The organism is Kitasatospora purpeofusca (genome assembly GCF_000718025.1).
Lineage (GTDB): Bacteria > Actinomycetota > Actinomycetes > Streptomycetales > Streptomycetaceae > Kitasatospora > Kitasatospora purpeofusca.
The window spans coordinates 1-57671 of sequence record NZ_JODS01000044.1 but is presented as its reverse complement, the minus strand read 5'-3'; the positions used below and the strand labels follow the sequence as shown (position 1 = coordinate 57671).

The following is a 57671-nucleotide window of genomic DNA, read 5'->3' as shown; positions in this document are numbered from 1 at the left end:
TCGTGATCCGCCGGCCCGGACGCCACCGCACCCCGCTGCGCCCGTCGCTGCGTACCGCGGACCTCCGACTCGGGGAGCGCCTTCTCGCCGGCGTCGTCGCGTTCGGCGTCGCGGCGGTGCCGGTCGCGCTGCTGCTCGTGCTGATCGAGGCGAACTGGCCACCGCTGCAATGGCTCGACGCCGGAACCGCCGGGCACCTGCACGCGTCGGTCCGCGACCGCCCCGGTGTGCTCGCCGTGCTGCGCGTCCTCAGCGACGGCGTGTGGGACCCGCTGACGATGCGGTTGCTGATCGCGGCGACCGTCGGCTGGCTGCTGTGGCGCAGGGCCTGGCGGCTCGCGGTGTGGGCGGCTGCCACCGTCACCGCGTCCGGGCTCACGGGCCTGGCGGTGAAGGTCACCGTTGCCCGGGCCCGCCCCGCTCTGCCCGATCCCGTGGCGCACGCCCCCGGCTTCTCCTTCCCGTCCGGGCACGCGATGACGGCCGCCACCTGCTGGGCGGTCCTGCTGCTGGTGTTCGCCCCGGTGCTGGGCCGCCGGTGGCTGCCGGCGGCGCGGACGGCGGCGGTGATCAGCGTCCTCGGGGTCGGGTGCACTCGGATCGCGCTCGGCGTGCACTGGGTCAGCGACGTCCTCGCCGGGTGGCTGCTCGGGCTGGCACTGGTCGCGGCGACGGCGTGGGCGTTCGAGGGGTGGCGCCGCGACACCGGCCGGTCCGTGCCACCACCGCTCACAGAGGGACTGGAACCCGAACTCGCCCGGCACGGGCCGGCGGAACCCGAGGCGACCGGCGGCCGGTGAGGCCTGCGGCCGACCCCGGCCGGGCCGGCCGCCGAGCGCGATGTCCTCGGCGTCCTTCTTCGCGTACGTAGTGACAGAGCCGGCTGGTAGTGCTTTGTCGGGAGGCTTGTCGCATCGTGCGGTTGGTAGGTCTCCGGTCGTACGAGGGCTGGGGAGCTTGCGTTGTGGCGGGGTCGGTTGTCCGTCGTCGTCCTCGGTGGCAGAAGGCCTGGTCCCAGAACGGTGGTTCTTCCGACCGTTCGACGGGCCGGCCCGGGCGGGGTGCACGGCGGGGGAGGTCCGGGTCGATGAATGCCGACGGGTCCCGGCCGACGAGGCCTGTGGTGTCCTCGCCCGATTCCTCCGAGGCGTCGATCGCGCGTTCCCGGTAGGGCCGTTGGGTGCTGGCCGCGAGAACCTGACGGGCCGAGGGGATCAGCGCGGTGCGATGGTGCCGCAGCCGGGCGTCGTCGATCAGGGGGATGCAGGCGGCGACGGCGGCCTCCCGGACCGACCGGTCGGAGTCCCGGGTGTGCGCTGCAATCGGGCCGGGGAGCAGCGGAAGCAGCCGGTTCATCTGTACGAAGGGGAGGTGGTCCTCGGCTCTGAAGCCATGTTGCCGGAAGGCATCCGCTGCCGCGTCGTTCGCCTCGGAGTCCACCAACCGCTCCAGGTTGAGCGGCACATCCGTTGCCGCGCCCATGCCGTGCGACAGGACACTCTATGTTCCGGCCAGAACCTCGGCGGGACGGGGCAAGGCCTCGGGGCGGCCGCAGCGTTGTTGGTCATGCTCGGATTCTTGGACCGTCCGCCGGCAGCACCACGGTTCACCCCATGACCGGAGACGGGCCGTCCGCTGACAGGCACGGGCATACCGGCATCAGGTGGAAGCCGTGTCCCGGCGGCGGCCGTACCGTGAACCGGCCCAGGATCCGCAGCGGCCGGCGCACGCAGGGCAACGCGGCTCCATCGAGACCACCCTCCTCGACCAGCGCACGGGCGAGCTCCTGCAGGACGCCCTCCTCAGGAAGAGCGAGCGCGCCCGGGCAGGACGTTGCCTGTGGTACGTCGGAGCGGGCACCTCTCCCCGCCCCGCAGGATCACCTCGTACACGCGCCGCGGCCTTGGTCAACCGGTCCACGGACACCCGATTCCTCTCCTCAGGCCCCCGGCGCTTGCGCTGTCGCCGTGTACAGGCCCCGCCCGGGCCGCTGCGCCCGGCCGTCCTTCGCGAGGCGCTCCAGCCGGGTACGGACCGCGTTGACGTTCGCCTGCAGTGGTTCCAGTCCGAGTTTCTCGCTCACTTCGCGGGCACGCATCGGTTCTGCCGTTCCGGACAGGACCGCCAGGATGCTGTCCGCGTCCGTCACCGTTCGCCGCCCGGCGGTCGACGCCGCTGCCGATGCCGTGGTCGGGGGCGTGGCGTCGACGGGGCGCGGCCGCGGCGCGGTCCGTCCGGTCCGGGCTGCCGGCTCCTGCTTCACCGCCGTCCTGGCGCCGCCGCCCGTCTTCGCGCCACGGGCCGTGGCCCGCGTGCGTGCTGCCTTCTTCGGCTCGGGGGCCTTTCGGGCCGGGGCCTTCCTGGCGGGCGCCGCCTTCTTCGTGCCGGCCGCCACGGTGGCGGGCTCGGCGGCGGGCTCGGCAGGGACCGGTGCAGCGGGGGCGGACGCGGCCTGTTCGGTGTCCTGTGCGGCCTCGGGCGGTACGGGCGGGGCATCGGCCGCAGGCGCCTTCCGGTCCCCGTCGGTGCGAGCGGGTCCACCGGACAGCCGCCGCAGTGCTTCGAGAGCCTGGTGGACGGCCTCCCGTTCGGTGGTCGCGGCGTCGAGTTCGGCCTGCGCCCGACGCAACCGTTCCTCCACGGCGGGCAGTTGCTCCTCCAGGACGAGGATGGTCGAGCCCACACTGGTGTCCGTACCGAACGTTGCCACGATCACTCCCGTTGCGTTGTCACCCATCCGTACCGGCGAATGTACGGCCCCTGCGGCGTGCCGTACGCGGAATGCGGAATTCACGCCATGGGATCCGGGAAGGTGACGCAAACAGGCGGAGTGGAAAGGGCGATCCGTTCGGCACTGCCGCCCGCCAGGGTGGCTCGGGGTGCTGACGAGCCCTGCGAGTCGGCCGTCCGCGCCAGGGTGAAGAGGCCGGAGCCCGCAGTGGGTTGATTCCGCCTCCCCTGTCGGGGGTGGCGCTACGCTCTCCCGTCCAGGGACTCGTCGGGTGGGGGAGGGAACGAGGATGAACGGAAGCCTGCTGGGGCACCTGGCGCACCGGTTCGGGGTACGGCGCGAGCCGGTCGCCACGGCGGCGGTGTGCCACATCGTCGGGCAGCACGCCCGGGCCCGCGCCGCGCTTGTGCAACTGCTGGCCGACGGGACGGTGCCGGCGCAGGCCCGGGAGCGGGTCACCTTCGCGACGGAGGTGCACGACGCCAACGACGGTGGTATCACCGATCTGGAGGGCCGGGTCGACGGGCTGACCTGGTTCGTCGTCGAGGGCAAGTTCGGAGCCCCGCTGCAGCCGGTCCAGCCGGTCGGCTACGCCGAGCGGCTCCAGGACGGCGGCTCGCTGCTGTTCGTCTGCCCGGACCAGCGCATCCCGGCGCTGGCCGCGCAGTTGACCGACCGGGTCGACGAGGCCGGCATCCGGGCCAACAATGCGGCCTGGCACACGGACGAGGCAGGGACGCGGTGGTTGGGGCTGTCCCGGCAGCGGCGGCTCGGCCTGACGTCCTGGGGCCGACTGCTCCACGCACTCAAGGGGCGGGACGCGGCCGACTCGGCCGAGTTCGCCCTGCTGTCGGACATACACCAACTGGAGGGTCTGGTGGCACAGTTCGAGCGAGAGGTCTCCCAGTGGACCGCGGCGGAGCTGACCACGGGCGGCACCGGGCTCACGTTCGCCAAGGCCGTGCACGCGGCCGACGACCTGTGCGCCCTGGTCTCCGACGAGCTGGGGATCCCCCTGCCGTCGCGCCACCCCCAGTGGTGGAAGTCGCCCTCCGGGACCCTGAGCCCCGCCGACTACCTCGACTGGTACGGCGCCCTGTTCGACCTCCCCGACGGCAAGCTGGCCGCCGCCTTCGAACCCGTGAAGTGGGGCACCGAAGGCTTCCCCTCGCCCCTGACCCTGAGCATCAACCCTCGCGGCCTCACCCACGACGCGGCCCAGCGCGTCCGTTCGGCCTACCTGCGCATGGCCGACGCCGCCACCGACCGTCTGCGCGAGATGCTCGACCACCCGCCGCTCGTCGCGCGCACCTCGGAGTACGGATGGTGGGAGCTTCCCGTCCCCCTGCGCCCCGACCTCACCGCCCAGGAGGCCCGCGACGACATGGCCGTCACGGTGAAGCAGGTGCTCGCCCCGCTGCGCGAGCTGTGATGGGGGCAGCCCGCCCGGTGCACGGGAACCTCGAACTCTCGGTGAGGCCCCATTCGGAGACAGCGATCAGCACCATCTGCAAGGCCGTCTCCCGCGACACCGCCCCCGCAGAGAAGGCGATGTATCTTCCCGATCAGTCGCCCCCCCTGCCTGCCTCGGCTTCAACGAGTAGATCCAACAGGGAACCTGGCCCTGGTCGCCGGCCCGGCGGCCGCGGCCGCCACGGTCTGCACCGCGGCCATCTCGATGCCGACCCCGGGCCCGGCCGCCGCGCGCGCCTACGGGCTGCCCCCGGAGCGCCTCCTCGTCGTCGACACCCCGGGGGAGCGGTGGAGCGAGATCGCCTCGGTCCTGGCCGGCGCCTGCGAGGTCGTCCTCCAGACCCGCCCGTGCCGCCCCGGCCCCGCGAACTCCAGCGACTGGAGGCCCGCCTCCGGGCGACCGGCGCCACGCTCCTCACGACCACTCCGTGGCACGGCGCAGCCCTGCGCCTGACGACCGGCAGCGCACTCTGGAGCGGGCTCGGCGACGGCTGGGGCCAGCTCACCGGTCGCCGGGCCGAGGTCCGCGTCACCGGGCGGGGTGCCGCGCTCCGGCCGCGCACCGCCGAACTCTGGCTCCCCGCTGGCGACGGCTCCGACACCGCCGTCGGCGCCGACGTGAACGCACTCAGCATCGACGGGTCCGCCGAACCGGCTCGCGTTCCGTCGCCTGGGGCGGCCCATTTCGCCGGTAGCCCACGTGCAGCCGGGGGAAGAGAGAACAGAGGGTAGTCCTGCGGGGGTTGTGCCACGGGGCTACGCGCAGGAGGGGCTCACCGTGCCCGGCGGCCGGTGTGGCGCCCTTGTCCGCGGTCGCCGGGAGGCACGATGATGTCGGTCGCTCACGCTCGTCCACCGAATCTCGTCCGACGAAGAAGGTGCCGAACATGCGCAAGACTCTCCTGACGACCACCATCGCGGCTGCCGCGGCGCTCGGTTTCGCCGCCGCACCGGCGCAGGCGGCCACCGGCGACGTGACCAAGCCCTTCGCCATGACGTACGGCAACAGTCAGACGTCGGGCTCGATCCACTTCACGAGCGGCTACACGGCGTCCCTCAGCGGCGTCGTGCACGCGGCCAGCGGCCAGCGCGCTATCTGTGCCGACGCCTACAACGGCAGCGCGAAGGATCAAGGCTATTGCAGCCCCTGGGCATACGCCGGCGGCCCGGACCAGGTCCTCAACGAGTCGTTCTCCATCCCCCTCCCCGGCGGGGTCCAGCGGGTCGTCATCGAGATGATCGACGAGAACGGCAACATTGTGGCAAGCGAGTCCTGCACCCGTTCGGTCTGCACGCGCACGATCTGACTCGTGGGCAGCGACGACCAGGAACGCGGCGGCCTCCGAGGCTACGTCCCCGGAGGCAGGGCAAGACGGTCCGAGGGTGCCTGGGGGCAGGCCGGTGGGGCGGCGGCGAGGACGACGGGGCAGGTGGCGGCGAGCCGACTGCCTCACGTCTGATGAGCACGCGTGCCCGATCTCTCGCCCGACGCGCTTGCTGTCCAGATTCGACCAAGAGGCGCTACAACCCATCAGTACGATCTCGCCTATGAATCAGGGGATCTGGACGATCATCGGCGTACTCGCTGGTTCCGGTGGCGCCATCACTTCCGCTTCGTCGTGACTTGGGGAGGGAACCTGTCGGTTCACGGGAACGGTCTAGTCGGCGGTTACGGAGGGTGAAGCCGCGGGGACCGTGCCCCCGGTCCCCGGCCGTCAGGACACGGTCCACTGTCCGGTGCTGGGGGCGAAGCCGCTGTTCAGCGCGAACTGGACCTTCGCCACCCGGGAAGCGGTCGGGACCGTGAACGTGATGTAGCCGAGTGCGGTGTCGCCCGGGGCGATCATGACGCTGCCGGGGAAGCTCGGGCCCGCGGTGGTGTCGGTGGCGATCCGAGCGGTGAACTGCTGCCCCTCGTTGTCGACGAGCCTGGCGCCGTTGCTCGGACTGTCGTCGTAGACCGCAGTGCCCGTGTTCCGGATCCGGAACTGCACCGCCACCAGGCGCTCGCCGGCCTTCGGGGAGGAGAACGCCTCCTTGGCACTGGCAGGGTCCACGATCTTGACGACGGTGACGTCCGCCTTCTCACCCCCGCTCGTACCCGACAGGGCGAGGGTGTCCCCCACCGACGCGGACGCCGGAAGCGAGGCGGTGGGTACCGAGGAAGCCGTCCCCCCGAACGAGACGGAAGGCGTTCCCGACACAGGTGAGGACACCGAACTGCTCTGCGGCGAGGTGACGACCGATTGCCCGCTCGAGCACCCGGCAACGGCCACGATCAGCGGAAGTCCCCACCCGAGCATCAGTACACGTCGCATCAGAGCCTCCGTCCTCGGCAACCACCGCACCACTGGCCACCACGATCTCCCCGGCATCCCCGTCCCCACGCCGCGCACCGGCAGGCCGCGGGCTGTGGACCGCCGGCCCGCAGCCCGCGGCCTGCCTGTCCTGGTGCGGTCCACGGTCACTGCTTCGGCCCTGACGCAGGGGACGGCGGCCTGGGGTTGTTCGATCACACACGGGTCGGTCGGGGGGCGGCCTCGGGGCGCCGGGCGCGCCCTCGTTCGGGGGAATCGGCCGATGAACGGTCCAGGTAGTGTTCCTGTGGGGGTATTCCCGCAAGCGCCTCGCACCGGAGGACCCGTTGCCCCACCCCCGCAGAACCCCTTCTGCCCGCCGCACGCTCGCCGTCGCGGTCGCCGTCGCCTCGGCGACCTGCGCGCTCGCCGCGCCCACCGCCCACTCGCGCGGCACCGAAGATGAAGTACGTCAACATCGACCCCGGCTCCATCGGCCCGCTCGGCGACCCGATCTACTCCGCCAGCTCCGCCGACCTCAACCTCCCCCCGGGCGCGAGCGTGAAGTACGCCCGCCTCTACTGGGGCGGAACCCGCGGCATCGGCGACACCGTCCTGCCCGAGAGCAGCATCGACGAGATCTACCTGAAGGTCCCGGGCGAGAACCAGTACCGCAACATCGCCAACGACCAGCCCTCCATCGGCTACATCACCACCGACGAGGAGAGCAGCTACCAGGCCTCCGCCGACATCACCGACCTCGTCAAGCGCCACGGCACCGGCACCTACACCGGCGCGAACATGGACTCCGTGGTCAAACCCCACAGCTGGGGCGGCTGGAGCATCGCCATCGCCTACGAGGACCCCTGCGCACCGCTCCGGCACGTTCACCTCTGGGACGGCTTCCAGCCCGAACTGCCCAACAGCCCTGCCCTGACCGGCACCCTCAACGGCATCCGCACGCCCGCCGCCGGCCCGGTCACCGGCCACCTCGGCTGGGTCGTCTACGACGGCGACCACAAGCCATCACCGTCACCGTCAACACCCAGGGCGACGGCTACGACCTGGGCGTCTTCTACGCCGACATCGACCTCGACGAATCCGTGTTCGCCGCCAACAGCACCACACCGGCCGCCTCCGCCTGGAACGAGGCAAAGTGACCACCCCGTAGAGGGGTGACCGTACGTGCCGCGGGTCGTCACCTCGGAGGGCAGCGACCCGCGGCACTGCTCTTCCCGTGCCGGTACCGTCACCACCGCGCACGCCGACGGCCGAGAGGCCAGCGGCACCCTGCGGGCCTGAGCCCCGGTTCGGAACCGCCGCCCGCCGCGTACGGCGTACCCGCAGTGGGTAGTGTTCCGGGCAGTGCCCAGGGCGCCGTCACGGCGCGCGTACGGGTCCCGGCGAGGCGAAACCGCCCGCCGCGCATCCCCGGGCGTTTTCCCGGGGCCGTCCCCGGGTGGTGCCCCGGGGGTCCTCCCACCAGGGTTTCGACATCCGCCCAGTTCATCCCCACGATTTGGGATCTCCGGGATTGCCGACAACCCTCTCCCTGCTCTCTCCTTGGCTGGTGGTGTTGGTGTTGGTGTTGGTGTTGGCGGCTGGGTGGGGCGGTGCGGTCCCGGGTTCGCTCCGGGGCCGACGGGCCCCTGCTGCCGCTCCCGGGCCGCTGTGGCCCTCCCTCCCGGCCGGGCGGCCGGACGCCTCCCGTCGGTCGGCGCGAAGCGGGGGCGGGCGGTTGCGGCCGGGGCGGTGACAGGCGGCCCGATGTCGGTGGTGTGCGGTAGAGCAGAGAAGACCAGCACCACGAACCACCAGCCGGGGGCAGAGCATGAACCACGACCAGGACGACGGCCAGCACGAGCAGCACGACGGCGAACAACCGGCGCCCCGGCCCGTGCGGCCGGGGGCACGGCATCCCGGGGGCGGACGGCCCGGACACGGCCGCTCCGACCCGGGACGCACCACCAGTGGGATGGCATGTTCGCGGCCGAAGAATCGCAGGTCGAACCCCTGGCCACCGCCGCTCGGCAGGTCCACTGTTCCCGGCACGGCGGCCCCGCCGCAGCACCGCCGGGCCGCCGGCCGGAGCGGCTGCGCCACGTCCTCCCCGGCGCTGCTGGCCCCACGGCCGGGCCCCGCGGACCAACCCCCCTTACGTCCCCGGGCCCGGCCCCTTCACGCCCCTCGGGGGCACCCGTCCGAGGGCTCGCGTGCGCGGGCGGTGGCCTGTGCGCGGTGGAGGGTGCCGCCCCTCGCCTCGACCCGCCACGAGATCAATTATCGGACACGCTTCAGCGAAGAACCTGCTCGATGTGGTGGTCGAGGACCCGTTCGGCGGCTTCCGGGGTGCGGTAGCCGAGGGCGATGTCCAGGCCCAGGCTGGTGGCGAGGGACCAGCAGATGTCGGCGTCGGTACGTTCCTCACCGCGCGGCACGCTGCCCCGCTCCTCCCGGGCTGCCGCGATGAGACCGGCGGTGAGGGTGAGCAGCTCGTCGTCACCTGGCGCCAAGACCTTGGCCGTCGTCGGATCGGAGACCGCCCGGCCCACGGCCGTCAGCGCGAAGCGCATCAGCCGCGTGCTCTCCTCGGCCGGGCTGATCAAGGCGTACAGGCCGGCACGGAGGACGACCTCGGGGCTGGTCGTGCCGGCGGCGGTGACCGCGTTCTCGATGGTGGCGTTCACGGCCTGTACGGCTCGGTCGAGGGCGTCGCGGATCAGGGCCTGCATCGAAGAGTAGTAGTGCTGGACCTGGCCCATGGAGACACCCGCCTCCTCGGCCACCTTGCGCAGTGACACCTGCTCGAGGCCGCCTCGCACGGCCAATGACCAGACGGCCTCGACGAGGCGCATCCTGCGCGCTTCATGATCCACGATCTTCGGCACGGTACCGCCGCCTTCCTCGCAACTTTTGCCATGCGATCGCATTGTAAAACCGGGCTCCATCGTTTTACAGTGCAAGTGCATGGTAAACCCGCAATCGGACCGAGGAGACCTCATGAAGTACGGCCTCTACCAGGCGCTCGGCACGGCACTGCTCGTCGTCGGAGCCCAGGGGGCAATTCGCCAGCTCGTCGACCACGACAACGCCGGCCTGCTGAGCTGGCTACCAGGAGGCTTCGCAGCGAGCATCAGCGTGTACGTACTGGCCGTCGTGATCGGCGCGGTCATCACGGGGCGGGCCCACGCTGCTTCCAAGGCGACGGGCAACTGACTCGCTAGGCGGTTGCGCCCTCCGCCGGCTCGCCGCTGGAGGCGGCTGCGGGCGGTTATCCGGTCCTCGCCCGACAGACCGGCGCGGGAGTGTCAGGGTAGAGGGAGCGCGTGCAGGCAGGTGTGCCGGCCCGGGCCGGGCGGTTCGCCGAGCGGCCGGGCCGTCTCCCCGGCGATCTCGACCCGGAAGGCGCCGGACCGGTCCGCGTAAACCGCCCCGCCGGCGGTGGTCTCGCCGGTGGCGTGGACGATGACGACCTCGGGGGGAGCGTGTGAGCCCGGCGCACCGGGCAGGGTGACCGCGTAGCGTGACGGGTTGCTCATGACGTCCGCCCCGCGTTCGGTCCCGGGGCGTCGGCCAGGGCGGCGCGCACGCTGGGGCGGACGGTGAAGACCTGGTCGGTACCGGTGATCCTCAGCAGTCGTGCGGTCTGCGGCGGCGGGGCGGCCAGTGTCATCTCCACGCCCGCGGCCCTCGCGTCCAGTCGGGCGGCGAGCAGGGCGTTGAGGCCCACCGAGTAGCAGAAGGTCAGGTCGGCCAGGTCGACGACCAGTCGGCGCGGGCGGCTTCGCAGGGCGCGGGCGAGGGCGCTCTCCAACCGGGGTCGGTCGTCCTCGTCGACTTCGCCGTCGAGGCGCACGACCACCGCCGGTCCGGGCGCGGTCGTGGTGGTGATGCGCAGGTGTCGCGGCAGTCGGCGCGGGGTTTCGGGCCGGGTCCGGCGGGCGAATCCGAGGTGGGGCATCGGACTCGCCTCCTCAGCGGGAAGGCACCGCGGCGGCCCTGGCGTGGGGGCGGGTCGCGCGGGCGGAGCGATGGGGCGCATGGTCACGGGTTCTGGTCATCGTGATCACCGTTGACGGTCGCTGTTCTGGGTCCGGAGTCGAGGTCGGCGAACAGGTCGAGCAGGGCGCCGACCCGGTGGCGGGCCTCGGCGGGGTGGCGGAAGAACGTGCCGTCGACGATCCGGTAGTGGTTGCGGCGGCCGTGCCGGGTGCGGGTGACGTAGCCGGCCGCCTCCAGGTCCGTGACGACGGCCCGCACGGCCCGCTCGGTCAGGCCGCACGCCGCCGCGACGTCCCGCAGTCGGACGTCCGCGTCGCGCGAGATCATCAGGAGTACGCGGGCGTGCTGGGTCAGGAAGGTCCAGTTCGTCCGCGGTCCTTGCTCTTCCGACACACCACAAGTATGAACCGGAATTCCGGTTTCGCAACGCCTACGAACAACTCGAATGTGCTGCCCCGGCGTCCGCCGGACCCGGGACGCACAAGCCGGGCCATCGGCGGGCACCGCGCCGCCCCTGCCACAGCGGTCACTGTCGGGGGGGCAGGGCGATCCGGTCGATCAGGTCGGTGCGCACGACCATGCTGCGGCTGACGTTGTCCGCCCAGGTCTGGCGCCGCACGTGGGTGACCGGGTGTCGGAACACCGCTTTTCGCCGGACGTGCTGGGCTTCCAGCCGCCCAGGAGGCGGCCCAGTACGGGTGCGCGTCCCAACCTGCCCCCGCCCGCCCGCTGCGCCCGTTCTGCTGGGACGCTCCCAGGACATGGAACCCCGTCCTCCCAGGTGAAGGCGTTCTGCGCCCGCACCTGGGGCCGGGTGGGACAGGGGCAGACCGGAAGACGTGGTCGTTCCGGTCACTCCGACGCCTGGATCCTCACGGTCGTCTCGCGTTCGGCGAGGAAGGTGTCGAGAAGCTCGAACAAGACCTTGATCGCCTGCTGCTCGTCCTCGGGCGGCAGGTCCCAGATGTTCTCCCAGCCGTGGGGCAGAGCGATGTGCAGGACCTGACCCGGCCAGCCGTGGTTGCAGTCCCGGCCTCGGCGGGTGACCAGCCACTCGTGAAGGCCGATGAGCAGGCTCGGGCCGCCATGGCGGTCGGCGTGCGCTTCGTAGCCGGCGAGAAAAGCGGTCGCCATGTGGAACGAGGTCTTGCCGACGAACATGCCCGGACGCCGGCCGATGAAGGCGAAGTACTCGCGCTCGCTCATCTCCGAGGGGTGCTTCATGCGCGAGAGCCTATTGATCATCGCGTTCCACCGGCAGGGCCGGACAGCAGTCCGGTGCTGAGGAAGAGCGGGCCGGGAGGCGATCGGGGTGCGGGCGGAGCGGCTGCGGGTGGGGGAGACCTGCCTGGTGCGCGTCCCGGCCCGGCTCCCGTGCGACCGGTACCCGTCTGAGCCCGTCGACCCGGACCGGCGCCGCTGGATCCGCGCCGGCGCCGAGTTCGAGCTGACCGTCGCCGACCTCCCGGAGCCGGACGGCGAGCACGTGGTCGCCGGGGTCCTGGTCGCCCCGCACTCCCGGGTCCGGGGCGAGCCGGCCGACGACCAGGCCGTGGAGCTCGGCCTGCCGCCCGGCGTCGGCTATGTGGTGACCGATGCCCTGAGCGACCTGACCGGCACCGCGGTCGAGCTCCTGACCACTGTCCCTCGCCTTCCCCGCCGCTCTCGCCCTCGCCGCCGACACCGCCTGGGCCCAGGCCCGCGCCCGTTGTACCGCCGCCCCACCCCGGAACACCCCGAGAGTGCCGGCGTCGCCACCGCCCACCCGCACCGCTGGAAGGGTGAGCCCGCGCGCGTCGTCGAGCTCACCCCGTAGGAGCCCGGGGAGCCTCCTCCACGTCGTCGGACAAGCGAAGTTCGGCCACGCCCGTAGTGTGTTCAAGCCGTATGCGGTACGAGTAGTTCCGGAGCCGTCTCTTCACTTCGAACGCACATGCCAGACTCGCTGACGCTCCGTCAGGACAGATCCGCACACTCGCCGCCGACCCCGGACCGCACGGACCGGGGTCGGCGTTCCATGCGCCCGGAAGGGGAACAGTGGCAGCTCAGGACTCCCTGCTCAAGAAATACGGGGACCGGTCGTACCGGCACGTGACGATGGCCCGGCACCAGGGCACGACGATCGCGTTCGCGATGGACGCCTCCCGCCGGATCGTCTACACGGTGCTGGACCTGTCCGGTCCGGCGGCCAAGGGAGAGGTGGACTCGGCGTACTGGAGCGACAACCCGGCCGAGTTGGCCTTCCCCCGGGAGATCGCCGAGGTGGGGTACGCCCTGGTCGGCGCGACGGCGATGCCGACGGTGAAGCGGGGCGGGGCGGAGGCCGGTGCCGGCGAGCGGCCGGCGGCCGCGGAGATCGACCCGTTCCTGTCCAGCACCGCGCGGCTGACGGCGGACGCCCCGTTCCACGTCCTGTCGGACGGCACGTACGTGGTGGTCCTGCGGCAGTCGGTCGGCGAGACGCACACGGACGCGGTGTACAAGCTGACCGGCGGCGGCAGTTCGGGGGACGCGTCCCGCGCCGACTACGTGCTCAGCGGCACGAAGAAGGTGCCGCTGGTCCGCGACACCCTGCTCGTCGACCGGTTCGTGCTGGTGGACGGGAAGTTGAAGCCGGTACTGGAGGTGCGGTTCAAGCGCAGCCGGCACGCGACCCGCCCGGAGTCGGCCAAGGACAGCCTGGGCACCGAGGACATGGAGGGCCGCCCGTTCCACGAGCCGACCCAGGAGCTGTCCTTCGTCCGGAACCTGACCCAGGGCCGGTTCGCCGCCGTCCTGGTGCCGACCGCCGTCTCCAACGTGCAGCGCTGGCAGCTGTTCGCCCACAACGACGCCACCGGACGGGTCGACAGCTTCACCATCGAGCAGGGCGCCCAGGGACTGTTCAACACCCAGGGCACCCGCTTCTGGACCAGCCCGGATGTGGCCTACCGGGACTCGGTGTTCGAGCGCAGCCCCGGCATCTGCCCCTTCACCGGCCGCGAGCTGGTGCCGATGACCGGCAGCGAGGGCCATGCGGAGACCGCGCTGCGCCTGGACGGCGTCGATGCCCACCTCGACCTGGGCAACCGGGGGCCGCTGCACTTCGGCGGGAAGCCCTACTCCGTCGAGGCGTGGGTCAAACCCGCCGCCCTCGACGGCCCGGTGCTGGGCCGCGGCGGGGAGTACCTGTTCGGCGTGGACGCCAACGGCGCGGTGTTCCTCAGCCACGACGGGGCGCCGACGACGCTCACCTCCACCGAGACGCTCACGGCGGACAGCTACGCCCACATCGCCGCCACCTTCGACGGCACCACGGCGAAGCTGTACGTCAATGGCAAGCAGGCCGGGAGCGCGGCGCTGCCGTTCACCCCGGTCACCGGCGTGAACACCCTGGTCGGCAGGCGGAGTTCCGGCGGCACCGACAGCTTCTTCAACGGCGACCTCGACGAGCTGCGGATCTGGAACCGGGTGCGCTCCCAGGCCGAACTCACCACGGACCTGAACAACCGGCTGATCGGCAACGAGCCGGGCCTGGTGGCCTACTACCGCTTCGACGAGGGCACCGGCACCACCGCCCACGACCAGACCGACCACGCCGGGCACGCCACGCTCGTGGGCAACACGCGGTGGACCGGCTCGGACGCCCCGGTCGGCGACCACCCCGGGGTGCGGCGCGACAGCTTCACCCTCAAGGGCCGATCGGTCGTCTCCGGCATGTCGGCCCTGCTCTACCACCAGCAGGAGAACGTCGTCGCGGGCTACCGCGCCGACCCCAAGCCCGCCAAGCGGCAGGCCCGGGTGATGCTGGCCTTCGCCGCCAAGTACGGCCAGGAGCCCGCCGTGGCCGCCCTGGACTTCGCTGTCGGCCGGGACGGCCGACTGGCCCAGGTGCCGGACGTGCTGGACCCGCAGGTGCTCAAGCGGCCGACGAAGGGCCACGACTCGGAGCAGGTCAGCACCCTGCAGCAGCTGGTCAAGCGGCTGGAGCCGGAGGTCGCCGCCATCGAGGCGGACATCAACCGGCTGAAGGGCGCGGCCGGGCGGCTGGCCGAGTACCAGGCGGAGCACGACCGGCTCAAGCCGGGATTCGACGCCCTGGAGCAGCGCTACTTCGCCGAGAAGGACCTGATCACCTCCTGGACCTACCGGATCGAGCTCAAGACGCCGCGCACGGTACAAGGCGGCGCCTACAACCTGCAGTGGCTGGTCACCGCCAACGCCAGCCTGCAGGGAGCCCCGGTGTTCTTCCACGACCAGCGCCCCGACTGGACCTGGCGGGTGGAGGCGGTCGGCGAGAGCCAGGACGGCCTGCCCTGCTACTGGCTGTCCTTCGCCCAGTACGACAAGGACGTGCGCGTCCTGAACAACTCCCCGGCGGAGAACGAGAGGCTGGACACCATCGCCCGCACCCCGGGCAACCGGTCGGCGCAGTTCCAGCTGATCGCCGAGGGCGAGTACGTCCGCATCGTCAACCGGGCGAGCCGGCTCGCGATCGGCTCCCCCTCCACGTACCAGTTCACCTCGGCGGTGCAGTCGGCCGAGTGCCTCAAGGCGGACTCGGGCCTGTTCCGGATGACCCGCGTGGCCATGCGCTCCGGAGTGGACGTGCAGTACCTCGCGGCCAAGGCGCAGCTGGACACTGCCCGCGCCCTCCTCCAGGAGGCCCTCAAGGCCCAGCAGCGGATCGCGGAGCTGCAGCTCAACCTGACCGCCAAGCAGGCGGAACTCGCCGATGCCCGACGCCAGTTGGCCAAGCTGTCGGGTGCGCTCCAGGGCGACGACGACCTCACGGTCGCGATGCCGCTGCTCGCGGTGGACAGCACCGGCCTGAGCCTGACCGGGGGCCTGCTGGAGTTCGCCCGGGGCGCCGACCGGCCCGCGCTGCTGGACAGCGGCACCGGCAACCTCGTGCTGTACTTCCGCGGCGCCGACGACCAGTTCTTCGCCGCGTACTACGACACCGCCGTCCTGCGCGGCACCCGGACGCTCGCCGGGGACACCGGCACGCTCGTCTTCCTCGCCCGGGACCCGGCCGTTCCCCTGGACGGCGCCACGATCACCGTCACCGACGGCGACGCGCCCGGCCGCTGCGACCTGACCGTCACCATCGGCGCGGACACCGAAACCTGGCGCTCGCTGCCGCGCAAGGCCGAGCAGATGGTCGCCGCACTGGCCGGCAGCCCAGGCCGCCCGGTCACCCTCGGCGCCGTCGCCCGAGTCACGGGCAGCACCGTCGAACTCACCACGCCCACCACGGTCGCCGTCCCGGCCAAGGCCCACCTGCAGATAGGCAGCACCGGCCACGCCGTGGCCACCGACGCCCCGATCGGTGCCAAGTCGCTGGAGCTGACCGCGAAGAGCATTTCGGCCAAACCCGGCGACAAGGTGAGCCTGGTCGGCTACGACTGGGCCCGAGCGCAGTCCTCCCGCCCCGGGGTGCTGCTCTCCGCCGGCTCCCGCCTGGTCACGCTGAGCACGGGCGGGGTCGAATCCGTACCCAACGGCACCGCCAAGGCGGCGATCACCGGGCGCGGCTGCCGCTGGCGCGCCGAGATGCCCGGCCGGGCCTTCCTGTTCGACGGCAAGGAGCAGTACCTGACCCTGCCCGCCGGCAAGCAGCAGAACATCGCCCCGACCGGTGACCTGAGCCTGGAGGCCTGGGTCAACCCCGAGGCCGGAGGGGGCCGGATCGTCCACGCCAGGACGGACGGATCGGGCTACGCCCTGGCACTCGCCCCGGCCGCCCTGCCGGCCTGGCAGTTCGTCAACGGCACCAAGGCCCAGCTGACTCCCACGCTCGACCTGGCGAACCGGGACTTCACCATCGAGCTGTGGGCCAAGCGCAACCAGTCCCGGGGCCGCGTCGAGCCGCTGCTGTTCCACGGCGCGACGGACGGCCGGGTCGACCAGTCCCTGCACCTGTGGGTCCACCCCGACGAGACCCTCTACTTCTCGCTGTACGGCGACGACCTGAAGACCACCCAGGCCTACCCGGACCTGGAGTGGCACCACTGGGCCGCGGTGTACAAGAACGCCACCCGCGAGCAGATCCTCTACCGGGACGGCGTCGAGGTCGCCCGCCGCACCTCCAACGGGGCCTACACCGGCAAAGGCCCGCTGATCCTGGGCCACTTCCCCTTCACCGGCGACTACCTCGACGGCCAGATCGACGAGGTCCGGGTCTTCGGCCGGGCCCGCACCAAGCAGGAGATCTCCGCCGAGCGCCACCAGCGCCTCTCCGGCCGGGAACCAGGCCTGCTGGGGTACTGGACCTTCCCCGGCACGAGCGGCCCGGCCTCGCCGATCAAGGGCTACCAGGTGACCGCCCGGGTGGGCGACCGGGTGCTGAAGTCCGCGGAGCGCTTCCCCTGCAACGAGTGGGCGCACCTCGCCGCCACCTTCACCCAGTCCTGGGCACTGAGCCTGGACGGCGGCGAGGGCCTGGCAGTGGCCGCGCAACCCGCGCTGGACGTGCTGGAGGACCTCACCGTCGAGGCGTTCGTCCGGATCGACAAGCTGGGCACGCCCATCGGCCTGCTCACCAAGGGCACGGTCATCGACGGCGGGCGGGACGGCGTCCCGTACCACCTGGGCGTCCGGGCCGACGGCCTGGTGGAGTTCGCCTTCGCCGAGGCGAACGGCAAGCCCGTCCGCTACACCTCCGACCGGGCCGTCACGCCCGGCGCGTTCCAGCGCATCACCGTGGTGCGCGAGCGTCGCAAGCCGGAGGTCGTCGGAGCCCAGGCGGGCACGGCCCCCCAGCCCGAACAGGACATCCGCTTCTACCTCGACGGCGGTGCCGTCGGCAGCTTCGTGTACAGCGGCCCCGGCGCGCAGGCCAACAACAACGAGGTGGTGATCGGCCGCGGGCTGACCGGCGTGCTGTGCGAGCTGCGACTGTGGAACTCCGCCCGGCCGCAGGCCCGGCACGGGCTGCCGGTCACCTCGCGCGAGAAGGGCCTGCTGGCGCGCTGGGCGTTCAACGAGAACGCCGGCAACGTCACCCTCGACGTGTCCGGTACCTTCCCGGCGAAGCTGCGCGGCGCCCGCTGGACCCGCGACGTCGACCCCCTGGCCAGCCCGCTGCGGCTGTACCGCAACGGCGAGCCGCTCTCCGAGGCACCACTGACCGCGCAGGACACCACCGCGGCCTGGGGCGAACCCCAACTCATCCTGGGCGCAAGGCTGGAGGGCGGAAAACCGGTCGACCTGCTCACCGGCACGCTGGAGGAGGTCCGCATCTGGCGGACCGTCCGCACCCAGGAGCAGATCCAGGACAACCTGTTCACCCGCCTGCGCGGGGAGAAGCAGGACCTGCTCGGCTACTGGCCGTTCGACCGGGACTCCACCGAACCCGGCAGCACGTCCGTCCGGGACGAGGGCCTGCGCGGCAACAACCTGGGCTTCTCCGCCAAGCGGCCGCGCGTCCTGCTCTCCACCGCGCCCGTCTCCACCGACACCGCCCAGGTCCGCTCGGCCCTCGCCGACGTCCGCACCCCCTTCCACGACACCATCGCCGGCGCCCCCGCCGCCACCGAGTACGCCGACCTCCAGTACGACGCCAAGGGCGAGGCGCTCGGCGTGCTCAAGCGCTGCTACGCCTTCGTCCGGGACGGCCGCTGGCACCTGGTCACCGGCTACAAGGTCGGCGACCTGACCACCGAGTGGGTCGGCCAGGCCCAGTTCGACCCGCAGCTCGTCGGTTACGTCGAGGGCGCCCCGCCGGTGCCGTCCGAGAACCTCACCGACAAGGCCGACGGCTGGGCCGGCGCCTCCTCCGTGGAGTTCGCCGAGGCCGACCAGGTGGTGCGCAGCCTCTCCTCCAGCAGGACCCGCAGCGTCAACGCCGCCTTCAACTTCTCCTTCGGCGTCGAGACCGACGCCAGCGTCCTGACGATCACCGCCCCGCTCGGCTTCGGCACCGCGTCCCCGCTGGCCGAGGGCCAGATGAAGATCGGCGGAAAGGGCAGCCTGGAGTTCGCCAACACCTGGAGCACCGACACCAAGGTCAGCCAGGGCAGGAACACCGCCCGCAGGACGAAGCTGGCGCTGACCGGGTACACCGAGGACGCGGCCAAGGTGCTGAACACCGCCGTCGGCCGCCGGTACGTGCCCGCCAACACCGGCACCGCCCTGGTCCAGTCCCAGACCGCCGACGTCTTCGCGCTGCGCCTGGCGCACACCGGCGCCCTGGTCGCCTACCGGATGCTGCCCAACCCCGACATCCCGCTGGACTGGAACATCATCCACTTCCCGATCAACGCCCGCTACACCAAGCAGGGCACCCTGGACGGCGCGGTCGGATTCGACGACCGCGGCAAGGTCCTCGACCCCGACTACCCCACCGCCACCGCGTACGGCGAGTACAGCTACTTCAAGCCCCGGGACGCCTACGCGCTCAAGCGCCGCATCACCCGCGACCAGCAGCGCCTGGAAGCCTTCTACGAGTCCGTCTCCACCGAGACCCACCACGCGGACCCGACAGAGAGTCAGGCGCAGTCGGTGCTACGCTCGATGGGCGTCTCCGGCGGGCAGCAGGAGGCCGGCCGCGGCACGTCCGGCAGCGCGGCCGCGACCGGTTTCTCGCACCGGGACCTGGTCAACACCTACGTCTGGACGGCGCAGGGCGGCTTCTTCGCCGAGACCACCGAGGCCACCGACGCTGTCAGCGAGACCACCTCCGGCTCGTACACCTTCAGCGGCTCGTTCGGCGCCAGCTTCGAAGGCAGCTTCGGCGCCCTCGGTCTTGGGTGGTTCGGCAGCCTCGACGCCTCCGTGGGCGGCGGTTTCAGCGTCACCAGGGCCAAGGGCAAGGACGCCTCCCGCTCCTTCGGCCTCGACGTCCAGTGCGCACCCTCCGGCGACCTCCAGCGCCGCGACAGCAACGGCAAGCCGGTCTACGACGCCGCCGGCAAGCCCGTGCTGGTGCCCGGCAAGGTCGACGCCTACCGCTTCCTCACCTTCTACCTCGGCGAGACCAGCGCCAACTTCGACGACTTCTACCACAAGGTCGTCGACCCGACCTGGCTCTCCAACAGCGCCGCCCCTGACGCCGCCGCCCTCCGCCAGGCCCGGCAGAGCTCCGCCAAGCCCCCGTGCTGGCGCGTCCTGCACCGTGTCACCTACGTCAGCCGCGTCCTCGCCCCCGTACCGCCGCCCGGCGCACCGCCGCTGGAGAAGGCGATGCGCGCCGAGAACATCGACAGCAACTACGAACTGATCAAGCGCCTCGAACCGTACGTCCGCCCGGCCGCCACCACCACCGGTGCCCTTGCCACCGCCACCCGGGAGGTCCTCGCGACCCAGCTGCCCGAACTCCTGCCCCATGCAACCGAGATCATCGACTATCTCACCCGCTACTTCGGCATGGAGAACTGAGTCCCGCCCGGCCCTCCGGCACCCCGGAGGGCCGGGCCCGCCTCGTTCGCACCGCCCCGGCAACAAGGTCGACCTCACCGGACCCGGACGACACCCGCATCGTCGTCCGCCGCGAGCATCCCCACCCCGGGCGCCCAGGTGTCCCTGTTCGATCAGGACGAAGGCATGCGCCACCAGGTCCTCCTCACTGACACGCCCGTCGCCGACGGCGGCCAGGTCCAGCATCCGGAGGTCCGCCACCGCGCTCACGCCAGAGTCGAGGACCACATCCGCTGCGGCAGGACCACCGGTTTCTGCCGCTTCCCCTCCCGCCACTTCGCCATCAACCAGGTCTGGCTGGAGCTGTCCCTGACCGCCGTCGACCTCCTCGCCTGGGCCCGAACCCTATTGCTGGACGGCGAATTGGCCACCGCCGAACCCAAGAGACTCCGCTACCGCCGCCTCCACGCCGCCGCCCGGATCACCCGCGGAGCCCGCCGCATACACCTGCGGGGCAGTGGACGTTCTCCCGCACCGTGAGTACCTACAGAACGGACGAGTCGCAGCTGTACCGGTGCCGGCAGGAGGCGGATGCCCTGTGCCCCCACTTCGGGGTGTCCTGCCACTCGTGGTCGAAGTCGGGGTCCCGCTGCTACACGGTCCTGCGGGAGCCGGGGGTTCGTGTGCCGTGTCCGGAGCCCGGCCTGAACGGTGTCGTCGGCGGGGTACGGGCGGGTCGCGCGGGCTGGTGCTACCGGCTTTGTGGTGGGCTGTAGGAGGTGGGGATGTCGAAGACGGCACCTGAGATCCCCTTCTCCGAGAAGAGGGGGCCGGGCGGCCTCGGCGGAGGTGGCGTGGCGAAGGGCGGGACCGGTGCCGGCGGGGGTGGCGGCGGTGAGAACGGGAAACTCGGCCAGACCGGCGGCGCCGGAGGGCAGGGTGGAACTGTGGGGTTCGGCGGCGCGGGCGGCGGCGCCGGCGTCCCCTGCAGCGGGACTCGTGCCCTGGGCCGTGATCAGGCCGGTTCCGCCTCTGAAACTGCTCTTTCCCTGGCCGGTGCTGGTGGGGCCGTGCGGGGCGGGGAGAACGGGAAGATCGGCGGCGCCGGTGGTGCGGGCGGCGCGGGCGGCGCTTCCGCGGGCCCCGGCGCGGGAGGAGCAGGTGGCACGGGAGCCGTTGCCGACGCCTTCGGCGCGTGTTTCGGAGCGGGCAAGGTACTGGCCGGCAACCCCGGAACAGCAGGCAGGCCCGGAACCCCGGGGAGCGAGGGCGCCACCGGTGCGCAGGGTACGGCGGGCATCCCCGGTGCGGGCGAGCTCGGTGGTTCGGGCGGTGCAGGCGGAACGGGCCCGGCCGGGGCCGTGCCTGCGGTGGTCACCGCCGTCCCGCCCGCCGGCACCGGGGTCGGGGGAAGCGGCGGCAGTGGCGGAAGCGGCGGCGACACGGGCGGCGAGGGAGGACGCGGCGGCGCACCTGCCCCCAACCCGGCCGCGCAGCCGGGCAGCAGCGGCACCGGCGGGCACGCCGGCCAGGAGGGCAGCAGAGGCGGCCCCGGATACGTCCTGATCAGCTGGTAACAGCACCCCGGCCGCTCGCGCACGCAACACCCAACGGCGAAAGCCACCACGCAGGCGTGCGGAACCCAACCCGGGTGAGGCCCGCGCGGTCGAGGGGACCTCGCGGGCATGATCCCGTCGGGCTCTGCGGGGCGCGGAGGCATCGCATCCGTGGCGTTGCCGATCGGACCCGGTTCGTGGTGCGCCGGTGGAATGCCGCGTGCGCCCGGGCCGCAAGCCGTTACCTCCCCCTGCGCCGGCCTCCTATGGTGGCAGTGATCGTGCACTGGTAGGGCCACCGCCGCAGGCCGTGGCCCGGCCGATCCCCTGTGACGAAAGCGGGACAGCCATGCGCAAGCCGATCCTCACCACCTTGTCCGCCGCCGCCCTCCTGCTGGCGGCCGCGGCCGTGCCGTCCGCGGCCGCCCCGGCCCGCACCACCACTCTGGTCGCGGTGGTGTGCGTGGGCAGTGACACCACCAACTACGACCCGGGGCTGCGGACGTTCTCCCAGACCGTCGACACCTACGGCACGGACGAGGGCCACAGCTGTACCGGCGTCGGCAGGATCAGCGGCCTGAACTCCTTCACCGCCTCCTTCACCGGCCACTACACCGCCTCGTGCGTCTCCCCGATCCAGGCGGGCAGCGGAACCGAGGTCCTCACCTGGAACGACGGCACCACCTCGACCTGGTCATGGTCCTCCACCGTCGCCACCAACTCCGCCGGGCAGTTGGTGGGCACCTACGACGGTCCGATCACCGCCGGCCGCTACAGCGGTGCCAACCTGAACAACACCGACGTCGAGCCCAACACCAACGTCACCGCCTGCTTCTCCGCCCCCGGCCTCACCCAGACCACCGGCACCGCCACCTGGACCTTCACCGACATCTAGGGCCTGTGTGATGTTGTGATCAACCTTCGGGTTCTGCCCCTGCGCCGGGGCAGAACCCGATAGGAATGTTGGCTGTGACGCGTAGCAACTCATCGACGATCAGCGGAGTTTGATCGGGCGCTACCTGCCGATCGGGAGGTTCGGGCCTACCCCGGACGGCTTCGCGACCAATTCGAGGCAGTGATCTGGCGGCTCCGTTCCAGCGCCCAGTGGCGGGAGATTCCTGACGAGTTCGGCCCCTGGGCCTCGGTCTTCGGCCGGTTTCGGGTCTGGCGGGACGCCGGAGTGTTCAGCGCCCTGCTCGAAGGCCTGATCGCCGAGGCCGCCCAGGACGAGAAGGTTGTGGGTGCTGTTACCAGGTGATCAGGACGTAGCCGGGGCCGCCGGGGCTGCCCTGAAGGCCGGTTTGGCCGCCGGATCCGGCGCTGCCCCGCTGTGCGCTCGGGTTGGGGCTCGGGGCGCCGCCGTTTCCTCCCCCACCGCCGGCGCCGCCGGTGCCGCCGCTGCCGCCGACGCCGGTACCGGCAGGCGGGGCGGTGGTGGTCGCCGGAGGAGTTGCCCCGGCAGCGCCCGTCCCGCCGGCGCCGCCCGAACCGCCGAGCTTGCCCGAACCGGGGATGCCCGGCGCGCCCTGGCCGCCGGTCACGCCGTTGCTGCCAGCCGCACCGGACTGGCCCGCGGTTCCGGGATTCCCGGCCAATGCGGTGCCTGTTCCGGAGCAATAGTCCGTGTCGGCGGCGGCCCCGGCGCCACCCCCACCCCCGGCACCGGTGCCGCCGGCTCCGCCGCCCCCGCCGCCCCCACCTCTGCCGCCACACCGACAGACCCGTTCAGGGCAGTTGGGCGCACGAAGTGCCGAGCCACCGCTGAGCGCCTACGCGACGTCGTCACCGGGGCGAACGTTGCCTGATGCGGCACCGGCACCCCTGGGTCCTCGACCCGTTGCTGGTCGGCACGACGCCTTTGGAGCGGGCACGGTGCCGGCCGGCAATCCCGGAACGGCGTGCGGCGGGGGTGCCGCCGGTGCCAGGGGCACGGCGGGCAGCCCCGGTGCGGGCGAAGTCCTTCTCGGCGAAAAGAGGAGGGCACTTCGTCCGCGGGTACCGGCAGTTGGGGTGCTCGGAACCGACAGGTCGACCGGGGCATCCGGACCGGGCTCGGGATTTCTCGCGCCACGGAGTCGGAGAAGCAGCCCTCGCCCGTAGCCGGCCAACGCCTGACTCACCAAGTGGAGCGCTCGTCGCAGGCACCTGTGACCGGGCACTCCAGTCGGCGAGGGAGTGGTTGGTCGGCCGAATCGGGCGGACGGAGTCGGTGCGGGGGCGAGTTGGCCGGCGTGGGCGTCGAGCAGCGGTTTCAGCTGCCGGCAGGGGGGCCTTGTTCTGCCGGAGCCGGTGTCCGATGCTGAACCGGTACAGCATCAACAACCGGCCCGTACAGGTACCCTGCTCAACTCGCTGCATCGAAGGCGCGGTCACAGGTGAGCTGGGCGGGGCGCGAGCCTCCGGTTCCGGGGCCCCCGCTGCACCTGTGCACGACAGGTAAAAGCCTGCTTTTCCTTTTGACCTGGGGAGTCAAGCCGATGGATGCACTGCGTGGCGAAGATCCGAGGCATGCGGGGGACTTCGTCCTTGTGGCCAGGTTGGGCAGCGGCGGCATGGGCGAGGTGTTCCTCGGTCGATCGCCCCAGGGCAGGACGGCGGCAGTCAAGCTCGTCCAGCCGGAGTTGGCCCGCGATCCGGAGTTCCGCCGCCGTTTCCGGCTCGAAGTGGCCGCGACCCGAAAAGTGGCCAGCCCCTGGACGGCATCGGTACTCGCAGCCGACACCGAGTCTCCCCGCCCCTGGGTGGCCACCAGCTTCGTGCCGGGTCTCACCCTCACGGAGGCAGTGGAGACGGCCGGCCCTCTGCCGGAACGGGCAGTGCTCCGCATAGCCCACGGGCTCGTCCACGCCCTCCGCGACATCCATGCGGCGGGCCTGGTCCACCGGGACCTCAAGCCGTCCAACGTGATGCTCACCCTCGACGGACCGACAGTGATCGACTTCGGCATCGTCCGGGCCGCCGACTCCAGCGTGGTCACCCGGGCCGGAGCGATAGTGGGTTCGCCCGGATTCATGTCTCCCGAGCAGGCGCGGGGACTCGAAGCGGCCTCGCCGAGTGACGTGTTCAGCATGGGCTGCGTCCTGGCATTCGCCGGCACTGGCAGAGCGCCCTTCGGCAGTGCCACCGACAGCGGCGTACCGGCCGTACTGCTCAGGGTCGTCTCCGAAGAAGCCGACCTGACAGGCCTGCCGGGATCGCTGCTGTCTTTGGTGGCGGCCTGCCTGGCCAAATCTCCTGCGGAGCGACCGACCCTGGTGGAGCTCGGAGAGGCACCGGCGATCCGGTCCATGGCAGCACCGGGGCACGCGGAGTGGCTTCCTGCGGCCCTGACCTCCTCGGTGGCACGGCGGGTGACCCGCGCCCTCGACCTGGAAACCCCGAAGCCCCCGGCCCCACCGGTTTCGCAGACCCCCACCGCCGTTCCCCTCCACGACGCCGCGACGGTGACCGGGGCTACGCCGCCATCGGCGCCACCGCAGAGCTCGCGTGCTCCGGTCCGCGGCACCGTCGGGGTGGATCCGGTTTCCCGGGCGGGTCGGGCCCGACGCCCGGCGCTGCTGACCGGCTCGGTACTGGCGGTTGCCCTGCTCGCGGTCGTCCTGACGATCATCGTTCCCGGGCTCGGTGAGGACCAGCCCTCCGCGGAGCCCGCTCCCCAGCAGTCCACCTCCGGACCCGCCACGCCGGCGGCGACGCCTGAGCCCACTCCCGCTGGAGTCGTTCCGCCGGCATTCCTGGGGGCATGGCGAGGCACCATCACCGGCGACCAGGAGCGGCTCATGACGATCGCACAGGGCCACATCGGAAGCACCGTGGTGGTCACAAGAACGATCAGCTCCGACACCAAGTGCCGCGGCACCGGGACGCTTGTGTCCGCCGGGGAATCCGCCATCGAACTCGACACCGTAGTGACGGAGAGCATTCCCGAGGGCGGCTGCGTCAGCATCGGCGGACAAAGGCTCACCCGCATCGACGACGACCATCTCCGCTGGGACGCCGCGAGCGGCACAGGGATCCTCACTCGTCAATGACCCGGGGAGACCCTCGACGGTCCGTCGGGCAGAAGGTGGAGCGGCGACGCCCGCTCGGCCTCGCGCGCTGCTGGTGTCGGGTAGTGCGCGGCCCGTTTCGGACCGGGCCGCTCCGCCCGATCACACTCGCAGGTCACCGGCCGCCGGGGTGCCTGACGAGAGGCCGACGGAGCTCTGGGCGGCGCGCACGCGGGTGACCGTGCCGGCACCGCAGAGAGCGGTGGCGACGTCGGGTGGCACGGGCGAACTCGGCGAAGTCGGTGTCCCCGTCAGAGTGCAGGGCGTCGACCCGAGCCCCGCGCACCCCGATCGAGGCTGCCTTCCTGCTCTGCTGGCGATCCGGCGCTTCTGGGGCACGGAGGCGCCCGGTGCGCCCGGGAACTCCTCGATCCGGTCCTGAACGTCCAGCGGCTTCCGGTCCGCGGCGAGCAGAAGCCCGCGACACAGAGGTCGTTCGCCCAGAGGCGGACGGGAGGTGGACGCTGTCGCTGGCCGGGACGCGGGCCTGGACCGGGTGCCGCGTTCGGTGGTGGTCCCGGTGACGTTGTCCACACCGGTCACGACACCGTAGGTGTACCGGTGGATGGCGTCGACCAGGTTCCAGTACGTCTGGTGGTGGGTGTTCCCACCGGCGGTGGCGGTGAGGTCGGCGCGGCCGAACACCAAGGCATCACCGCAGGAAGCGCAGAGGGAAGCGGCCGGTGAGGACTGTGTGGATGCAATACCCTCGGTGGTTATGAAATCGGTGCGGCTCGCGGACATCGCGGCTCAGGCGGGGGTGAGCGAGGCCACCGTTTCACGTGTGCTCAACGGCAAGGCGATCGTTGCCGACGCCACTCGGCAGGCGGTGCTGGCAGCGCTCGACGTGCTCGGCTACGAGCGACCGGTGCGGCTGCGTCGGCGTAGTGCAGGCCTGATCGGATTGATCACCCCGGAGCTGAGCAACCCGATCTTCCCGGCGCTGTCGCAGGTGATCGAGCAGGCGCTGAGCCGGCACGGCTTCACGCCGGTGCTGTGCACCCAGACCCCGGGTGGTCCCACCGAGGACGAGCTGGTGGAAATGCTGGTCGACCGGGGCGTGTCGGGCATCGTCTTCGTGTCCGGCCTGCATGCGGACACAAGCGCGGACCACGGGCGGTACGGTCGGCTGGCCGGTCGTGGGGTGCCGTTCGTGCTGATCAACGGGTACAGCGAGAGGATCGACGCGCCGTTCATCTCGCCGGACGACCGGGCCGCGATGTGGATGGCGGTTCAGCATCTGGTCGATCTCGGCCACGAGCGGATCGGTCTCGCGATAGGGCAGAAGCGTTTCGTTCCCGCGGTCCGCAAGATCGAGGGTTTCGTCGCGGCGGTGCACAGCCTCACGGGGGTGAGCGAGGAGGAGGCTGCCAACTTCGTGCATCACACGTTGTTCAGCGTCGAGGGAGGGCACGCGGCCGCCGATGTCCTGCTCGACAAGGGGTGTACGGCGATCGCCTGTGGCAGCGACCTGATGGCACTCGGTGCGATCCGTGCTGTTCGTCGGCGGGGTCTGGCGGTGCCGCGCGACGTCTCGGTGGTCGGCTTCGACGACTCGCCGCTGATCGCCTTCACGGAGCCGCCGCTGACCACGGTCCGCCAGCCGGTAGAGGCCATGGCGACGGCAGCGGTGGAGGCCCTCCTCGAGGAGGTTGCGGGCGGTCAGGCCCAGCGGGGGGAGTTCGTGTTCCAGCCGGAGCTGGTGGTGCGCGGATCCACCGCGAAGCCCCGTCGGCGGGACTGATCCGCAGCCTCCCCGTGCTGCACTGTTCGGTCGGGTGATGTGCGGCCGGTCGGGGCGCCGTGGCGCCCCGACCGGCCTGCCTGGTCCCGGTGCGTGCGGCGCGGGGTCAGTCGGTGCGCCACCAGCTGGTGCTGTCGGCCTGGAGAAGAGCAGTGGCGTCTTCCCGGCAGCTTTGTGGTCCTGCAGAGGTCAGCAGGAGGGTGCCGAGCCCGCCGGTCGGGACGGTGACCGGTTCGCCCGTGGTGTTGACGGTGCAGACCAGCGCGCCCTGCTCGCTGTCACGGCGGAACGCGAGTATTCCGGGGGCGAGGTCGAGCCACTCGACGGAGCGGCCGGCTCCCAGCGCGGGATCGGTGCGGCGGATGCGCAGTGCGCTGCGGTACAGCTCCAGGACGGATCGCGGGTCGCCGTTCTGGGCCTCGACGCTGAGGTCGGCCCACTGGTCCGGCTGCGGCAGCCAGGTGGGCCCGCCTGGCAGGGGGCCGAAGCCGTACGGGGCTGTTCGGCCGGACCAGGGGAGCGGCACCCGGCAGCCGTCGCGCAGGCCGTTGCCGCCGTCGGAGCGGCGGAACGCCGGGTCGTGACGCATGTCGTCGGGGATGTCGGTGACCTCGGGGAGGCCGAGTTCCTCGCCCTGGTAGAGGTAGGCGGATCCGGGCAGGGCGAGCATCAGCAGTGCGGCGGCCCGGGCCCGGCGCAGTCCGCGGGCGGGGTCGCCCTCGGCGTACCGGCTGGCGTGCCGTACGACGTCGTGGTTGGAGAGTGTCCAGGTGGTGGGGGCGTCCACGGCGTGCATGGCCGCCAGTGAGGTGGTGATCAGTTCGCGCAGCCTGGTGGCGTCCCAGGGGGCGTTCAGGAATTTGAAGTTGAAGGCCTGGTGGAGTTCGTCGGGCCGAACGTAGCGGGCGGTGCGTTCGAAGGACTTGGCCCAGGCCTCCGCCACGGCGATGCGCTGCCCCGGGTACTCCTCGAGCAGCGAGCGCCACGAGCGGTAGATCTCGTGCACGCCGTCCTGGTCGAAGTAGGGGACCAGCTTCTCGCCGAGCAGGCCGAGTTGTTCGTGTCGGCCGAGGTCGGGCAGGCCGGGGGCCTTGACCAGGCCGTGGGCGACGTCGACGCGGAAGCCGTCCGCGCCCAGGTCGAGCCAGAACCGCAGGATGGCGCGGAACTCGTCCTGGACGGCCGGCGAGTCCCAGTTGAAGTCGGGTTGCTGGGGCGAGAAGAGGTGCAGGTACCACTCGCCGGGTGTGCCGCCCGGGCCGGTCGTCCTCGTCCAGGCCGGCCCGCCGAACAGCGAGACCCAGTCGTTGGGGGGCTCCTCGCCGTCTGGGCCGCGGCCGGGGCGGAAGTGGAAGCGGGAACGCAGCGGCGACGCCGTTCCCTCGCGCAGGGCCTGCAGGAACCACGGGTGCTGGTCCGAGCAGTGGTTGGGGACGATGTCGACGATGACCCGCAGGCCGAGCGCGTGGGCGTCGGCGATCAGCGCGTCGGCGTCACCGACGGTGCCGTACGCCGGGTCCACGGCCCGGTAGTCGGCCACGTCGTAGCCGCCGTCGGCCTGGGGCGAGGTGTAGAACGGCGAGATCCACAGCGCGTCGACGCCCAGGTCGCGCAGGTAGCCGAGCCGGCTGCGGATCCCGGCCAGGTCGCCGCAGCCGTCGCCGTCGCTGTCCGCGAAACTGCGCGGGTAGACCTGGTAGACGACGGCGTCCTGCCTCCAGTCCGGGGGAGTGTGCGCGCGTGCCGGCGCCGTGGTGGGTGCGGTCATCGGATGGCTCCTCGGGTGACGGTCGGTGCGACGGGACATCAGGCCGGCCTGCGGCCGGCGGAACTCCCGCACCCGCTCCGGCGCCACGGACCGGCACGCGGACTGGGCGTGTCCGCCGTACGAGGCCGTCACCCCCTTGTCCAGGATGCGAGGGTGATGCACGCACACGATGCTTCCACCGGCCCGAGAGCACTGCAAGGCCTTGCTGCAAGTTTCTGAATGACCTTGCCATGTTTGCCGATCAAATGTTTGACTCTCCACTCGTTGCACGCAGTTGACGGCAAGTCCGGCAGCAGGCCGGCCTATCCGGGGAGTCTTGTGGCGAAGCAGACAGCGATGGCCGGGCCAGGAGTACGGGGCGACGACGAAGGTTTCGTACTCCACGCGCCGGAAGGGACCTCATACCGTGTCGACATCACCGACGGTGTGCTCGTCCCGGACAACCCACTGTTGGCCGAGTACTGCGAGGGACGACAAGCGGTCGTCTTCCTCGGCCCGACCGTGGGCCGCCTGTACGGCGCCCAAGTGCGCCGCTACCTGACGGCCCATCTCGCGCCGGGAAGTTGGACCGTGGTGGCCGTCGAGGGCGGCGAGGCGCAGAAGACCATGGAATCGGTCGAGAGGATCTGCGCCGAGGCCAAGGCCGCCGGACTGGACCGGCGCGGAGTAATGATCGCGGTCGGCGGCGGCGTCACCTGCGACATGGTGGGCTTCGCGGCGGCCGTCTACTGCCGCGGAGTGCGCTACATCAAGGTCAACACCACCCTGGTGGGGCAGGTGGACGTCGGTGTGGGCGTCAAGACCGGGGTCAACGCCCTCGGCACGAAGAACATGCTCGGCTCGTACCACCCGGCACACGCGTCGATCAACGACCCGCGCTTCCTGAGATCCCTGCCCGCCCGCCAGATCCGCTGCGGTCTGGGGGAGATCGCGAAGATGGCGATCATCAAGGACGCCCAGCTGTTCCGCGTGCTGGAGGAGTACCCGGAGGTCTTCCAGCGGCCGTGCCCGGTTCCCTCCTGGCTCACGACCGGAGACAGCGGCGGACGCGACGTCGAGGACTACGTCCTGCGCACCTCCATGGCGCTGATGATGGAAGAGCTCTGCCCGAACCTGCGCGAGCACGACCTGGCCCGCCTGGTCGACTTCGGACACACCTTCGGCCCGGTGATCGAGACGGCCGGCAACTACCGGATCGCCCACGGCGAGTCGGTGGCCATCGACATGGCGATCTCCAGCGAACTCGCCCGCGTACTCGGTCTCATCAGCGCCGAGGAATGCGAACGCACCGTCAGTCTCATCTCCCGTCTCGGCCTCCCGGTGTACGACCCGGGCACCTGCACGCCCGGGCTGATGCAACGGGCGCTGCAGGCCTCATGGGAGCGCCGCGGGCGCCGCCTGCACCTGGTGGTGCCCGACGGAATCGGCTCCGCGGTCTTCCTCGACGACCTCGAGGACATCCCGCCCGCCGCGCTCGAGGAAGCCCTCGACGCCCTCGCCGTCCGCCGCGGAGGTCTCCCCGGCCCGCTCGCCGTCACCCACTGACCACCTCGCCGCCGACCGTCGCACACGCAGCCGATCCCTTCCGACAGGAGCGCACCGAGATGAGCCCCGCCGAACAACCGCCGCCCCGTGCTGTGACCCGCGGCAGGGTCTCCAACCTGCACGAAGGACTCCTGCGCGGCCTGACCGCCGACCACGGCGGCCTCGGCACGATCCTCGCCCACCGCGCATACTCCGCCGACACCGCTCCGGGCCCCATCGCCTTCATCGACCTCGTGGTGCTGCCTCCGGGCACCTCCATCGGCGTGCACCGCCATACCGACAACGAGGAGACGTACGTGATCCTCGCCGGCCGGGGCCTGATGACCCTGGACGGCCAGCCGCTCGCGGTCCGCCCCGGAGACGTCGTACCCAACCTCCCGTACGGCCAGCACGGCCTCGCCAACATCTCCGACAACGACCTCCACCTGCTCGTCTTCGAGGTCGGCCCGCTCGGCGGCCGCGCATGACCGGCCCCCGCCAGCACCAGCTCCTCGCCCGCGAGGCCGACCGCCTCGCACCGGGCGCCTCGGAGGAATCCGCGCTCGGCCGCCGGGTGTTCGTGCAGGGCAGCGGCGCCGTCCTCACCGACCTCGACGGCAACCAGTACATCGACCTCGCCGCCGGCACCCTCACCCAGTCCCTCGGCCACTGCCACCCCGACGTGGTGGCAGCACTCACCGAACAGGCGAGCCGGCTGTGGAACGTCCACGACTTCGCCACCGCCGACCGCGCCGACCTGTGCGAACTGCTCGCCCGACTGCTGCCCGAGGAACTCAACACCTACGGCTTCTTCTCCACCGGAGCCGAGGTCGTCGAGGCCGCACTGCGCGCCGTCGAGGCCGTCGCCGACCCCGGCCGCAACCGGATCGGCGCGCTGCGCCACGGCTTCCACGGAAAGACCCAGGGCGCCCGCATGCTGGTGCACTGGGACATCGGCAACCAGGCCCACGCGGGCAACAGCATCCTCGGCTACTCACCGTACTGCTACCGCTGTCCGCTCGAACTGGAGTACCCCTCCTGCGGGGTGCGCTGCGCCAGCCTGGTACGGCGGCACATCACCGAGAAGGCCAACGTGTCGGCGCTCGTCTTCGAGCCGGTACTCGGCGCCGCCGGGGTCGTCGTCCCGCCCCCCGGCTACTGGGAACAGATCACCGACAGCGCTCGGGACAACGGCGTCCTGCTGGTCGCCGACGAGGTGCTCACCGGCGGCGGACGCACCGGCACATTCCTGGCCGGCGAGCAGTTCGGCATCCAGCCCGACCTGGTGACCCTCTCCAAAGGCATGGCCTCCGGCTTCCCGTTCGCCGTGCTCGCCGGCCGCGATGACGTGCTGCACAACCCGCGCGCCGCCCGGGCCGGCTCCACCGCCTCCACCTACGCCAACAACCCGTTGGGCATCGCGGCGGCGAAAGCCACGCTGCAGGTGGTGGCCCGCGACACCCTGGTCGACAAAGTCCGCACTCTCGGCGCCCTCCTCGACGACCGCCTGGCCGAACTCAAAACCCGCTTCGACGTGCTGGGTGACGTCCGGGGCCTCGGACTCCTGCACGGACTCGAGTTCGTCCGCAGCCGCGAGAGCAGGGAACCCGCCCCCGAGATCGCCCGCGCCGTCTACCTGGCCGCCCTCGACCTCGGACTGCGTACCTCCATCGGCGGTCACATCATCCGCCTGGCCCCACCGTTCACCATCGACCGCAATCTCCTGGAGGAGGGCATCGCCCTGCTCGGCCGCGCCCTGGAACAGGCCACGGAGGCCCACCGGTGATCGTCGCGGAAGATCTGGTCAAGGAATTCAAGGTCCACCGGCGCAGGCCGGGCCTCATCGGCAGCCTCGGCACCCTCTTCAGCCGCGAACACGACATCGTGCGAGCCGTCTCCGGCGTGTCCTTCAGGATCCTGCCCGGTGTCAGAGCGGCCTACATCGGCGCCAACGGCGCAGGCAAGTCCACCACCGTCAAGATGCTGACCGGCGTCATGAACCCGACCTCGGGCCGTTGCACCGTCGCAGGACTCGAACCCTACCGGGACCGCCGCCGGACCGCCGCCAACATCGGTGTGGTCTTCGGCCAGCGCAGCCAGCTCTGGTGGGACCTTCCCGTGGCGGACTCCTTCCGGATCCTGCGCCGCATCCACGACATCCCCGACCCGGTCTACCGGCGGAACATGGCGCTCTACCAGGAACTGCTCGACCTCGACGCCCTCGGCACCACCCCGGTCAGACAGCTGAGCCTCGGCCAGCGCATGCGCGCCGAAGTCGCCGCGAGCCTGCTCCACGACCCCGCCGCGGTCTTCCTGGACGAGCCGACCGTCGGCCTCGACCTCGTCCTCAAGGAAGCCGTCCGCGAACTGGTCAACCGCGTCAACGCGCAGCTCGGCACCACCGTCATGCTCACCAGCCACGACATCGGCGACATCACCTCGATCTGCGACCAGGTCCTGGTCGTCAACCACGGCGCGGTCGTGCACCAGGGCACCGTGCACGAGCTGCTGCGCGCGGCCGACACCCGCGCCGTCGTCTTCGAGTACCAGGACGGGCCCGACCCGCACCAGGCGATCGCCCTGATCGAGGCACGGCTGCCCGGAGTCACCGCCCGGCAGAGCGAATGCCGGCGCATCATCGTCGACTACCCCACCGGCCGGCTCTCCGCCCGCCAGGTGATGGCCTTCCTCCTCGAACACTTCGACCTCACCGACTGCGTCGCCCCGGAACCCGACCTCGAGACGGTCCTGCGCCGGATCTACACCCGCCGGGCCGAACCCCGGGAGGTGCCGGTATGACGACGCCCACCGCGCTGCGCCGCTACGCCCCGTTCGCCTCCGCCAGTCTGCAGAGCATGCTGCAGTACCGCTCGACCCTCCTGATCGGCGCCGTCACCGCGACCACTGCCGTCGGCCTGCAGGTCTTCCTCTGGCGCGCCGTCTACGCGGGGCGCAGCGACGGACTGCCCGGCGGATACGACCTGCCGGAACTCACCACCTACGTGCTCCTCGCGCAACTGCTGGCACTGTCCCAGGCCAACCGGGTGGACGAGGAGGTCGCAGGCGAGGTGCAACGCGGCGACATCGCCACCTCACTTCTGCGCCCGGTCAACTATCCGCTGGCCCGCTTCGCCGCCGGCCTGCCCGTCTCACTGGTCAACGCCACCCTCGTCGGCCTGCCGGTGCTGCTGCTCTACGCGTTCCTCCTCCCCCTGGCCGCACCGACCTGGACGGGCCTGCTCCTGTTCCTGCCGTCCGCGGCGCTGTCGCTGGTGATCGGGTTCGGAGTGAACCTGCTGGTCGGGCTGGCGGGCTTCGTCACCACCAACATCTGGGGCGTGCGGATCGTCAAGGACAGCGTGGTCGCGTTCTTCGCCGGCCAGGTGGTCCCTATCGCCCTGATGCCGGGCCCGCTGGCCGCCGTCGCGCACGTGATGCCCTTCCAGGGACTGGTCGACGGCCCGCTGCGGCTGCTGCTCGGTCACTACACCGGGCCCGCGCAGGCCGCCGGGATCCTGATCGTGCAGGCCGCCTGGGCCGCCGCCCTGGCCGCAGCGGCCGCTCTCGCCTGGCGCAAGGCCGTGCGCCGCGTGGAGGTGCTCGGCGGATGAGACCCATCGCCACCGTCGCCCGCTACACCGCACTGGCATGGCACCTGAGCGCTGTCAGCCTGCACCGCCTGACCGAGTACCGGATGGACTTCGTGCTCGGCGCGGGCGGCCTGCTGCTGCGCGTCGGAGGCCAGCTCGCCGTGGTCGGGATGGTCTTCCGCCAGGTCCCGGTGATCGCCGGATGGAACTTCCACCAAGTGCTGTTCCTCCTGGGCTTCTCCCTCCTGCCGCGAGGCGTCGACCGGCTGTTCACCGACCAGCTGTGGATCATGGCCCGGCGGCTGGTGCAGTCCGGCGAGTTCTACCGGTACCTGATCCGGCCGGTCCACCCGCTGTTCGCCCTGCTGTCCGAGCGCTTCCTCTACCCCGACGGCTTCGGCGAACTGATCACCGGAGCGGCCATCACCTGGTACGCCGCAGACCAACTCGACCTCGATCCGGGGATCGGCGACCTGCTCCTCCTGCCGCTGCTGGTCCTGTGCGGCGCACTGATCCTCGCCGCGATCAAGACCGCGTTCGCCGCCCTGTCCTTCTGGACCACCAACAGCTTCCCGGCCCTGTACGCGGCCAACCAGCTCGGCGACTTCTCCGGCTACCCCCTCGACCTGTACCACCCGTCCCTGCGGTGGCTGCTCACCTGGCTGCTGCCCTACGCCTTCACCGCCTACGCCCCCGCGTCCTACCTGCTCTTCGGTCGGACGGACCTGCTGCTCTGGCTGCCGGTGGTGACCGCCGCACTGGTGGCGCTCGCCCTGCTGGTGTGGCACCGGGGCGTCGACCGCTACGAGATGACCGGGAGCTGAACATGGACACCCTGCTGCTCGGCAGCCTTCCCCAGGCCACGGTCGAACTCCTTCGCCGGGCCCCCTGGATCGACGAGACCGGCCGCCGGACCGGACAGTTCCAGCTCGTCGACCAAGCCGCGCTGGAGACCGTCCGCCTGCTGATCGTCGCCCCCGCCGGTGACAGCACCGGCCGCTGGTTCGTGCCCGTCATGGAACAGGACCCGGGCCGCGGCGCCGACCGCACACCCGAGTACGACCAGGTGATCGTCCGGGCCCTGCGCGCCGGACTGGACCTGCCCACCCTGCGAGGCAACCGCATCGAGTTCCGCGGCGACCCCGCCGAGTACCGCGGTCAACTGCCGTTCGACCCGGGCTGGTCCTCCAACGCGCTGTCCCTGCTCGACCTCGACGGCACCCCGCACGCTCACAAGACCTACCGGCGCATCGGCGTCGGCACCCGCGAGCCCGAACTCCTGCGGCTGATGGCCGCCGGCGGCCGCACCCAGCAGCCCGCCGGGGACTACACGTACGTGGAGACCGCCACCGGCCGACGCGAACCCCTCGGCGTGCTCTACCGCTACGCCGACGGCGAGGGACTGAACGTCCCCCTGAGCGCCGGGATCCGAGCCATGTGGCCGCTGCTCCACACCGGGGCCGACCCCGAGAGCGCCGTCACCCACTCCCAGCGACCGCTGGTCGCACCCCTGCACGAGACCGGACGCTTCCTGCGCGACTTCCATCACGAACTCGCCGAACAGCTGGGTCCGCACCCGCAGTTCCCGGTCGACAACTTCCTCACCGAGACCGCCGCGCGCACCGACGCCCTGCGCCCTCTGATCCTCGAAGACGCCCGCTTTCCCGCCGCCGTTCGCCGAACCGCCGTCGCCGGTCTGGACCGCGAGCTCGCACGGGTCCGCGCCCAGAGTCCGCAGCCGTGGCCCGCCGGCCCCTGCCACGGCGACCTGCACCTGTCCCACCTGCTGCGCCGGGAGCGCCCGGACGGCAGCTGGGAGCTGTGCGTCATCGACCTGTCCACCCCGGAGACCGACCCGGCGGACCCGGCCACCGCGCAGTCCCCCTGGCAGGACCTCGCCGCCCTCCAACGCGGCCTGGAAATCTTCACCGCCGACGAGCTCGCCGACCACGCGGCCCTCGCACTCGGCATGGAAGCCGACGACACCTGCCGCACCGCACTGCTGCTGGCCGCCGGCACGGACCCCGACACCCCCGGCTGGACCCCCCGGCACATCGCCGAACTGACGCGGCTCGCCGCCGCCGCCCGCCTGTGGGCGGCCCGCACCGGCGACCTTCTGATAACCCAGGGCCGGTCACTGGCGGACCACCCGGCCTGGAGGCTCCTGCGACTGCGCCGCCTCATCCACGAACTCGACTACGCGTACGCCCACGACCGCGCCTACCACGCGGCCATCAACCTGCGGCACGCCGTGGAGGCCGCCGGCCTGCCGGGCACCCGGGCGAAGGACTGACACCCATGCACATTATCGAGACCTACTTCGAGTGCGGCGGCTTCGACCACCGCCTCATCCAGGGCGGCACCTCTGTCTACCTCTGGAACCTCTCCAAAGCACTGGCCGACAAGGGCCACCGCGTCTCCATCGTCACCCCCGCCCACGGCCGCCTGGAGGACCTGCGGCGGCTGCACGACGTGCAGACGCTCGACTACCGGGACGAGTACGAGCTGCCCCTCGTCCTCGACCCGCAGACCTGGGGCGACACCTTTCCCGCCGAGGTACGGATCCCGCTGACCACCACCGCGCACCTGGTGCGCCTGGAAGGCGTCGACCTCTACTTCCTGTCCAACCAGCTGCTCGACGAACTGCCCGACCGCTTCTACCCGCCCTACCAGAGCAAGGGCCACGACCTGGTCTTCTTCAAACCACTGGCTTACCAGGTGGACAGCATCCGATTCGTCCGCCAGCGGTTCGCCGACGACAGGGCCGTCCTGCACACCCACGAGCCCTACTACAGCTACCTGATGCCCGCGGCGTTCCGCCACGACCCGACCAAGCTCGTTGTCGGCACCGTCCAGAGCAACATGCCGATCACCAAGGCCGTCTACGGTCCCAAGGTCACCCGGCTGCTCGACTTCCTCGAGGCCGGCGTCGAGCCACCCGCGGACAACACCGCCCCGCTCGACGAGCACGCGGCCGTCATGAGCAGCTACCAGCAGCTCACCCACCTGCACTACGAGTACGGGCCCGAGCACGTGCGGGTGTACGACCTGGTGGCCGACAACGCCGACCTGATCGACTTCCTCGCGCCCGGACACCGGGACTTCTGCACCGGCTTCGCCGACACCCCGTTCGAGCAGGTCTTCGCGCAGCTGCCGGTCCACGACACGGTGCGCCGAAACGCCCACAAGAGCTTCGTCGGTGGCTGCGCCGTCGGCGACACCTGGACCACCGGTGAACTGCCCGCGGTCGACCGGACCGCCGTACTCGGCGGGCTCGGCCTGGACCCAGCTCTGCCGACCTTCTTCCACAACGCGCGTTGGGCGGTGAACCACAAGGGACAGGTCGAACTCTTCCGCGCCGTCGACCGGGTGCTGAACGAGGGCCTGGCCGCCAACTTCGTACTGCGCTGCATCAGCGACGCGGGAATCGAGGATCCCTACGTCCACGACGTCGTCGAACGGCACAAGGGCCGGATCCACCTGGAATGGCAGCGGGTCGACGAGCGCCGGATCGTCGAGTACGCGGTGTCCTCGGACTTCTGCCTCTTCCCGTCCAAGTTCGAGATGGACACCTTCCTGATCGCCCAGGGCGAGGCGATGGCCGCGGGAGCCGTGCCGATCGCCACCGCCCAACTGGGCATGGCCCACTTCGGCCACATCGCCGACCCGCTGACCGGACCCGGCGCGGAGCGGGCCACCGGCTTCGCCGTCAACCGCTCCTTCACCGAGGACGACCCGCTGCTCGCCGACGCCCTCGCCCGCTGCATCCACCTGGCCGCCGCGCTGCTGCGGGAGCAGCCGGGGGAGTACCGGCGCCTGCGGGCCAACGCGATCGCCAACGCCCGGCAGTTCACCTGGGAGCGTGTCGCGGACCTGCACCTCGCCGCGTTCACCCCGATTTGGGAGGGACACCGTCCGCAGCTGGACGTGGAACTGGTGCTCCGGCATGGCTGGTTCGACCTGCTGCCGGACGAAGCCTACGAGAGCCACCGCACCGCGGTGACCGAGGCTGCCGCCCGACTCGGCGACGCCGCGGCCCACCGGCGCTGCATAGAACCGACCCCGGACACCACCCGGACCCTGTTCGAAACGGCCTGGGACCGCGCCGACTTCGCCCGCTGCGAGCAGACCGCCGGCAGCGACCCGCAGCTGCGCGCCCGCCTCGACGGACGCTGCACCGTCGAGAACGGCCGGATCGTCTACCGCCTCCCGCACGCGGAGCGCGTCGAGCTGGTCCGGTTCGGGCCGGCCGGCCCCGGCCGACGGCAGGTGACGGTGCAGCAGCTCCAACGCATCGAGGACGGTTTCACCGGCCGGATTCCGGACGACGGCCAGGACCTGCACCTCCTGCTCACCCTCACGAGCGGCCGCGCCACCTGGGACGTGATCCGTCATGGCTGAGACAGTGCGGGCCGTCCTGCTGGCCGGCGGCGAGGGACGCAGGATGGGTCGGCTCGGCCACGGCAGGCTGAAGCCACTGGTGCCCTTCGGCGGCTCCTGCCGCCTCGTCGACTTCTCGTTGTCCAACGCCGCAGCCTCCGGGCTCGGCGAGGTGCTGCTGCTCTCGCAGTTCGAGGAGAAGCAGCTGATGGACGATCTGCACCGGACATGGTGGCGCCGCGGATTCCGTGTGCACTTCGGCCCCTACGACAGGGCCTACCGCGACGGCGACACGCGCGAACTCCTGCGCCCCGCCGGGCCGCCGGAACGCGGCACCGCCGACGCGCTGATCCGCAAGGCCCCCTACGTCTTCGGCCCCGACACCTCCGAGGTCCTGGTTCTGCACGCGGACCACGTCTACCGCTTCGACTACCGCCCGCTGATCGAGCAGCACCGCCGCACCCGCGCGGCCCTGACCGTCGCCTACCAAAGGATCGAACGCCGCTTCGTTCACCTCTTCGGCATGGTCGAGTTCGACGCGACCGGGCAACTGACCACATTCGCGGAGAAGCCCGCCGAGCCGACCAGCGACCTGGTCTTCGCCGCGTTCTGCGTCTTCGACGCAGGCGTGCTGCACCGCTACCTGGAGAACCTGGACGGCACCGGCTGGCAGCACGACATCAGCCGCGACGTCATCCCCGCCATGCTCACCGGCGGCGAACGCATCCTCGGATACGAGGTCCCCGGCCACTGGGAGGACATCGGCACCCTGGAGCGCTACCACCTGGCACACCTCGCCATGGTGCAGCGCAACCCGGCTCTGCCCGTGGAGCGGCTGCCACGCACGGTGCGGCCGACCCTCGCACGCGGCCTGGTCACCGAAGCACCCGGCATCCAGGACAGCGTGGTTCCCGCCGACCTGGTCAACGACGGCCTCATCGAGCGGAGCGTCGCCTTCCCGGGTGTGCGGATCGGCGCCGAAGCGGTGGTGCGCCGCAGCGTCCTGCTGCCCGGCGCGAGCGTCCCCGCCGGCATCGAGATCGACTCGGCGATCGTCCTGGAGGACGGCTTCGTGCAGCAGCTGGACTACGCGAGCGGAGGGGTCAGTGTCTGAGCAGGTCTTCACCGTCGCCGACATCGGCGGCACCACCCTGCGGATCGCCCGCTACGGCACCGACACCGGAGCCGTCACCGACATCCACCGCACCCCCACCGAAGGCATGGACCGCTACCCCGGCGCACCGGTGGCCGACCTGCAGAACCGGGTGGTCGAGCAACTGGCCGCACTGGCCGCACGGGCGGTGCAGCGCCACGACAGCACCGCGCTCGCCCTGGCCTTCGCCGGCCCGGTCACGGCCGACGGCCGGGTCATGGCCGCGCCCACCATCTGGGGCCGTCGCGGCGAACCGCTGCCACTGCGCCTGCTCCTGGAAGAGCGACTCGGCCTGCCGGTCGTCGTGGTCAACGACCTGACAGCCGCCGTCTGGCGCTACGCCGCCACCGAGGGCACGCAGCCGTTCTGCCTGATCACGGTGAGCTCCGGAATCGGAAGCAAGGTCTACCGAGCCGGAGAGGTCCTGCTCGACGCCGACGGCCACGGCGGCGAACTCGGCCACTGGACCTGCGACCCCTCCCCGCAGGCACCACGCTGTGACTGCGGCGGCCGAGGCCACCTCGGCGCCGTCGCCTCCGGCCGCGGCATGCAGGCCGCCGCCCGCCGCGCGGCCCTCGCCGCCCCGGCCGACTACGCGCGCTCCCTCCTCGCACATTCCGCACCCGACCCCGAGCAACTCGACAACCGGGCCCTGGTCGCCGCCGTCCGCGCCGGAGACGGATTCGCCACCGAGGTGCTGCGCGGTGGCCTCGCCCACCTCGCCTCCGCGATCAACGCGGTCTTCACCTCGATCGGTGTGCGCCGCTACGTCATCATGGGCGGCTTCGCGCTGGCCGTCGGCCCCCGGTTCGCCGAACTGCTCACCGAGGAACTGCAACGCCTCGGCTGTTTCGGTCTGAGCGCCGAGGACACACGCCGGATGGTCGTCCTCGGCGAGCCCGACGACGACCACGGACTGATCGGCGCAGGCCGGCTCCTGACCGCCCGCAGCATGGCCAGGCAGATCGTGAGCCTGCGATGACCCGCACCCTGATCGTCGGCAGCGGCTTCGTCGGACGCGCCGTGGCCACCCGCCTGGCCGCCGCAGGAGACAGTCCAGTCCTCGCCTCCCGCCACCCGCTCACCGCCCCACCCGCCCCCTGGGTCGCCCTGGACGCGGCCGACGCCACGTCCTGCGCACGAGTCGTCGACCAGGTCCTCCCCGACCGCATCGTGCTCGTGCACGGCCCCTCCGACGTGACCTGGTGCGAGGCGAACCCGCAACGAGCCGCCGAACTGCACACCGCGGCCGCCGCCAACCTCACCGCCGCCGCACCCGGCTGCCGAACCGTGCTGATCTCCACCGACAACGTCTTCCACGGCGACTCGCCCGCCAACGACGAGAAGACGCCCACGAACCCCGCCAACGCCTACGGCCGCGCCAAACTGGCGGCCGAGCGCATCCTCGCAGCAGTGCCCGGCAACACGGTGCTGCGGGTCAGCCTGGTCTACGGCTGGGAGCCGGCCGGGAGCGGGAAGTGGCTCAACTTCTTCTCCGCCTGCGCCCACAACCTGCGCCGCGGCAGACCGGTGGAGGCCCCGCACGACCAGTGGACCACACCCGTGCTGGTCCAGGACGTCGCCGCCGTGACCGCCGCAGTGCTGGTCGGTGGAGCACCCCCGCTGCTCCACCTCGGCGGCCCGGACAGGATCTCCCGGGCCGCCTGGGCCCAGGCCATCGCCGACAGTCTCGGCGCCCCCCGCTCGCTCGTCCTCCAGGTACCCAAAGCCGTCGGCAGGTACGCCAGCCGCCCCACCAACACCTGCCTGACCAGCAACCGGCTGGACAGCTTCCTGGCCCCCCACCGCCTGCAGGTATGCGGCGTCGCCGACGGCATTCGCACCCTGCTGGAGGCACCGTGATCCGCACCCTCCGCTCCCGCCAGGTCTACCGCAACCCGTGGATGACGGTCCGCGAGGACACCGTCGAACGGGCCGACGGCAGCACCGGCCTGTACGGCGTCGTCGACAAACCCGACTACGCCCTGGTGATTCCCCGCCAGGACGACCGGGTGCACCTCGTCGAGCAGTACCGCTACCCGGTGGCCGGACGGTACTGGGAATTCCCCCAGGGCTCCTGGCCCCAGGGCCATCACGGAACGGACCCGCTCGACCTCGCCCGCACCGAACTGCGTGAGGAGACCGGCCTGCGGGCCGACCGGATGACCTATCTGGGCCGACTGCACGTCGCCTACGGCTACTCGAGCCAAGGCTGCCACGTCTTCCTCGCCGAGCAGCTGACAGCGGGCCGGCCCGAGCGCGAGGCCTCCGAGGCGGACATGGTCCAGCGCTGGGCCGACCCGCACGAATGGCGCGAACTCGTCCGCTCCGAACGGATCACCGACACCGCGACCCTGGCCGCACACGCCCTGCTCACGCTGCACACCCCCGGCGCGGTCTGAGACGCGACGACAGAGAGGACCCGACGGTGCACATCGTCAAATTCGCTTTCGAGAGCCTGGGCTTCGACGTCCGCCTCATGCGTGGCGGCCTCGCCTCACTGGTGTGGAACCTGGCCCGCGAGTTCGCCGACCAGGGCCACCGCGTCTCCGTGATCACCCCGGCACACGGCTGCCTCGACCACCTCAGGGCCCACTACGACCTCGAGGAACTCGACCACGCGGACCGGCACACCGTGCCACTGGTACTGGACCCCGACGTGTGGCCCGGACAACCCGCCGAACTCGAACTGCATCTCACCACCCGTGCCCACCGCCTGCGCCACGAAGGCGTCGACATCTATCTCCTGTCCGACGAGTACCTCGACCTGCTGCCCGAGCGCATCTACCCGGCCCGCGCGAGCGAGGGCAGCGACCTGGCCTTCTTCAAACCACTCGTCTTCCAGGTCTCCGGGCTGCGGTTCCTGCGCGCCCACCTCGACCTGGACGCGGAGCCGGCCGTCGTCCAGGCCTACGAGCCCTACTACCACTACCTGCTGCCGCCGGTACTCCGCGACGACCCGAGGTTCCTGGTGGTCAGCACACTCGCCAGCAACATGCCGATCAACCAGCAGATCCACCGCCCCCAGCTGGAACGCCTGCTGAACCTGTTCGACACCACCGCCGACCTGGACGCGCTCGCCGACCGGCCGCCCCTCGGCACCCTCGCCCAGGCGATGGCCGCCCACCTGCCCGCCACCCACCTGACCGAACCCGCGACCACCAACGGCATCGGCTACTTCGCCCTGATCGCAGCCAACTGCGACCTGCTGGACTTCCTCACCCCCGGCCAGCTGGACTTCTACTCCACCTTCCAGGACACCCCCTTCGAACAGGCCTTTCAGCACCTCACCGTCCAACGGATCGTCCGCCAGAGCGCAGAACGCCAGTTCGTCGGCGGCTGCGCGGTGCCCGACAGCTGGCTCGCCCGCGAACCCGCCGACAGCGACCGGGAACAGATCCTCACCGCCCTCGGACTGGACCCGCAACTGCCGACCTTCTACCACGTCGCCCGCTTCTCCCCGCACCACAAGGGACAGGTCGAACTGTTCCGGGCGATCGACACCTCGCTCACCGCCGACCCCGACATCAACGTCATCATCCGCTGCGCCGTCGCCGCCGGCGGGGACAACGTCCTCAGCGCGGTCGGCGACCCCTACTTCCAGGAGGTCGCCGACCGGCACCCCGGGCGCATCCGGCTCGACTGGGCCATGGCCGGCGAGGACGTGCTCCACCAGGAGGCAGTGGCCGCCGACTTCTGCCTCTTCCCGTCGAAATTCGAACTGGACTCCTTCCTGATCGCCCAGGGCCAGCTGATGGCCTGCGGCGCCGTACCGATCGGCACCGCACAGGCGGTCACCACCCACTACCGCCACCACCTGCCGCGCGAACACCCGGACGCCACCGGCTTCGCCGTTCCCCGCTCCTTCGCCGAGGACGACCCGCTGCTCACCTCCGCCCTCACCGAGCGCATCCTGGAAGCCGCCCGGATCCACCGCGAGGACCCGGCCGAGTACCGCCGCCTGTCCGACAACGCCCGCGCCCTCGCCCGCCGCTTCACCTGGCGCAAGGCCGCCACCACCCGCCTGGCGACCTTCGCCGCCGCTGCCGCGGGAGTCCTGCCCGGCCTGACCCCGGAGCGGGCCACCCAGTACGGCTGGTTCACCACCCTGGCCGACACCGACTGGGTCACCCACCGCCGCGAGATCGCCGAAGCCGCGAAGCTGCGGGGCGACCTCACGGCCTACCGCAAGTGCATACCGGACATGGACCGCAACGCCGTGGCGGACCTGTTCGCCGCCGCCTTCGCCAGAGCCGACTTCACCCGCTGCGCCGACCTCGCCACCCTCCTGGACGACCCCGACCTCGTCACCGCGCTCGACGGACGCTGCCGGGCCGAGTGGACCGGCGAAGGCCTGCGGATCGACTACCGGCTGCCGCACGCCGAGAGCGTCCTGCTCGTGCTGCCGTCCGGCGAGCACCGCCTCACCGGGACCGACGGACACTTCACGACCACGCTCGCGCACACACCGGCCGTACCGCTGGCCTTCCTCCTGCAACTGCGCGGCGGCCGCACCGCCTGGGACGAGCGCCCCCTCGACGCCTGCCGGCCGGCCACCCCCGTCGGCGCCGGACTCGAGAGGGACTGACCGATGACCGCACCCGCCCGCCACCGCCCACCACCGTTCGCCGTCGTCGCCACCGACCTGGACGGGACGCTGCTGCGCAGCGACCTCAGCGTCTCCGCCCGCACCCGTGCCGCGCTCGCCCGCGCAGAGGCCGCCGGAGCGCGGCACCTGGTGGTCACCGGCCGCGCCGCGGCAGGCTGCCGCACCCTCCTGGAACGGCTCGACTACCGCGGCCTGGCGATCTGCGGCCAAGGGGCCCAGCTCTACGACGTCGGCGCCGACCGGCTCCTGTCGTCGACCGTACTGCACGCACCCACCGTGCGTCCCCTGGTCGCACGCATCGCCGAGCGGGCGGGACCTTTGAGGCTCGCGGTGGTGACCACAGGGCTGGCCGGAGAGTTCAAGGTCCTGCCCGGCTTCGAGAGCCGGCTGCGGCACGGCTGGCTGCTCGCCGAACAACCGGACGACCTCTGGGCACAACCCGTCGACAAGGTGCTCATCCGGCACGACAACCTGAACGACGACGAACTCGCCGCACTGGCCCAGCAGGTCTGCGCCGATCACGTCACCGTCACCCACTCCGGCGAGGGACTGGTGGAACTGCTCCCGGCCGGTGTCAGCAAGGCGAGCGGGCTTGCCGCCGCGGCCGCCATGCTCGGCTTCAAACCCGACGAGACCCTCGCGTTCGGCGACATGCCCAACGACATCCCCATGATCGAGTGGGCCGGCCACGGCGTCGCCATGGCCAACGCCCACCCCGAACTGCGGCGCCGTGCCGACGAAACCGCACCCAGCAACGAGGACGACGGCGTCGCCGCAGTCCTCGAGCGGCTTTTCCCGGCCGCCGCCGCCGACCCTCCCACCGATCGGCCCACCTCGCACCGGCCAACCAGTACCCGACCCACCACCGACCGACCGGAGAGCCGAATCGATGCCGCCCGCCCGTGACCTGGCCGACCTGGCCGAACTCCACCACGTCGCCACCCACTGGACCACCGACCTCGGACAGCGGGTCGAGACCTCTCCCGAAACCCTGCGCGCCCTACTCGCCGCGCTCGGCGTCGACGCAGCCACCGACAGAGCCGTTCGCGAGGCCCTGACCGAGCGCCGCAGCACCCTCGCCGAGCGGCTGCTGCCCCCCAGCGTCGTCCTGCGTTCCGGACGCCCGCGCAACGACCTGCGAACGGCGCCGAACACCCGACTGCGGGTCGAGACCGAGGAGGGTCTGACCCTGTCCGTCCGCGACCTCGGAAAAGACCTGGCCGAAATCCCGGTCGGCCGCCACACCCTCCACGCCGAGCGGGCGGGCCGCACCGAAGTCGTGCCCCTGCTCGTCGCCCCCACCCGCCTGGCCGGCCCCGCCCGCCGGGGCTGGGGCTTCCTGGCCCAGCTGTACTCGGTCCTCTCCAACCGCTCCTGGGGCATGGGCGACCTCGGCGACCTGGCCGACCTCGGCCGCTGGGCCGGCGGGCTCGGCGCCGACTTCATCCAGCTCAACCCGCTCCACGCCTACGTACCCGGGGCACTGCCCGACCCGTCCCCCTACCGGCCCAGCAGTCGGCGCTACCCCGACCCGATGAACCTGCGGATCGAGACCCTGCCCGAGTACGCCGCCCTGGCGCCAGGGGACCGCGCCGTCGTGGGCGAGCTGGCCGCGCGTGCCGAGGGGCTGCGCGAAGGCGTCCTCACCGGCGGCCTGATCGACCGCGTCGCGGTCCGCGACCTTAAGTTCCGGGCCCTGGAACTCCTGCACCGGGTGCCGCTCGACCCCGTGCGGCGGGCCGCCTTCCGGCGCTACACCGACGCCGAGGGGCCCGGGCTGAGCGACTACGCGACCTGGTGCGCCCTCGCGGAGGTGCACGGCACCCGTTGGCGCTCCTGGCCCACGGGGCTGCGCAGCCCCGACGGGCCCGGCATCGCCGAAGCACGCCGCGAGCTGGCCGACCGCATCGAGTTCCACCGCAGGATCGCCTGGCTGGTCGACGAGCAACTCGGCGAGGCACAGCAGGCCGCGACGGACACCGGCATGGCGATCGGCCTCATGCACGACCTGGCGGTCGGCGTCGACCCCGAGGGCGCGGACGCCTGGACCCTCCAGCACTTCCTCGCCGAGGGCATGACCGTCGGCTGCCCGGCCGACGACTTCAACCCGCACGGCCAGGACTGGGGCCTGCCGCCCTGGCGGCCCGACACCCTCGCCGACGCCGGGTACGCGCCGTTCGCCGACGTGCTGCGCGGCACGCTGCGCAGATCCGGAGCGCTTCGACTGGACCACATCATGGGGCTGTTCCGGCTCTGGTGGGTGCCCGCCGGGGCACGGGCCAGCGAGGGCGCCTACGTCAGGTACGACCACGAGGCGATGCTCGGGGTCCTTGCGCTGGAGGCGCACCGGGCCGGCACGATGGTGATCGGTGAGGACCTGGGCACCGTCGAGCACGGTGTTCGGGAGGAGCTGACGGACCGGGGGATCCTCGGTACGTCCGTGCTGCGCTTCGAGTTCCGGGGCGGGTCGGAGCAGCGCTCCGGGCCGCTCCCGCCCGAGCAGTGGCGTGCCGACTGCCTGGCCACCCTGACGACCCACGACCTTCCCAGCACCGCAGCCTGGCTGGACGGCGAACACGTGGCTCTTCACGCGGACCTCGGCCTGCTCGCCGAGCCGGTGGAGACGGCCGCGGCCGCTGCGGCGGCGGAGCGTTCCGGCTGGCTCGCCGAACTCGACCGGGTCGGGGCGCTGGACCCGCAGGACGGGCCCGCACCCGGGCGGGAGGTGCTGGGCCTGCACCGCTTCCTCGCCCTCACCCCGGCGAAGCTGCTCGGTGTCTGGCTGCCGGACACCGTGGGGGACCGCCGTCCGCAGAACCTTCCCGGCACGGTCGACGAATACCCCAACTGGCGTCTGCCGATCGCCGATGCGACCGGTTCCCCCTTGACGCTGGAGCAGTTGGCCGCCCGGCCGGGACCCCGTGCAGTCTCCGCCCTCTACCAGGACCTGCAGGCCCCGTAACGCGCGGCGCGCCCCGGAACCCTCCCCGACAAAGGCCGACCCACCAACCACTGCAAACATTTGCAGAAAACAGCGGCAAAATCTTGCCATCCGTTTGGTGTGCCTGCTTGACTCCATCTCCACCACGTTGAACTGACTGTCCGTCGGACAACTGCGAGGGGCGGGCGGGAGCCGCGCCGTCGCCCGGCACCCCGGCCGGTGCCCGCCAATGCCGGGGCGCCCGCAGTCCGACAGCCGCAGTCGCCAGGCGTCAAGCCCGAGAGGAACACCCATTGAGTACTGAGACGGACGTCCTCGTCCTCGGAGGCGCCGGGGTCGACACGATCGTTTACGTCCCCGAGCTTCCGCTCCCGTTCGCCGACAGTTACATGGTCCCCAGGATCGAGATGAGGGCCGGCCAGACCGGTGACTTCGTCGCCCTCGGACTGAGCGCGCTGGGCCTGCGTACCCACCACCTCGACATGATCGGTGCCGACCATCCGGGCGACCTGATCCGGGCCCTGCACCGCAACCGCGGGATTCCGCTCACCGATGTCCCTCTGCCGGGGGGAACCAAGCGCGCCGTCAACCTCGTCGGCCCCGACGGCCGGAGGCTGTCGCTCTACGACGACAGCCGCTCCCACGAGGCCGACCGGCTGCCCGAGGACACTGTCCGGGCGCTGGCCGCCGATAGCCGGCACGCCCACGTGTCGATCACCTATCCGTGCGCCTTCGCGTTGCCGCTGCTGCGCGAAGCCGGCCTGACGGTCTCCACCGACCTGCACAACTGGGACGGCGTCAACGCCTACCACGAACCGTTCGCCTACGGGGCGGACCTCGTCTTCGTCTCCACAACGGCCCTGGCCGATCCCGAGCGCACCATGCGCCTGATCGTCGAGCGAGGCCGAGCCCGGACGGTCGTCGCCATGGCGGGCGCTGAGGGCGCCTACATGCTGACCGAGGGAAGGATCACGCACATCCCGGCCGTCCCCCCGCCCACTGCGGTGGTCGACTCCAACGGCGCGGGCGACGCCTTCGTCTCGGGATTCCTGCTCGGGTGGCTGGCCGACGAGCCGGCGGCGCGTTGCGCGCGCTACGGGGCGATCGCCGGAGCGTACGCGTGCACGGTTCCGGCAACGAGCACCGACTCCATCGGCCGCGGCGAACTCCTCGCCCGCGCTGCGGAACTCGACGCGGTGCAGAAGGGGAACGCATGACGGACGACGCGATCGGATACGACACGCTCGTCCTCGGTGGGGGAGTGGCGGGCTGCGTCCTGGCGGCTCGCCTGAGCGAGGACCCGGACCGCACCGTGTGCCTGGTGGAGGCCGGGCCGGACCTCGGCCCCGACCGGAACACCTGGCCCGACGGGGTGCTCAACGCCCGGGCGTTGCCGCGGGAGGAGGTGTGGGAGCGCCACGCCCCCGCCCACCGCATCCGCGCACGCCTCCTCGGCGGCTCGTCCTGCATCAACGGCTGCTGGAACACCTGGGGCTCCGAGGCCGACCATGCCGCATGGGCCCGCCGAGGAGGCCCGCGCTGGACGGCGACAGCGATGGAGCCTTACCGCCTCGCGGCCCTCTCCCAGATGGGCATGTCCCAGGCTCCGGAGAGAGAGTTCTCCCCCTGGAGCACGTCGGCCCTCGCAGCGGCCGCGGAACTCGGCTACAGCCAGGTGGACATGGGCACCCCCGGCGGCCCTGGCTACGGGACCCCCCTCCTCAACGCTGTCGACGGGGTCCGCCACAACGCGGCGTTCGCTTACCTCGACGAGGCGCGGCCCCGACCCAACCTCACTATTATCGGCAACGCCACCGTGGAACGGCTGGACATCCGCGGCGGCCGCGTCCGTGGCGCCCTGGTCGAGACCGACGGCCGCCAACGGACACTCCTCGCGGACAGCTACCTGCTGGCCTGCGGCACCTTCGGCTCGCCCGCCCTCCTCATGCGCAGCGGAATCGGCCCCGCGAACCACCTCCTCGACCTCGGCATCCGATCCGAAGCCGACCTTCCCGGAGTCGGATCGAACCTGGTCGACCAGCCCGGCGTCTTCGTGCCGCTCCAGCCCACGGACGAGCTGAACGCGGCACTCGCCGCCAAGGAAGCCGACGGCGACCTGTACGTCAGCCGCATGCTGGTCAGAGCAGCCAGCGAACTCTGTCCGGTCGGCTCCTGGGACCTCCACATCCTGCCCGTCGCCGGACCGCCGCTGTTCGGCAAACTCCCGCCGGGCCAGTACGAGGCCGGCATCTCCGCCTTCGTGATGAACCCGGCCTCACGCGGGACCGTGAGACTCACTTCGGCGGACAGCGCCACGCCCCCGCAGATCGACCCCGGCTTCCTCACCGACGAGGACGGCCACGACCTCGCCGTCCTGCGCTCGGGCCTGGAGATCGTCCAGCGGATGGCCGCGACCACGGCGCTCAAGTCGCTGGCCGCACCCGTACAAGGCCAGCCTGCCCACCACCTGTCCGACCAGGACCTGCGAGCCCGCCTCGGAACCTACTGGCACCCTGTGGGCACCTGCGCCATGGGCACGGCTGACGATCCCCTGGCCGTGGTAGACGGTGAGGGCCGGGTTCGGGGCACGACGAACCTGCGCGTCGTCGACGCCTCCGTCCTGCCGACCGTCCCGGCGGCCAACACCCAACTGCCGGTCCTCGCTGCCGCGGAGATGCTGGCCGACCTGATCCGGGGCGAGCGGTGACCGGAACAGGCGTCGGCAGAGTGCTGTACGGCTGCATGGGACTGGGCGGCACGTGGGACGACAACCCCTACACGGCCGCGGACGTCCGCCACGCCGAGGCCGCGATCGGCGCCGCACTCGACGCCGGGATCACCGCGTTCGACCACGCCGACATCTACCGACACGGCAAGTCCGAAGCGGTCTTCGGCGAAGTCCTGGCAGCCTCACCCGGCCTGCGCCAGCGCATCACCCTGCAGACCAAGTGCGGCATCCGCCTGCCGGGCAACGGGCGGCCCGGCCACTACGATCTGCGAGGACCCAGCATCCTTCGGCGCGTCGAGGAGAGCCTGACCCGGCTGCGCACCGACTCGCTGGACGTTCTGCTGCTGCACCGTCCCGATCCGCTGGCCGGACCGAAGGAGATCGCCGAAGCCCTCGACTCCCTCCACCGGCAGGGCATGGTGCGCCGCTTCGGCGTCTCGAACATGAGCGCCGCACAGATCGCCCATGTCCAAGCGCACCTTGACCTCCCGCTGGTCGTCAACCAGCTCGAAATGAGTCTGCACCGCCGCGACTGGGTTGAGGCCGGAGTCCTGCTCAACACCACGGCGGCCACCTCCAACGGCTTCCCGCACGGGACGCTCGAGTACTGCTCCGCCAACGGGATCGCCCTGCAGGCCTGGGGCGCCCTGGCCCAGGGCCGGTTCACCGGGAGCGAACCGAACCCGGCCGGGGAACTCGTCCGCCGGCTCGCCGCCCGCAAGTCCACGACACCCGAGACGGTCCTCCTGTGGTGGCTCCAACGTCACCCGGCCGGCATCGCACCGGTCATCGGCACCGCCAGGCCCGACCGCATCACGGCCTGCCGCGACGCGGTGCGACGCGAACCCGAGCTCACCCACGAAGAGTGGTACGAGCTGTGGATAGCCGCCCGCGGCACCCCACTGCCCTGAATCCCCCGTACCCGGTACGGCCCGCAGCCCCACCGGCGGGCCGTACCGAACCGGCCCGCCCCCGAGCACCGCAGCGCCGTAGGAGAGACAGCCGTGACCGCAAGACCGGCACCGATGACCGCATCCTCGCCCGGATCGCTGCAGTCGGCCCGCTTCTGCATCGCATTCCGCTGCAACTCGCCCTGCGGCTACTGCAACGTCTGGCAGGACGACAAGTTCATCCGGATCGTGCGTGACCATGACCAGGGAAGCGCTCTGCTCGCGTGTCACGACGCATCCCACGGCGACCCGGTGCCCCTCGATCCGGCCGGTGATCTTGCTGCGCTCGCCGAACCGGTCGACGGCTTCGGCCGCACAACGCGGTAGGCAACCCCCTACGACCCCACGGCGCGCTACGTCCGCCACGGTCACATCATCAGCTGGAAGGGCTTCGCCGCCCATGTCACCGAGACGTGTGCTGCCGACAGCGTCAACGTGATCACGGACGTGGCCACCACCTCGGCCGCCACGAACGACGGCCAGGCCCGGCCCGGCATCCACACCCGCCTGGCACGCCGCGAACTGCTTCCCGACGAGCACCTGGTCGACGGCGGCTACACCTCCCTCGTCCACCTCGAACGAGCTGCCCGCGAACACCAGGTCACCGTCGGCGGGCCCCTGCCGGGCAACCCCACCCGCCAACACCGCAAGAACGAAGGGTGCGACCGCGACGACTTCCACATCGACTTCGACCGCCGACAGGTCACCTGCCCGAACGGCCAGGTCAGCGCCAGCTGGCACGGCCCCTACCCGACCTCCTCATCCACCGCGGACCCCTGATCGTGGCACGGTTCACCAAGAGCCAGTGCCAGCCGTGTCCCGACCGCCACCGCTGCACAAGCTCCAGCGACGCCCGGAATGTGGGTTTTCCCCCGCGAGAACTCCGCGACCTGCAAATCCGCGTCCGTGCTGAGCAGCAAACACCGGACTGGAAGGCCCGCTACGCGGTCCGCTCCGGCATCGAGGGCACCATGAACGAGTTCGCCCAAGGACACGGCATGCGCCGCTGCCGCTACCGAGGCCAGCCGAAAGCCCATGCAACACGTACTCACAGCCATCGCCGTGAACATCGAACGACTCAGCGGCCGGCCCGTCACCGAGGGAGCCCCCTCGCCGAGACCGCCGACCGCCTTCCAGACCTTCCTGGACGAGAACGACATCCCCCGCACGAAGTCCTGGCGCACCCTCGGCACTTGAGCCCCGTCGTCCAAGATCCCCGACAGAGTCAAGCTCAAGGAGTGGTCGGTGCGCTGGGTGCTCCTGCACCTGATCGAGGAGATCGCGCGGCACGGGGGCCGTGCCGACATCATCCGCGAGAGTATCGACGGCGCCACCTACCCGCTCCATGCCGCAGCCGAGCGATGGCCCGACCCCTGGTTCCAGCCGTGGGAGCCTGCACACCCCGGCGTGCTCCGACCCACACGGCGTTTCGCCTCCGGCGAGACTCCTGAGGTCTCGCCCGGTACTTCCCGGAGGCCGCGCGGCCGGTTCCCTGGCTCATCGCGGCGGCGTGAGCACACCGCCGGCCCGCGTCCGGCGGCTCGGGAAGTGGCTGCGGGTCTCCTGCCGGGCACCAATGGTGCCCGGCAGGAGACCCGCTTCTTTCAGTACGGTCCCGCTCGGCGACGGGGCCAGGGCGGCTTGCCGTCCGGGTGACGGCGCACGGCAGCCTGTGGGGTCAGCTGCGCCAGGCGTCGGTCAGGGGGATCCTGCCAGTGGCGGGGACGGTGGCGGTGCGGTTGGCGCCGGATTCCCAGGTGACGTTCCCGGCGGCGTCCTTGCGGATGTACTTGTACTCGAATGCGGTGCCGGCGGGCAGGTCGAGGGCGAGCTTCCACACGGGGTAGGCGGCGGGGTCGAGCTTTACCGCGCCCGAGGAGGCCCAGTTGCCGAGGGCGGTGGTGTTGCCGACGACGTAGATGTTCTGACCGGGCACGGTGGTCGCGTTGACGGCGAAGGAAGCGCCGGCAGTGCTCTGGGGTGCGTCGCAGGGGTTGCCGGTGCCGACGCTGCCGCCCTTGACGGTGATGTTGCCGGTGCCGAGTGTGTAGTCGGCGGAGTTGTTGTTGTCCCAGGTGCCGGCACCGTTGTTGAAGGAGGCCTTCAGGCCGGTCGCGGTGTTGAGGGCGACGGTCTTCTTCACCCAGCCGGCGCAGGCCGGCTCCATGGCAGCGCCGGGAGCCACGGTCCAGGAGCCGCCGTCGGGGCGGAAGTGGATGTTGTAGGCGGGCCAGTTCTTGTCGGTGCTGTAGTAGACGGTGGAGGTGTTGGTGCCGTCGGGCTTGGTGCCGCCGCCTGCACCGACGTAGAGGGCGATGGAGTCGTTGGAGCCCACTGTTGCGGTGAACGTCCCGTCACTGCCGACGGTGTAGGTGGTGCCGGTGCATCCGCTGCCGGCGGTCGGGCTTCCGTGCTGGACGTCGCAGTAGGTGCCGGCGGGCAGCGAGGTCTGGAAGGTCCGGGTGATCGCGGCGCCGCGGTTGATCGTCACGTAGGCCCGGTCGCCCCGGCCGAAGCCGATGGTGTTGTCGCCGTTGTCCCACCAGTTGGTGATGGCCGTGTCGCCGGCGGCGTTGCGGAAGCCGACCATGTTGGCGATCTGGGGCCAGGCGTGCTGGCACTCCCAGCCTTCGGTGTAGCAGGAGTTGACCGTGCCGCCGTTGGGCGCGCCGGCGTCGCGGTTGGAGAACTGGTAGCCGGAGTGCACGGACGGGGTGCCGTAGGGGTGGGCGAGCATGAGGACGTGCGCGAGGGTGTAGGCGGCGCCGTCCTTGTAGTTGAGCGAGGACCCGTTGCGCTCGGTGTCGTGGTTGGTGACCATCGTGCCGGCCTTGCCGGACGACATGTAGCCCCACGCCTCGCCGAAGTTCTTCAGGTAGGAGAGCTTCTCGTTGGTGAAGATCCGCTTGAGGTCGGTGGTGTAGCGGAACTCCTGGACGTCACCGACGCCGAGGTACTCGCTGGGGGAGACGGCCTCGCCCCCGCCGAAAATGGCTTCCTGGACCCAGTAGGCGTCCGGCCGGGTGAGCCTGGAGCGGATCGCCGTGAGGTCGGAGGCGGGAATGTGCTTGACCGCGTCGACGCGGAAGCCGTCGGCGCCGAGGGACAGCAGGTCGTTCAGATAGCCGGCGATCTTGTCGCGGACGGAGTCGCTGCCCGTGTTCAGGTCCGACAGCGACGGCTGCCCCGGGTCGCCGAGCTCGCACTCCTGGACGTTGTAGCGGTCCGCGTAGTTGCTGCCGATGGGGCGGCGGCAGCTGTGGAAGTCGCCGTCCTGGAAGGTGCCGGGGTAGTTGTACTTGGTGTACTGGGTGCCGCCGGTCCCGGTCCCCGAGCCCGAGGTCATGTGGTTGATGACCGTGTCGACGACGACGTCGACGCCGGCCGCGTGACAGGTGTTCACCATGTCTCGGAACGCGGTGCGGTCGCCAAGCGGTCCCGCGATCCGGTAGCTGACGGGCTGGTAGCCGGTCCACCAGGCTCCGCCCTGGATGCGCTCCTGTGGAGGGGAGACCTGCACGTAGCCGTAGCCCTTCGGGCCGAGGGTCCGGGTGCACTCCTGCGCGATCGAGTCGAACTTCCACTCGAAGAGGACCGCGGTGACCTTCTTGCCCTCGCGGCCGACCGGTGCCGCGGACGCGGACTGGGCCGGCGCCGACAGGGTTGCTGCCATGCTCAGGGCCAGGCCGAGTCCGGCCAGTGAGGCGACGGCCCGGCGCGATGTGCGCTTGGGGGGAGTGTCCAACGTGGCTGTGCTCATCTGCTCTCCTCCAGGTGGGGGTCCCCGGGAGATGGGGCGAGGGGGACCGGAAGGGGTAGCGCGTCCGGCATCGGCGTCGCCGGAAGGAAGCCTCTGTGAAATATTTCTGAAACTTTCAGTGCGCGCCGCAACCATAGGACCACCACAGATGCCCGTCAATGCCTCCGCATCACAACAAGTGCACAGTGTCGGCGAGTTGATCGGTCCACGCTAAGTTCGGGTCAATGCAACAGGCCCGTAGCTGCCGCCGGCGGGTACGGGCCTGTTGGTCTGGGGGCGGGCAATGGGGGAGGGGCAGTCGACGAGCTCCCCGCGACGGTGCATGAGGGCGGCGCTCGCGCCCGCTGCCGGCGATGCGGAGGCAACGCCGCTTGCGCGGCGGCCGCCCACGAGGCGAACGTCTGCGTGCCTGCGCACGCCGCGACCTGGTGGGTATGGTCACCAGCGACGTCGGGTGCCGGGGCGGCGCGAGGAATTGCGGCCAGTGCGAGCCGCTGGCGCAGAGCGGCTCGTCGCCGCCGGTGCTCCGTGCGACCAGCTCGTCGAACTCGCGGCCGACTTCACCCAGGGGGCTCATGGCTCGGTACGGTGATCATGCTGGCACCCGGGCGCCCGGTCGGCATCGCCGCGGTCGTTTTCAGGTCCTGTTGTCGTGGAGCGGCGGCTCCTCGGGCCGCACCACACGGCTGCTGATCCCCATGGGGTGGATGCGCATCCAGGTCTCCCGGTCGCCCCCGGGCCAGGGGTCGGGGTCGGCGTGCAGGCCGAGCCACCGTTCGGCCTCCTCGTCGTGGACGATCCGGACGATGCCGTTGACCAGAACGCTCCAGCCGGTGGCGAAGACCTCGTCGAGTTGGTCGACCTCGAAGGCGACATCGCCGCCCTCCGCCTTCGCGAGAGTGTTGTCCGCGGTGATGCGGAAGACGATGGTGGCGTCCAGCACACGGTAGTTGACGGGGAGGGCCACCAGCTCGCGGGGGCCGACAGAACGACCCGGCCCACGCCGCCGGGGCACAGCATGCCCCAGCACGTGGCCGGGCTCAGTTTCTCCGACCGGACCCGGGCATCGGCGGGCGGACCCCACCGGATGCCTTCAAGGCGTTCAGTGGTTCCAACGGCGACGTCTCCATCGCCAGCTACGCCGGACTGCTCGGCGCCGGACTCACCCACCCCTTCTGGATCGCGCTCCAGCTGACGGCCATCGGCTCGCTCGGGGCGGCCGCCGTCGCCGCGGACGTCGAGTCCGGAACCATCGAGCTGCTGATGACCCGCCCGGTCTCCCGCCGGCGCCTGATGGCGGAGCGGACGGTCGCCCTCGCCGCCGTGTCCGTCCTGCTGAACGCCGCGGCCACCGCGACGGTCGCGCTCGGCGTCGCGCTCTCTCCGGACCTGTGGGCCGCCGTCCCGGTCGGCGGGGTGCTCGCGGCGGGGCTGCTGGGGTGCGGCGTCACCCTCTGCCTGACCGGACCCGTGCTGGCGGTCTCGGCCGCGAGCCGCAGCCGGGCGTACGTGGTGGGGGCCACCGTCGTCCTCGGCGCGGTCGGCACACCGCCACGGGCTTTATACGACTCATACGTGTTTCTGACAGATCCTTGGCGGGCCAACCGGAGAACACCGGCCGCCCGATCCGCCGTGGCCGCCGTGCTCAGGGTTGCTCGCCTGTCTTGCTGTGATCAGAGGGCCCAACCGGTCAGCGCGGCAACGACCCCGAGCGCACCGGCACCGAGGAGGGTGGAGACGACCCCGCGCCCCGCGGCGAGGAGCCAGAGCGCAGCTGCGCCGAGGACCCCGTACTGCCAGGCGTGCTGCAGCACCAGAGCGAGCGGGACGGCGGAGCCCGCGATGGCGCCGATCACCGCCGGGCCCGCGCCGGTGAAGAACCCCTGCACCCGGGCGTCGGCCCGGATCGCGTCGAACCGGGGACCGCCGAGGATCACGAAGAGGAACGAAGGGGCGAAGGCGACCGCGGCGGCGAGCAGGCCGCCGGGGACACCGGCGGCGGCGTAGCCGACGACGGCCACGGTCTGCACAACTGGTCCCGGAGTGATCTGGCCGAGGGCGACGGCGTTGAGGAACTGGCCGTCGGTCATCCAGTGGTAGTGCTCGACGGCGTCGGCCTGCATGAGCGGGATGATGACGAATCCGCCGCCGTAGGACAGCGCCCCGACCTTGAGCGCGACCCACGCCAGCGCGAGCAGCCCCCCGGCAGCGGGAACGGCGAGCGCGAGGGGCACCGGCCAGGCGAAGGCGCGGCCGGGCTCGGTGGCCGGCCAGGCGCGGATCGCGGTCTCGACGAGGCCGCAGGCGACGAGGACCAGGACCAGCCACGGCCCGGTCAGTGCGGCTGCTACCGCCCCGGCGAGCGCGTACGCGGCCCAGCGGGCGCGGGCCGGACGGGCGGTGCCGGCGCGCCGCCAGCTTCCTGGGACCAGCGCGGTGGCCGCCTGCACCGCGACAGCGGCGACCGCCGCTCCGGCACCCGCGGCTGCGCCGCGCACCCACAGCGGCGGGCTGCCGGCGAGGAACAGCGCGGCCAGGGCGAGGATGAGAGCTAGGCCGGGCACGATGAAGCAGAACCCGCCGACCAGGGCGCCCGCAGTGCCGCGCAGCCGCCAGGCGGTGAGGATCGCCAGTTGGGTGGAGGCCGGGCCGGGCAGCAGGTTGGTAGCGGCGATGCCGTCCTCGAACTCGGTGGCAGCGATCCAGCCGCGCCGCTCGACGCACAGCTGCCGCAGGAGCGCCATGTGGGTGGGCGGGCCGCCGCCGGCGGAACAGCGCGGGTGCCCTGCGCACGACGGCGGGTGCCCGCGGGAGGCGTCGCGGGCCCTGGTCCCGCGGCGCCGCCGCCGGACCACCTGCCGGGGGCCGCGGTGTCGAAGGCCGGCCCCCGCAGCGGCACTCCGGGCTGTTGCGGCCCGCTCCCGCGGAGGGCGTCACCGGCCGGTTCGCCTCGCGGCCCTCGCGGCCCGGCGGACCCGGGCCGCGCGGGCCCGGGGACCGTGGCGTCGCCGAACCGGTGGCGCCGCTGCCGAGGGGCCGGCCCCTGACCGCGGAACAGTTCCGCGGCGCGCACCGGC

At 71.6% G+C, this 57671-nt stretch carries 44 protein-coding genes and 5 pseudogenes (1 of these 49 running past the window's edge); 38 read left to right on the top strand and 11 right to left on the bottom strand.

What is annotated here, in order from left to right; translation table 11 throughout:
• Window positions 1–6: the end of a YihY/virulence factor BrkB family protein gene (locus IF01_RS0137630; RefSeq protein WP_030398133.1), read on the top strand. Its footprint begins 939 nt before the window's first position; 6 of the gene's 945 nt are visible here — the last part of the coding sequence; its start codon lies off the left edge, out of view; its stop codon occupies window positions 4–6.
• Complete coding sequence (locus IF01_RS0137625) at window positions 6–800, top strand: phosphatase PAP2 family protein (RefSeq protein ID WP_094745739.1); 795 nt, start codon at window positions 6–8, stop codon at window positions 798–800. The genes IF01_RS0137630 and IF01_RS0137625 overlap by 1 nt, the downstream gene beginning before the upstream one ends.
• A gap of 1139 nt (window positions 801–1939) precedes the next feature.
• Here the strand turns inward: IF01_RS0137625 and IF01_RS0137620 are convergent.
• Window positions 1940–2821, bottom strand: coding sequence for a hypothetical protein (locus IF01_RS0137620; RefSeq protein ID WP_157855458.1), 882 nt, complete (start codon window positions 2819–2821; stop codon window positions 1940–1942).
• A gap of 199 nt (window positions 2822–3020) precedes the next feature.
• On the opposite strand from IF01_RS0137620, the gene IF01_RS0137615 reads away from it, so the two are divergent.
• The 3 genes from IF01_RS0137615 (at window position 3021) to IF01_RS0137610 (ending at window position 5511) form a co-directional block, all read left to right on the top strand.
• On the top strand, window positions 3021–4163 hold the full coding sequence (locus tag IF01_RS0137615) for a hypothetical protein (protein WP_030398130.1): 1143 nt from the start codon (window positions 3021–3023) through the stop codon (window positions 4161–4163).
• A gap of 51 nt (window positions 4164–4214) precedes the next feature.
• Window positions 4215–4658, top strand: a complete 444-nt coding sequence (locus tag IF01_RS51905) for an ImuA'/RecA-like NTPase (protein ID WP_510991314.1) — start codon at window positions 4215–4217, stop codon at window positions 4656–4658.
• 433 nt (window positions 4659–5091) lie between these two features.
• On the top strand, window positions 5092–5511 hold the full coding sequence (locus IF01_RS0137610) for a hypothetical protein (RefSeq protein WP_030398129.1): 420 nt from the start codon (window positions 5092–5094) through the stop codon (window positions 5509–5511).
• A gap of 408 nt (window positions 5512–5919) precedes the next feature.
• Here the strand turns inward: IF01_RS0137610 and IF01_RS0137605 are convergent, their stop codons facing one another.
• Window positions 5920–6330: a DUF4352 domain-containing protein gene (locus tag IF01_RS0137605; protein WP_244215757.1), complete on the bottom strand. Its 411-nt coding sequence runs from the start codon at window positions 6328–6330 to the stop codon at window positions 5920–5922.
• Between the two features lie 633 nt (window positions 6331–6963).
• Here IF01_RS0137605 and IF01_RS44670 point away from each other — a divergent pair.
• Entirely contained in the window at window positions 6964–7680 is a 717-nt protein-coding gene (locus IF01_RS44670) for a hypothetical protein (protein ID WP_051756974.1), read from the top strand.
• A gap of 1115 nt (window positions 7681–8795) precedes the next feature.
• Here IF01_RS44670 and IF01_RS0137590 read toward each other — a convergent pair.
• On the bottom strand, window positions 8796–9389 hold the full coding sequence (locus IF01_RS0137590; RefSeq protein ID WP_030398126.1) for a TetR/AcrR family transcriptional regulator: 594 nt from the start codon (window positions 9387–9389) through the stop codon (window positions 8796–8798).
• A 112-nt stretch (window positions 9390–9501) separates the two neighbouring features.
• Between IF01_RS0137590 and IF01_RS0137585 the strand changes: the two genes are divergently transcribed.
• Window positions 9502–9717, top strand: a complete 216-nt coding sequence (locus IF01_RS0137585; RefSeq protein WP_030398125.1) for a hypothetical protein — start codon at window positions 9502–9504, stop codon at window positions 9715–9717.
• A gap of 92 nt (window positions 9718–9809) precedes the next feature.
• Here IF01_RS0137585 and IF01_RS51665 read toward each other — a convergent pair whose 3' ends face one another.
• The 4 genes from IF01_RS51665 to IF01_RS0137560 form a co-directional block, all read right to left on the bottom strand.
• Window positions 9810–10040, bottom strand: a complete 231-nt coding sequence (locus IF01_RS51665) for a DUF6296 family protein (protein WP_037782665.1) — start codon at window positions 10038–10040, stop codon at window positions 9810–9812.
• Window positions 10037–10462 (bottom strand): STAS domain-containing protein, encoded by a 426-nt coding sequence (locus IF01_RS44665; RefSeq protein ID WP_051756972.1) that lies wholly within the window; start codon window positions 10460–10462, stop codon window positions 10037–10039. Before IF01_RS44665 ends, IF01_RS51665 begins: the two co-directional genes overlap by 4 nt.
• A gap of 83 nt (window positions 10463–10545) precedes the next feature.
• Window positions 10546–10896 (bottom strand): helix-turn-helix transcriptional regulator, encoded by a 351-nt coding sequence (locus IF01_RS0137570; RefSeq protein WP_030398123.1) that lies wholly within the window; start codon window positions 10894–10896, stop codon window positions 10546–10548.
• Between the two features lie 459 nt (window positions 10897–11355).
• Window positions 11356–11727, bottom strand: a complete 372-nt coding sequence (locus IF01_RS0137560; protein ID WP_030398122.1) for a hypothetical protein — start codon at window positions 11725–11727, stop codon at window positions 11356–11358.
• A gap of 88 nt (window positions 11728–11815) precedes the next feature.
• Between IF01_RS0137560 and IF01_RS0137555 the strand changes: the two genes are divergently transcribed.
• From IF01_RS0137555 to IF01_RS0137515, 7 genes and pseudogenes are all read left to right on the top strand, one after another.
• Window positions 11816–12319 carry a hypothetical protein gene (locus IF01_RS0137555; protein WP_030398121.1) on the top strand — a complete coding sequence of 168 codons (504 nt, stop codon included), beginning with the start codon at window positions 11816–11818 and terminating at the stop codon, window positions 12317–12319.
• A gap of 221 nt (window positions 12320–12540) precedes the next feature.
• A complete protein-coding gene (locus IF01_RS0137550; RefSeq protein WP_051756970.1) occupies window positions 12541–19863 on the top strand; it encodes a LamG domain-containing protein in 7323 nt (2440 codons plus the stop codon).
• An 83-nt stretch (window positions 19864–19946) separates the two neighbouring features.
• Window positions 19947–20343, top strand: a pseudogene (locus IF01_RS42960) (transposase); the annotation flags it as partial.
• Window positions 20344–21747: 1404 nt separating this feature from the next.
• Window positions 21748–22293, top strand: a complete 546-nt coding sequence (locus IF01_RS0137535; protein ID WP_030398118.1) for a hypothetical protein — start codon at window positions 21748–21750, stop codon at window positions 22291–22293.
• 91 nt (window positions 22294–22384) lie between these two features.
• Window positions 22385–22623: pseudogene (locus tag IF01_RS45095) on the top strand (transposase); the annotation flags it as partial.
• 1252 nt (window positions 22624–23875) lie between these two features.
• Window positions 23876–25429 (top strand): serine/threonine-protein kinase, encoded by a 1554-nt coding sequence (locus IF01_RS0137520; RefSeq protein WP_051756961.1) that lies wholly within the window; start codon window positions 23876–23878, stop codon window positions 25427–25429.
• Between the two features lie 736 nt (window positions 25430–26165).
• A complete protein-coding gene (locus IF01_RS0137515; protein WP_030398115.1) occupies window positions 26166–27191 on the top strand; it encodes a LacI family DNA-binding transcriptional regulator in 1026 nt (341 codons plus the stop codon).
• Window positions 27192–27297: 106 nt separating this feature from the next.
• On the opposite strand, the gene IF01_RS0137510 is transcribed toward IF01_RS0137515, so the two are convergent.
• Window positions 27298–28959 (bottom strand): glycoside hydrolase family 13 protein, encoded by a 1662-nt coding sequence (locus IF01_RS0137510; protein ID WP_030398114.1) that lies wholly within the window; start codon window positions 28957–28959, stop codon window positions 27298–27300.
• 426 nt (window positions 28960–29385) lie between these two features.
• Here IF01_RS0137510 and IF01_RS0137505 point away from each other — a divergent pair, with 426 nt between their 5' ends.
• The 23 genes and pseudogenes from IF01_RS0137505 to IF01_RS49445 form a co-directional block, all read left to right on the top strand.
• Window positions 29386–30504: a sedoheptulose 7-phosphate cyclase gene (locus IF01_RS0137505; RefSeq protein WP_244215756.1), complete on the top strand. Its 1119-nt coding sequence runs from the start codon at window positions 29386–29388 to the stop codon at window positions 30502–30504.
• A gap of 59 nt (window positions 30505–30563) precedes the next feature.
• The gene (locus IF01_RS42945) at window positions 30564–30971 is read left to right on the top strand and encodes a cupin domain-containing protein (RefSeq protein ID WP_051756957.1); all 408 of its coding nucleotides are present in this window, start codon (window positions 30564–30566) and stop codon (window positions 30969–30971) included.
• Window positions 30968–32269 carry an aspartate aminotransferase family protein gene (locus tag IF01_RS0137495; RefSeq protein ID WP_030398111.1) on the top strand — a complete coding sequence of 434 codons (1302 nt, stop codon included), beginning with the start codon at window positions 30968–30970 and terminating at the stop codon, window positions 32267–32269. Before IF01_RS42945 ends, IF01_RS0137495 begins: the two co-directional genes overlap by 4 nt.
• A complete protein-coding gene (locus IF01_RS0137490; protein WP_030398110.1) occupies window positions 32266–33282 on the top strand; it encodes an ABC transporter ATP-binding protein in 1017 nt (338 codons plus the stop codon). The genes IF01_RS0137495 and IF01_RS0137490 overlap by 4 nt, the downstream gene beginning before the upstream one ends.
• Window positions 33279–34094, top strand: coding sequence for an ABC transporter permease (locus IF01_RS0137485; protein WP_030398109.1), 816 nt, complete (start codon window positions 33279–33281; stop codon window positions 34092–34094). Before IF01_RS0137490 ends, IF01_RS0137485 begins: the two co-directional genes overlap by 4 nt.
• Window positions 34091–34897 (top strand): ABC transporter permease, encoded by an 807-nt coding sequence (locus tag IF01_RS0137480; RefSeq protein ID WP_051756955.1) that lies wholly within the window; start codon window positions 34091–34093, stop codon window positions 34895–34897. The genes IF01_RS0137485 and IF01_RS0137480 overlap by 4 nt, the downstream gene beginning before the upstream one ends.
• A gap of 2 nt (window positions 34898–34899) precedes the next feature.
• A complete protein-coding gene (locus IF01_RS0137475; RefSeq protein WP_030398107.1) occupies window positions 34900–36366 on the top strand; it encodes a phosphotransferase in 1467 nt (488 codons plus the stop codon).
• 5 nt (window positions 36367–36371) lie between these two features.
• Window positions 36372–38474 (top strand): glycogen/starch synthase, encoded by a 2103-nt coding sequence (locus tag IF01_RS0137470; protein ID WP_030398106.1) that lies wholly within the window; start codon window positions 36372–36374, stop codon window positions 38472–38474.
• Window positions 38467–39567 (top strand): sugar phosphate nucleotidyltransferase, encoded by a 1101-nt coding sequence (locus tag IF01_RS0137465; RefSeq protein ID WP_030398105.1) that lies wholly within the window; start codon window positions 38467–38469, stop codon window positions 39565–39567. Before IF01_RS0137470 ends, IF01_RS0137465 begins: the two co-directional genes overlap by 8 nt.
• Entirely contained in the window at window positions 39560–40588 is a 1029-nt protein-coding gene (locus IF01_RS0137460) for an ROK family protein (protein ID WP_030398104.1), read from the top strand. Before IF01_RS0137465 ends, IF01_RS0137460 begins: the two co-directional genes overlap by 8 nt.
• Complete coding sequence (locus tag IF01_RS0137455) at window positions 40585–41469, top strand: sugar nucleotide-binding protein (protein ID WP_030398103.1); 885 nt, start codon at window positions 40585–40587, stop codon at window positions 41467–41469. Before IF01_RS0137460 ends, IF01_RS0137455 begins: the two co-directional genes overlap by 4 nt.
• Window positions 41466–42008: an NUDIX domain-containing protein gene (locus IF01_RS0137450; RefSeq protein ID WP_244215755.1), complete on the top strand. Its 543-nt coding sequence runs from the start codon at window positions 41466–41468 to the stop codon at window positions 42006–42008. The genes IF01_RS0137455 and IF01_RS0137450 overlap by 4 nt, the downstream gene beginning before the upstream one ends.
• Window positions 42009–42034: 26 nt before the next feature.
• Entirely contained in the window at window positions 42035–44194 is a 2160-nt protein-coding gene (locus IF01_RS51260) for a glycogen/starch synthase (protein WP_051756951.1), read from the top strand.
• 3 nt (window positions 44195–44197) lie between these two features.
• On the top strand, window positions 44198–45121 hold the full coding sequence (locus IF01_RS0137440) for an HAD family hydrolase (protein ID WP_063764402.1): 924 nt from the start codon (window positions 44198–44200) through the stop codon (window positions 45119–45121).
• Window positions 45105–47177 (top strand): 4-alpha-glucanotransferase, encoded by a 2073-nt coding sequence (malQ, locus tag IF01_RS0137435; protein ID WP_051756949.1) that lies wholly within the window; start codon window positions 45105–45107, stop codon window positions 47175–47177. The genes IF01_RS0137440 and malQ overlap by 17 nt, the downstream gene beginning before the upstream one ends.
• A 272-nt stretch (window positions 47178–47449) precedes the next feature.
• Entirely contained in the window at window positions 47450–48373 is a 924-nt protein-coding gene (locus tag IF01_RS0137430; protein ID WP_030398098.1) for an adenosine kinase, read from the top strand.
• On the top strand, window positions 48370–49863 hold the full coding sequence (locus IF01_RS0137425; protein ID WP_030398097.1) for a GMC family oxidoreductase: 1494 nt from the start codon (window positions 48370–48372) through the stop codon (window positions 49861–49863). The genes IF01_RS0137430 and IF01_RS0137425 overlap by 4 nt, the downstream gene beginning before the upstream one ends.
• Complete coding sequence (locus tag IF01_RS0137420) at window positions 49860–50795, top strand: aldo/keto reductase (RefSeq protein WP_244215754.1); 936 nt, start codon at window positions 49860–49862, stop codon at window positions 50793–50795. The genes IF01_RS0137425 and IF01_RS0137420 overlap by 4 nt, the downstream gene beginning before the upstream one ends.
• Before the next feature lie 114 nt (window positions 50796–50909).
• Entirely contained in the window at window positions 50910–51161 is a 252-nt protein-coding gene (locus IF01_RS42940) for a hypothetical protein (RefSeq protein ID WP_037782663.1), read from the top strand.
• Window positions 51162–51269: 108 nt separating this feature from the next.
• Window positions 51270–51614 (top strand): hypothetical protein, encoded by a 345-nt coding sequence (locus tag IF01_RS50590; protein ID WP_244215753.1) that lies wholly within the window; start codon window positions 51270–51272, stop codon window positions 51612–51614.
• A gap of 2 nt (window positions 51615–51616) precedes the next feature.
• A pseudogene (locus IF01_RS50585) lies at window positions 51617–51814 on the top strand (transposase); the annotation flags it as partial.
• 82 nt (window positions 51815–51896) lie between these two features.
• Window positions 51897–52031, top strand: coding sequence for a hypothetical protein (locus IF01_RS51255; protein WP_279617293.1), 135 nt, complete (start codon window positions 51897–51899; stop codon window positions 52029–52031).
• A 15-nt stretch (window positions 52032–52046) separates the two neighbouring features.
• A pseudogene (locus IF01_RS49445) lies at window positions 52047–52169 on the top strand (mycothiol transferase); the annotation flags it as partial.
• A 343-nt stretch (window positions 52170–52512) separates the two neighbouring features.
• Here IF01_RS49445 and IF01_RS0137410 read toward each other — a convergent pair.
• Window positions 52513–54507 (bottom strand): carbohydrate-binding module family 20 domain-containing protein, encoded by a 1995-nt coding sequence (locus IF01_RS0137410; RefSeq protein WP_106981263.1) that lies wholly within the window; start codon window positions 54505–54507, stop codon window positions 52513–52515.
• A gap of 724 nt (window positions 54508–55231) precedes the next feature.
• Entirely contained in the window at window positions 55232–55561 is a 330-nt protein-coding gene (locus tag IF01_RS42930; RefSeq protein WP_051756947.1) for a pyridoxamine 5'-phosphate oxidase family protein, read from the bottom strand.
• A 98-nt stretch (window positions 55562–55659) separates the two neighbouring features.
• Here IF01_RS42930 and IF01_RS51660 point away from each other — a divergent pair.
• Window positions 55660–56055: pseudogene (locus tag IF01_RS51660) on the top strand (ABC transporter permease subunit); the annotation flags it as partial.
• A 212-nt stretch (window positions 56056–56267) separates the two neighbouring features.
• On the opposite strand, the gene chrA reads toward IF01_RS51660, so the two are convergent.
• Complete coding sequence (chrA, locus tag IF01_RS0137395) at window positions 56268–57449, bottom strand: chromate efflux transporter (RefSeq protein WP_078880656.1); 1182 nt, start codon at window positions 57447–57449, stop codon at window positions 56268–56270.
• Between the last annotated feature and the right edge of the window lie 222 nt (window positions 57450–57671).

Excerpts from the sequence above, each read along its gene's own strand:
- IF01_RS0137425 (WP_030398097.1), top strand. The coding sequence starts at position 48,370 with ATGACGGACGACGCGATCGGATACGACACGCTCGTCCTCGGTGGGGGA.
- IF01_RS0137515 (WP_030398115.1), top strand. The coding sequence starts at position 26,166 with ATGAAATCGGTGCGGCTCGCGGACATCGCGGCTCAGGCGGGGGTGAGC.
- IF01_RS0137480 (WP_051756955.1), top strand. The coding sequence starts at position 34,091 with ATGAGACCCATCGCCACCGTCGCCCGCTACACCGCACTGGCATGGCAC.
- IF01_RS51665 (WP_037782665.1), bottom strand. The coding sequence starts at position 10,040 with ATGAGCAACCCGTCACGCTACGCGGTCACCCTGCCCGGTGCGCCGGGC.
- IF01_RS0137520 (WP_051756961.1), top strand. The coding sequence starts at position 23,876 with ATGGATGCACTGCGTGGCGAAGATCCGAGGCATGCGGGGGACTTCGTC.
- IF01_RS0137455 (WP_030398103.1), top strand. The coding sequence starts at position 40,585 with ATGACCCGCACCCTGATCGTCGGCAGCGGCTTCGTCGGACGCGCCGTG.
- IF01_RS42940 (WP_037782663.1), top strand. The coding sequence starts at position 50,910 with ATGACCGCATCCTCGCCCGGATCGCTGCAGTCGGCCCGCTTCTGCATC.
- IF01_RS42945 (WP_051756957.1), top strand. The coding sequence starts at position 30,564 with ATGAGCCCCGCCGAACAACCGCCGCCCCGTGCTGTGACCCGCGGCAGG.
- malQ (WP_051756949.1), top strand. The coding sequence starts at position 45,105 with ATGCCGCCCGCCCGTGACCTGGCCGACCTGGCCGAACTCCACCACGTC.
- IF01_RS0137465 (WP_030398105.1), top strand. The coding sequence starts at position 38,467 with ATGGCTGAGACAGTGCGGGCCGTCCTGCTGGCCGGCGGCGAGGGACGC.
- IF01_RS0137410 (WP_106981263.1), bottom strand. The coding sequence starts at position 54,507 with ATGGCAGCAACCCTGTCGGCGCCGGCCCAGTCCGCGTCCGCGGCACCG.
- IF01_RS0137510 (WP_030398114.1), bottom strand. The coding sequence starts at position 28,959 with ATGACCGCACCCACCACGGCGCCGGCACGCGCGCACACTCCCCCGGAC.
- IF01_RS0137440 (WP_063764402.1), top strand. The coding sequence starts at position 44,198 with ATGACCGCACCCGCCCGCCACCGCCCACCACCGTTCGCCGTCGTCGCC.
- IF01_RS0137535 (WP_030398118.1), top strand. The coding sequence starts at position 21,748 with ATGCGCAAGCCGATCCTCACCACCTTGTCCGCCGCCGCCCTCCTGCTG.
- IF01_RS0137560 (WP_030398122.1), bottom strand. The coding sequence starts at position 11,727 with ATGAAGCACCCCTCGGAGATGAGCGAGCGCGAGTACTTCGCCTTCATC.
- IF01_RS0137475 (WP_030398107.1), top strand. The coding sequence starts at position 34,900 with ATGGACACCCTGCTGCTCGGCAGCCTTCCCCAGGCCACGGTCGAACTC.
- IF01_RS0137485 (WP_030398109.1), top strand. The coding sequence starts at position 33,279 with ATGACGACGCCCACCGCGCTGCGCCGCTACGCCCCGTTCGCCTCCGCC.
- IF01_RS0137610 (WP_030398129.1), top strand. The coding sequence starts at position 5,092 with ATGCGCAAGACTCTCCTGACGACCACCATCGCGGCTGCCGCGGCGCTC.
- IF01_RS0137615 (WP_030398130.1), top strand. The coding sequence starts at position 3,021 with ATGAACGGAAGCCTGCTGGGGCACCTGGCGCACCGGTTCGGGGTACGG.
- IF01_RS44665 (WP_051756972.1), bottom strand. The coding sequence starts at position 10,462 with ATGCCCCACCTCGGATTCGCCCGCCGGACCCGGCCCGAAACCCCGCGC.
- IF01_RS0137585 (WP_030398125.1), top strand. The coding sequence starts at position 9,502 with ATGAAGTACGGCCTCTACCAGGCGCTCGGCACGGCACTGCTCGTCGTC.
- IF01_RS0137470 (WP_030398106.1), top strand. The coding sequence starts at position 36,372 with ATGCACATTATCGAGACCTACTTCGAGTGCGGCGGCTTCGACCACCGC.
- IF01_RS44670 (WP_051756974.1), top strand. The coding sequence starts at position 6,964 with ATGAAGTACGTCAACATCGACCCCGGCTCCATCGGCCCGCTCGGCGAC.
- IF01_RS0137495 (WP_030398111.1), top strand. The coding sequence starts at position 30,968 with ATGACCGGCCCCCGCCAGCACCAGCTCCTCGCCCGCGAGGCCGACCGC.